The organism is Acetobacterium sp. MES1 (assembly GCF_002237635.1).
Taxonomy (GTDB): Bacteria; Bacillota; Clostridia; order Eubacteriales; family Eubacteriaceae; genus Acetobacterium; species Acetobacterium wieringae.
Genome location: NZ_MJUY01000012.1, coordinates 1 through 57,671, shown reverse-complemented (window position 1 = coordinate 57,671; position 57,671 = coordinate 1). Strand labels below are relative to the sequence as shown.

The following is a 57,671-nucleotide window of genomic DNA, read 5'->3' as shown; positions in this document are numbered from 1 at the left end:
CTCGATGACCTCCAGCCGGGCTACGCCTACAGTACCATGGACCGCAGTATCTTCATGAATCCCAACATTGTCAATGCCCGGGTCATTGTACCGCAGATGGCTTATGAGGAAATTTCCAGATCGACCCGGGTGGACTTTGTTTTTTACATAAATAACTATGAAGAAATCTCAGAGTCGGCCCCCGCCATCGAACTGTTTAATGATTTGGATCAGGCCTACGCTGTCTTTTCTGAGGGCAAGCGGATGGCCAAGGGTACCACCGGCGAGGTGGGGATTACGACGACCTACTTTGCCAATCCTTTTGGGGCGGTGCAGTTAAAAGACGAGCATGAAAAAATTGCCAAGAAAACATTTAGAAAAATGCAGGAAACGGGGGTGCAAATCGGGATGATCCGGACCCAGTTGGGCATTCCTGGCTATGAACAGAATGGTCCTTTCCAGGCTGCTCAGGCATTGATTCAGTTTATTGATAAAATAAATAAATCAGAATAATTTAGATGTTTCATTTCGGCAAAATCTGGTATATAATTAGAGTAAGTTTATAATCATTATAAGGGAGGAAAAAATGGGTAAATTACAAGGAACACAGACGTTAGTTAATTTAATGACATCTTTTGCAGGTGAATCTCAGGCAAGAATGCGTTATACGTATTTTGCATCCATCGCCAAAAAAGAAGGTTATGTTCAGATCAGTGAGATCTTCACAGAAACAGCCAACAATGAAAAGGAACATGGTGAGTTGTTCTACAAACACATTGCGGCCAATGAATACACATTGGGCAATGCAGTTGAAATTCCGGTGAGTGCTACTTTTCCGGTAGCTCTGGGGGATACCAAAAACAATTTATTGCATGCAGCTTCCGGTGAAAATGAAGAATGGAATGAACTTTATCCGAAATTTGCGGAAATCGCCAAACAGGAAGGCTTTGACGAAATAGCCGAAACTTGGCTCCAGGTTTGTGTCGCTGAAAAGGCCCATGAAACCCGTTATTTGAAACTGGCGGCGAACATTGAGTTAGGCCGTACTTTCAAACGGTTCAGTGATGTCAAATGGAAATGCGGCAACTGTGGTTATATTTATGAAGGTGCTGAAGCACCTGATGAATGTCCAGCCTGCAAACATGCCCAGGCCTATTTTGAATTGTTTGTCGAAACCTATTAAAAATATAAGTGTAAAAGTAAAAAGAAACGGGGTTTAATCCGTTTCTTTTTGCTTTCTATTAAGAGAGCTTTCGTTATTTTTCAAATGGGAAGTGGTATTGTTCAAGTCCCAATTCGGCTTTAATATCGAGAATGTCTTTAATCAGAGCTTCATTTACCGGGGTACCTTTGTCTTTGCGATCGAGCCAGGCTTCATACTCCTTTTCACCGGCGGTATAAATCCGTTCCTGACCGGGCATTTTTTCTGAGGCCCGCAGGTCTCTTAAAATGTCGCCGGTGATTTTTTTGAAGGATTCCGGTTCGGTAAAGTTCTCGATGTTAATAGCAATAAAGAAATGGCCCAGATGATAGGGTTGCGCCTTACCGTTGGCGTCGAAGCCGAGCAAGCCTTTTAAGAAGGAGCCACTTTGCAGAGCTGCCGAAAGGATTTCCACGAAGGTGGCATAACCATAACCCTTATAGCCACCGGTGTCTTCACCGATGCCGCCCAGCGGCGTCAGGGCAGCCTCACCTTTGACTAAATCAATCAGGATCTGTTTGGTATCGGTGCGGCTTCGCCCCTGACGGTCAATAACCCAGCCATCGGGGAGATCCTTGTTTTCGCGGTCATAAACTTCAATTTTACCTCGTTGGGAAACTGAGGTGGCGCAGTCCAGCACAAAAGGGAAGGGCTCATCACTGGGAACCCCGACGGTGATCGGGTTGGTGCCCAACATGTTTTCGACCCCAAAGGTCGGTGCAATCGATGGGCGGGCATTGGTGCCGGTCATCCCGATCATATTGTTTTCGATGGCCATCAGTGGGTAATAACCGGCAAAACCATAATGGGTGGAATTCCGGACCACAGTCATTCCCATGCCATAGACCTTGGCTTTATCAATCGCCATCTGCATGGCTTTTTTGGCAATCACATGGCCCATGCCATCGTGACCGTCAATGACCGCAGTGGTAAAGGTGTCTTTGACGACTTCAAATTCGGTCACCGGATTCTGGATGCCCTGTTTGATCCGGTCGTAGTAGATCGGTTTTAAACGGCCGATGCCGTGGGAATCAATCCCCCGTTTATCGGAAGTGATCAGGATGTCGGCACAGATCTTGGCGTCTTCTTCGGGCACACCGATCCCTTTTAAGGCGTCGGTCATGAATGCTTCCAGAATGTCAAAGGGGATGCGGTAGGTGGTTTCGTCTTTCATTAATAATTCTCCTTGTCTAATTCGCTATATATTTATTGGGTGATAACAATTTTGTCAACGTAAGATGAGGTGGCAGCGTGAAGCGCCCCGACGTAATCGCAGCGCAGGCTGATGATGTCGCCGACCTGATAGGTGTTTTTGGCATCGCTGACGTCAATCACCAGATGATCGGAACTGGAACCTTCGATGGTCAGTCCCGGCAAAAGGGGAAAGATATGGTCGGTATCGGTGTCCTGGCGACCCAGACCGCAGATGGCTCGACGACGGATTCCTTTATCCTCAAAGGTGGGGATTTCGCCGAAGGCATTGCGCCCGATTTCACCAACGGGATAGGTGGGTTTATCCTGCAACTCAAGGATCTCAACATCCAGAATAAAGGCATCCTGATGGAGATAATCATAGCAGTGATAATAGGCCGACTCCCGTCCAAACAGGATCACATCGCCCAGTCGCAGGTTGTTGATTTCCCCAGGAAGCGTTTCATTGTCGACCAGATAATAGGCGCTGGAATTCCCACCGGAAACAATCTCGCAGGGAAGCTGATAATTTTCTTCAATCCGGGCTTTAACCTTAAAAAAAGCCCCAAAGGTTTGGGGAGTGGGGATGGTGGCACCAACGCAGGTGGCATTGGTGGCAATACCACGGAGTTTGATATTTTTCATAGCAGCAATTTCTTTAATATCCTGATCCAGTTTCGCAAAAGCGGCTGCGATCAAGGCTTCAATTTCTGGTTTAGCGGGATTTCCGTCACCAATAAATAGACCTTCACGCAGATCCCCCAGGTCAAGCATGTAGAGGATGCCATGGATTTTGCCCTGAGCCTGGGCTGCCTGATTTAACAGCCGGATGGTTGTTATTTCGCTGTTTAAAGATAGTGTCGCATAGGCAACGGCATGATTAACCTCACTGGGCATCGGCACCCGGATCAGCCATTTTTCACAGGGTAATGGGGCCAAATTTTTAAGGTTTTTTATCCGGGAATCACCGATTGTGGTGGCGCCTCCATCCAGAAAAGCCTGGGCAATTTCCAGGTTGCCGCCGGTACATTTAGTGACAGCAGTGACAGCGACCCCTAATTTATTGGTGCGCTGGATAATGGCTTGCGTATTTTCAACTATTTTTTGCTTATTGATTTTAAGTAAGGGATACATAAATGCTCCTTTGCAGTTTTCTGGAGTTTAGTATATCATAAGCGAAAAAAAAGCACAAATGATTGACAGCTGTTCCGCCCTTATTTATAATGAGGGTTGAAGATCATTAGGAGACCGGAAAAAGTTCGTCCCTTTTCGGGGGAGCGGATTTTTTTTTCGCAGCGGCAGATAAAATAAAGGATTTTTTATCTTTTAAAGATGTTTAATAGGCTATTGAACAGGTCGTCAAAAATAATAAAAGCAAAAGCTTACTGTTGTTCTGATTTAAGCAGGGAGATACAGGCAGGCGAGTAAATGGAGGAAATATGTCAACATACGAGCATAAAAGAATAGAAGAGCGCTGGCAGAAGCATTGGGAAGAAAATGAAACCTTCCGGATGGAAGAAAACTCAGATAAGGAAAAGTTTTACGGACTGGTTGAATTTCCCTATCCCTCTGGCGTCGGGCTTCACGTCGGTCACGTACGTGCCTACACATCGCTGGAAGTGATTGCCCGAAAACGTCGGATGGAAGGCTTTAACGTCCTCTTTCCGATTGGCTGGGATGCCTTTGGCTTACCGACTGAAAACTATGCCATTCAAACCGGCCGTCATCCCCGGGAAGTGACTGATGAGAATATTGCAGTCTTTACCAATCAGTTAAAACGGATTGGCTATGCCTTTGACTGGGATAAAGAAATTGATACCACTGATCCCAGCTATTATAAATGGACGCAATGGATTTTTTTACAATTGTTTAAACATGGCCTGGCTTTTCGGGATCGAACCTATGTCAATTTCTGCAATGGTTGCAAGGTGGTACTGGCCAATGAAGATTTCCGTGACGGTAAATGCGATCGCTGTGGCAGTGAAGTGGTGCAATTGGAGAAAGACGTCTGGTTTTTAAAAATCAGAAACTATGCCGAAGAATTGCTAAAAGGTTTGGATGACGTCGATTATCTGCCACGGATTCGCCTCGAACAGGAAAATTGGATTGGTAAATCGGTGGGTGCTGAAGTTGACTTTACCATCGCCGGTTATGACAAAGCACTGCGGGTCTTTACCACCCGGCCAGACACCCTGTTTGGTGCCACCTTTATGGTTATTGCGCCCGAACATCCACTGATTAACGAGCTGTCCGAAGCGATTACCAATATGGATGAGCTGGTTGATTATCAGGAACAGGCTAAACGCAAAACTGAATTTGAACGGGTGCAGTTGGCCAAGGATAAAACTGGGGTGCGGATCCTGGGCATCCAGGCGATCAATCCGGTGACAAATACTGAGATCCCGATTTTTATTGCCGACTATGTCATGATGGGCTACGGTACCGGTGCGATCATGGCTGTGCCTGGCCATGATACAAGAGACTGGGATTTTGCCAGAAAATTTAAGCTGCCAATTATTGAAGTTATCAAAGGTGGCGATGTTACCGAAGCGGCATATACCAATACCGATTCGGGCGAAATGGTTAACTCCGGCTTTTTAAACGGCTTGGAAGTCAAAGAGGCGATCCAGAAAACCATCGACTTCCTGGAAAAGGAAAAATTGGGTAAACGCACCATCAATTATAAAATGAAGGACTGGGCTTTTAACCGACAACGTTATTGGGGTGAACCGATACCGATTGTCCACTGTCCCAAATGCGGAATGGTACCGGTGCCTGAAGATCAGCTGCCGTTGGAATTGCCGATGGTGGAAAGTTATACCCCCACTGATACCGGTAAGTCGCCACTGGCCAATATCCCCGAATGGTATCAAACCACTTGTCCCGAGTGTGGTGGCCCGGCCGAACGGGAAACCGATACCATGCCCCAGTGGGCCGGTTCCAGTTGGTATTTCCTGCGTTATTTTGATAACAAGAACGATGAAGCCTTTGCCTCCCCGGAAAAACTGAAATACTGGATGCCGGTGGACTGGTATAACGGCGGGATGGAACACGTTACCAGACATTTGCTTTACTCACGCTTCTGGCATCAGTTTTTGTTTGACATTGGCTGTGTACCGGTGCGGGAGCCCTATACCAAACGAACCGCTCAAGGGTTGATTCTTGGCAACGATGGTGAAAAAATGTCCAAATCCAAGGGCAACGTGGTCAACCCCAATGTTATCATTGAGGAGTTTGGGGCCGATACCCTGAGAACCTACATTATGTTTATCGGGGATTATGAAAAAGCGGCGCCCTGGTCCGATAATGGTGCAAAAGGCTGTCGCCGCTTTCTTGATCGGGTCTGGAAACTTCAGGAGATTGTGACTGATGAAGCGGGCTATGGTCAGGTGTTGGAAACAGCCATTCATAAAACCATTAAAAAAGTCAGCGATGATTATGAAGAAATGAAATACAATACCGCGATTGCGGCGTTGATGACCCTGCTTAATGAATTCAACCGGGAAGGTTCAATTACCCGCGACGCCTTTAAGACTTTTCTGCAATTGCTCTATCCGGTCGCGCCCCATATCACTTCGGAAATCTGGCAGATTATGGACTTCGGTGGAACTCTTGATGATGCCGTCTGGCCGCAATATGATGAAGCTAAAACGGTCGATGATGTCATTGAAATGGCAGTTCAGATCAATGGCAAGGTGCGGGGAACGATTACCATTCCAGTGGCTGCCGATAAAGACGAAGCCAAAGCGATTGCTCTGGCTCAGGAAAATATCCAGGCGTATACCCAGGGGAAAACGGTTGTCAAAGAGATTTACGTACCCGGAAAAATTTTCAACATCGTGGTAAAATAGCAACGATGAAAGTGATTCATCTCTATACCGATGGGGGTTGCCGGGGTAATGGCAAGGAAGGTGAGAATCTGGGCGCCATTGGCGGGGTGCTGATTTATCCCGAAAAGAATGTGACCAAAGAGTATAAGCGGGCCTATGAAAACACCACCAACAATCAGATGGAGTTGTTGGCGGTGATTGAAGGCCTGAAACTATTAAAGGAGTCCTGTGAGGTGCATATTTACAGCGATTCAGCCTATGTTGTCAATGCCTATCTGCAGAACTGGATTGGCAGCTGGAAGGCTAAGAACTGGACCCGGGGTAAAGCCGGGGCGTTAAAAAACCGGGAAATCTGGATCGAACTGGATCAGTTGGTCAACCGCCACAAGGTCATTTTTCACAAAGTTAAAGGCCATGCTGACAATCCCTACAACAACCGGGCTGATTTGCTGGTAAATCAGGCCATGGATGAGTACCGACTGACGGAATAATGCTAATAATTTAGTTAAAAATAAAGGACTTAAACCAAATCTGGCTTAAGTCCTTTTATTTATGTGATTTTAAGCGTTTATTAAAAAGCCATGAGCAGGCCTTTATCGTTGGAATAGTAGGTGGTTAAGCCGTGCATCGGAAAGATGTAAATTTCTTTGAGATCAAAGCGTTTTTCCAGCAGATCCTTGAGAATTTCAGCCTGACTGAGATTATTGCAATGGGTAATGACCACCGGAAACTGGGGTTGGGTCTTGATTTTTTCTTCAACCATGCTGGCAAGACTGGACAGGGCTTTTTTGATGCCCCGGGCCTTAGTGACCAGCTGAATTTCGCCTTTATCATCAGATCTGAAAATGGGCATGATTGAGAGTGCTGAAGCGACTGCGCCAGCCACTCGATTCATCCGGCCGCTCTTAACCAGATTAGAAAGATCCTGGAGTAAAAACCGTAGATTCAGAGTCTCCAGATAAAGGGATAATTTTTCACTGATGGTGTCAAAATCCATATCGCCGGTTTTGATCAGATCCCGGAGTTTCATCACCATTAAAATCATCACCGGGGAGGTGGCGTGGGTATCGAAGAGGCTGATTTTTAGGGAATCATCTTCTTCAAGAACCATATTTTTAGCAACCCGGGCACTGTTGTAGGTGCCGCTTAATCCAGAAGTCATGGTAATCACATAACTTTCCTTATTTTTTCGCAGTTCTGCCGCAAAATCCTCGGGGGAGGGGCATGACGAGGAGGTCGCTGTTTTTTCAGCTTTCATTGCGGCAATCAGTTCTTTGGGATTGAGGGTTTCATCATCGATAAATTCGTGATTGCCAACGATTATTTTTAAAGGAACCAGCGAAAAATCAATCCCGTCCTTTTCCAGAAAATCTTTAGGTAAATCACATGAGCTATCACTGATTATTCGTGGTTTCACATTTAATTCCTCTTTTCAATCATTTATCTTTAGAGATTTATCTTTACGATGCTGATCAGCAGAGCAGCTAAAGTTCACATTCACCTGTCAGTAAACAAGCCAATGGTAAACGAATATGCTTAAAAAGAGCTTTCGTTAGTTTAAATGGATTCTGTCAGATATGGAACGCCATCTGCTAGTGTTAACTGAGTTAGAACGTCCTGGGTGATCAGGTTGGCTGCATGACCATAATAAATTTTGCTCAGACTGTTTTTTATTGAAAAACGTTTAATTTCGTTTTCCTTGAGTGCATCAATGGCAAGGATCAGTTCATTAAAATTATTGGCAACAACTGCGGCCCCCTGTCGTTTAAACCAACAGGCATTTTCGCCTTCCTGACCAGGGGTGGGATTATAAAGAATAACCGGAATTTTTTTGGCTACCACCTCACTCAGGGTGATGCCGCCAGGTTTGGTGACCATCAGATCACCAACAGTATAAAATTCATGGATATCCGGAACAAAACCGAAGATTCGGGTATTTTGCAGGTTTTCCATTTCAAGTTCCCGTTGGAGATGTTGATTTTTGCCGCAGATGACAATGGTCTGGAGATTATTCATCCGATCAGTCCGTTGACAAATTTCCTTGATGTTTTTCAGTACCCCATAGGTTCCAGCAAAAATGATCAGGATTTTTTTATGGGGATCGAGATTATATTTTTTTAGAATGGCCTGACGGTTTTCCCTGGCATAGAAAGCGTCCCGGATGGGAATCCCGGTTTTTAAGATTCTTTCCCGAGGAATGCTCTCGCCGATCAGCGTCTCTTCAACGTTTTCGCAGGCGACATAATAACGATCGGTTTCCTGATGAATCCAGGGTTTAGGAATACAAAAATCAGTGACAACGGTAAAAAGCTTGATATGGGGGTAATTATCTTTTTTTAGAATGGCTGAGATGGTATAGCCATAAGTATTGATAATACAGTCCGGTTTAAATGCGTCAACCATTTTTAATAAGGCTTTGCTGGTAAAATTCCAGAGGTTGTACATCAGTTTATTATGGGCATATTCTTCGACATCGTAATAAACCCGTTCGTAAAAGCTGCTACCAATCGAATAGGAAAGCAGATAGGATTTTTCAATCATCCGGTTGAGCGTGGGATTGGTTTTATCGAACAGATCCTCCACCGAGACAAGATGACCCCGGGCTTCAAAGCTTTCTTTAAGGGTTTGGGCTACCATTTTATGGCCCGACCCGTGGGAGCAGGTTAAGATTAATATTCGTTTAGGTTCTAACATGGTAATCCGTCCTTTCATGAGATTTTTGGCGAAAACCTCCAAATAACGTATACCATTAGTTTAGTCAGAAAGGATTAGATTTCCATTAGAAAACTAGTCATCGACCTCGATCCCTAAAATGCAGATATCATCGGATGGAGGCTGACCCTGTTTGAATTCGGCACAGGCATCAATGATGTGGCTGCCCAGGAGGTTGATCGGCAGATCTGGGTTCTGTTTGATAACTGAGATGATCCGGTCCATCGAGAACTCTTCACGCTGGGGATTTTTGGCATCGACGAGACCGTCGGTAAAGAGCAGCAGTTTATCGTTTCGGGAAAAATTGATGCGCATATCAAAATAGTGCATGGTTTTCATAAATTGCTGCAATCCCAGCATCGGCAGGTTGGGTTTAAGCAGCTCGATCTTGTGATTGGCTTTTAAAAGCACTGCATCGGGGTGTCCAGCGTTGGCAAAATATAAAACATCTTCACTGGGATCCAAGACCAGAGCGATGGCGGTAAAGAAGGTGTTGTCCATTTGCTGGCTGATATCGGACTCAATCTGCTTTAACACCAGGCTGGGAGACTGGTTGATGTGACTGTCTTTCATGGTATAGGAATAGCTCAGTTTGATCATGCTGGTAATCATTGCCGCATCGATACCGTGACCGGTGGCATCAGCGATTAAAAGACTGATCTTGCCATTATCCATAAAATGAAAATCATAGAAATCCCCGCCGACTTTGCGAAAGGGTTTTAAATAACTGTAAAAATGATAGTGATTGGATACAAAAGAGCCAGGGGACGGAATAATCTTCTTTTGTAGGTTTTGCGCAAATTGTAATTGCTTATCAAAAAGTGACACAAGCGATTCATAGTGATCTGAGGTATTCAAACGGTGACCTCCGTAAGGTTCAATTTTTTTTTATTATAGCATATTATTTTGAAATGTTATGCTGATTTCTTTAAAAATGATTGAAATTATTGATACTTACCCTTATAATGAAGTTATCAATATGAAATGAGGTGTCTAAAATGATTGAATTTGTATACGGTTCAAAAGGAAGCGGCAAAACAAAAAAAATGATTGACATGGCAAACACTGCGCTGGAGACCTGCGAAGGGGATATCATTTTTCTTAATGACAGAGACAAATATCGAGTAAAAGTAGATACTAAAATCAGATTCACAAACCTGGAGGAGTTTGGCATCGTTGGAACAGATCAGCTTTTTGGCTTCATTAGCGGGGTTATTGCAGAGAATTATGATGTGAAAATTGTTTTTATTGATAATACCTTACGGCTGATTAATTATCAGTCATCAGAGGACATTTGTAAAATCGTCCAAAAAATTCAACAGCTTACAGAAAAACATGATATAAAATTCGTTCTCAGCTTAAGCTGTGAAAAAGAAGAATTGCCAGAATGTGTCACTAAATTAATATAAACATTTCAGACGAACCTGATTAGCAATAAAACGGTTCGTCTGTTTAATCTTATTGAGGAAATAAATAAAACCCATGACAGACTATCGATATAACATCTATTCGATTTGGCTCAAAGAACGCTATGGCGAAAAAGTATATAAGATTCCAATCAATATCCCGGTGACCTGCCCCAACCGCGACGGTACCCGGGGGAGCGGTGGCTGTGTCTATTGCGGTGCCAAGGGTGGAGGCAACGAAACCTTGTCGGATCAGTTGTCCGTCAGCGAACAGCTGGAAAAAAATATTGCCTATATTGGCAAACGCTATCACGCAAAAAAGTTTATAGCCTATTTTCAGAGCTTTTCAAACACCTATTGTGAATTTTCAGACTTTAAGAAATGGATTCTGGCAGCGCTTCGCCCGGATGTAGTGGAGATTTCGGTTTCAACCCGGCCGGATTGTATCACCGACGAGCAGCTTTATTTTCTGGAAACAGTTAAAGCCGAACAGGGCGTTGAGGTAACAATTGAGTTGGGATTGCAGAGCGCTAACGAAGAAACCCTGAAAATCATTAAGCGGGGGCATACCCTGGCTGACTACGAACAGGCCATCGATCGGATTAAAGCAGCCGGTCTGTTAACCTGCACCCATATGATTCTGGATTTACCCTGGGATAGCGAAGCTGATGTGATCAGCGGTGCGAAGCTTTTATCCCGCAAAAAAACTGATTTTGTTAAGTGTCATAGTTTATACATCGAAAAAGACACGCTATTGGAACAGTGGTATCAAGACAGAAAGCTGACACTTCTCCCGAAGGATGACTATATCACCCGGGGAATTTTATTTTTGGAGTATCTTGACCCCAAAATTGTGGTACAGCGGCTAATTGGCCGGGTGCCCAAAGAGGACTCTGTTATTACCAACTGGAATACCAGCTGGTGGAAAATTAAAGATGAGCTTGACGCTCGCATGGAGCAGGAAAATAATTACCAGGGACGAAAATTCTCTGGGAAAAATAAAAAGAGGTAAAGTCCTTGGGAACAAAATATTGGCAAGAATTTCTCATCCCTTATCATCAGGCAGTGGATGAGATCGTATTAAAATTCACAAGTTTAAAAGAGCAGTATGAGAAAATTGGTGAATACTCCCCGATTGAATCGGTTTATGGCCGGGTTAAGAGCGTGGCCAGTATTCTGGAAAAAATTAATAAGTATGGCGTTGATATTGAAGCCCTGGAGGAAACCATTCAGGACATTGCCGGTATTCGTATTATGTGCCAGTTTGAAGAAGACATTTACGAGGTCGTTGAGTTGATTCGCAAACGGACAAACTGCGATATGGATGTTGTCAAGGTTAAGGATTATCTGAACGAAGCCAAGCCAAGCGGCTATAAAAGCTATCATCTGATTATCCGTTACCCGGTTTTTTGTGTGTCCGGTAAGCAGTCCATCCTCGTGGAAATTCAGATTCGTACCCTGGCCATGAACTTCTGGTCGATCATCGAGCATTCCTTAAACTATAAATATAAAGAAAACATCCCGGAAGCCATTAAAATGCGGCTAATCAATGCGGCCAATGCCGTCAACGAAGTGGATCGGGAAATGTCATCGATCCGTGAGGAGATCCAAAGTGCCCAGCGGCTGTTTGGTATTAAATCCAGTCTGGTTACCAGCATACTCGATAATATTGGCCATTTATACAAACTCAATCATGGTGATAAGGCCTCCCACTACGAAAAAATATTTGATGACCTGTTTGCTCAGGAGGACATTATCCAGTTGATCTTACTGCGAAAAGAACTGGAGTCGGAAGTCAATAAGATTGAGGCAGAGGTTTAAGAATCAAAAAACATGCTTGTTAAAAAAGAACAGTATGTTATAATAACACATTGTAAAACATATATAAACGAGGAGGTTGTCGATGTCTGGACATTCAAAATGGTCGACTATTAAACACAAAAAAGGAAAAGCAGACGCGAAACGCGGTCAAATCTTTACCAAGTTAGCAAAATATATTGCGGTGGCATCCCGGGAGGGTGGCAGCGATCCGGATATGAATGCAAAATTAAAAGAAGCCATCGCCAAAGCGAAGGCTGCCAATATGCCCAATGACAACATTGACCGGGCGATCAAAAAAGGTGCCGGTGAATTGCAGGGTAGTGTCTATGAAGAAATTACCTATGAAGGTTACGGACCGGGTGGCGTTGCGGTGATTGTTGAGACCCTAACGGACAACAAAAACCGGACTGCTGGCGATGTTCGTCATGCCTTTGATAAAAATGGCGGAAATCTCGGTACCAGTGGTTGTGTGGGTTTTCTGTTTACTAAAAAAGGCCAGATCATGATCGAAAAAGCTGATGGTCTGGATGAAGAGGCACTGATGATGCTGGCTCTTGATGCCGGTGCCGAAGATATTGAAACTGCTGAAGAAGGTTATGAAATCAGCACCGAGCCGGTGGATTTTGGCCAGGTTTGTGATGCCCTGAAACAGGAAGGCTACGAATTGGCTTCGGCTGAAATTGCCATGATCCCATCCACCGAAGTCGAACTGACCGATGCCACTGAAATTAAAAAAATGTTAAAAATGATCGATATGTTTGATGATAATGAAGATGTTCAGGCAGTTTGGCATAACTGGACAGGTGAGGAAGATGAATAAAAATACCCCGTTCAAACGATTTAAAGATGTTTTTCTTTATATCGTGATGACCATATTTTTGATTTTTTTGACTTCATCCTTTGTGATTGAGGACGTCTATTCGGCTGCGGATCAGTTGACCATGACCGAAAAGGGGATTTCTGATGTTTATTCCATTGCCGTGGGGATGGAACCCGAAATGCTGACCATCAATAATGGTGAAGCGGAGAGCGAAGATAAGACAACAGAAATTAAAACCGACGATGGTACTACCATCGTTATAACCGAATACACGTTGGGTGATAAAAATGAAGAGATTCTTGAATATCAACAGATCTTATATTCACTGGGTTTTCTGATCAGTCAACCCTCCAGTGAGCTGACAGAAGAGGTGCAGACGGCGATTAAAACCTATCAGGCGATGAAGGGTCTGGAGCAAACCGGGAAGCTGGATCGCTCCACCATTATCTCTTTGGTTGCCGAAGACGTTAAATTTGAAAAAGGCGACAGCGGAAAAGTGCTGCAAACCTATCAGCAGATTTTAGTGGCCCAGAAATATCTGGCCGCCGAGTCGGCCACGGGAACCTTTGATGACGCCACTGAGACGGCGGTGAAGGCTTTCCAAAAAGCCAATGGGCTCACCGAAACCGGAAAAATTGATGCTAAAACCATCAAAGCACTGGATGCATTAAGATAAAATTAAATAGGATTATCATAAAGCCGTCAGAATTGGCGGCTTTATTCGTTTGATGGTTTACAAAAACCGTCTATTTGATATAATGACAATACACATAGGATTATTTTTCATGGATGGGAAAAGAGGAAAGAAATGAAAGTTGTCACACCAAAAGAAATGGCGGTTATGGATCGCCATGCCGTAGCTGCCGGGACACCCAGCATTGAATTGATGGAACGGGCGGGGCATGCTTGCGCCGAAGTTATCAAGGTAGATCTTGATGAAAAGGCTCAGATTATCATTTTGTGCGGACCAGGCAACAACGGTGGTGATGGACTGGTCATCGGCCGGTCATTGATTGAGGATGGTTTTACCGTCCATTTATTCTTGACTGCAGATCGGGAAAAATTGTCGGAAGACAGTCAGATCAGTCTTAAGCGGCTGGAAGATAAAAATATTCCCATCCGCACCCTGCAGGATGACGCTGATTTGGAAGATCTGAGTCTGATTATGAAACGGGCTACCCATGTGGTTGATGCCATCTTTGGTACTGGCCTGGTGGATAAAGAAATTCCGGCCAGTTACAATCGCATCTTTGATCTGGTTAATGATTTTGATCGGGAGAAAATTGCCATTGATATTCCGTCTGGCCTCAGGGGCGATATTGGTTTGACCATTGGAAATGGGATTTTTGCCGATAAGACCATTGTGATCCAGAATTATAAAACCGGTTGTCTGTTAAATGATGGACCTGATTATACGGGTGATACCATTCTGATTGATATCGGGATTGATGAAAACAGCATTCCCAATGAAAAATACTATACTCAGGAAAGTGATCTTAAATTTCCGCAGAAACGAAAAAAGAATACCCATAAATACGATTACGGCTCAGTGGTTGTGATTGCCGGTTCCAAGGGGATGAGCGGGGCTGGAATCCTCTCAATCGAAGGGGCCCTGAAAAGCGGTGGCGGTCTGGTGACTTGCTATGTGCCCCAGGATATTTATATTCCGGTGGTGGCCCGGGCCCCGGCTGAAGCTTTGATTAAGACCTATGACTGTAATATTACCTCGGACGACATCAAGCATGACCGCAAAAAGGTAATTTTAATTGGACCGGGGATTGGCCGGGCCAAGAATTATAGCTTTATTCTGGAGCATTTACTGGAAGGCAGTCTGCCGGTGGTGATTGATGCCGATGGGATTCATCATCTGGCCGTGGTGGTGGATTCTTTAAAAGAATCAAAAACTCCGGTGGTTATTACCCCTCATTTTGCTGAGTTTTCCAAGCTTATTGACGTGCCTCGGGAAGACATCTTAAAAGATCCTATTGGGTACGGTCAGAAATTTGCGATGGAATATCAGGTCGTGGTGGTATTAAAAGGATATCGGACGATGATCTTTGGAACCAATGGCGAAATCTGGTTTAATTCCACAGGAAATCCGGGAATGGCCACGGGTGGCAGTGGCGATGTTCTGGCCGGGATGATTGCCGGAATTGCCGGACAAAACGTCAATCTTTTTGAAGCTGCCCGGGCTGGCGTTTTTTATCACGGCAAGGCTGGGGACTATTATGCCGAGCATTTTGGCCAGAGTACCCTAACCGCACATAGCATTATTGAATCCTTAAAATATGTTTTAAAGTAAGTTGTTCAAAATCCCGGAATTACCGGGATTTTTTCTCTTTGTTTGGTGATTTGAAGATTTTGGGTTATAATAATCAGATGAAGTTAATGGCTAAATTTACCAGTTTTTTAAAAACGTGGCCAGGAATTTAGTGGTATCGGATAATTACATTTGGGATAACAGGAGTAAATTATCTGGGAAGGAATAGCGTTGTGACGAATATATTAGTAAGAAAGCTGATCAAAAATTATGAGAATACCGGAAATTCCCGGGTGCGGGAAAACTACGGAAAATTGGCCAGTATCATGGGGATTGCTTCAAATCTGTTGCTATTTTTCATTAAAATAACTATCGGACTGGTTTTTAACAGCATTTCGATCACCGCCGATGCGGTCAACAATCTGTCCGACTCCGGCTCATCACTGGTGACCCTGCTGGGTTTTAAACTGTCCGGCAAACCGGCCGATGCCGACCATCCCTTTGGTCATCAGCGGATGGAATATATTTCCGGATTGGTGGTTTCCTTTATTATTCTTTTTTTAGGGTTACAGCTGATTGAGAGTTCGTTTGATAAAATTCTCCATCCGGAATTGCCCCAGTTTAGCATGATTACGGTGGTGGTTTTGATCATTGCGATTTTGATTAAGCTGTGGCAATGCCTGTTTTATCGAAAAATCGGGAAAACCATCAACTCGCTGACGCTGATGGCGACTGCCATTGACAGCCGCAACGATATTCTGGCAACCTCGGCCGTATTGGTGGCAACCATCATTACCTATTTGACCGGCTTTGACCTCGATGGTTATATGGGGGTGGTGGTGGCCATTTTCATTATCATCAGTGGCATCAATCTGGTTCGTGAAACCATCAGCCCGCTTCTGGGCACAGCGCCGTCGAATGAACTGGTCGATCAGATTTATGAAAAAATCCGTAGTTACGAACACATCATTGGTCTTCATGATCTGATGATTCATAGCTATGGGGAAACCCAAACCTATGCCTCAGTTCACTGTGAGGTACCGGCGGAACTCGACTGCTTGATCAGCCACAGTGTCATCGATCAGATTGAACGGGATTTTCTTAAAGATCTGAACATTCATCTGATTATTCATCTTGATCCGGTTATAACTAACGATGAAAAAACGACGGCGCTGAAAGAACAGGTGGAACAGACCATTGCCGGACTTTCACCCGAGATTCACATCCACGATTTTCGAGTGGTGTGGGGGTATAACCATTCCAACCTGATTTTTGATGTGGTGGTTCCCTACGATGCACCGTGGAGTGATGAGGAGCTGAGCATGATGATTGCCAATGAAATATACAAAATAAACCCGACCTATCACGCCGTGATTACGGTTGATTATAATCACTATGTCCCCAATCAGGACGAGTTTTGTGTTTAAATCGGTAGCCGGGCAAGCAAGTCCCGATTAATTTATTCAGATAGGTAATTGAGAAATAAAAAGCACTGAACAATGGTTGCTTTGGGTGCAGTTTCCACAAACAATTTTGTAACGTGTAGGCGAACAGTTCAGAGAACTGTCCGCCGTACAGTGTAAAAATTGTTTCGTGCGAAACTGGGCGCAAAGCTCACGGCAGTTTCGCAATTGCCTAATTTATTCAGATCTTAGGAGAAACAAAATAGCATGAGCAAGAAAAAACCTGCACAACGAATCTTAAACAATGCGTCCCGCAGTTTTCGTATTTTTACCTTCGGATGTCAGATGAATGAAAATGACTCCGAAAAAATTTCGGGAATGTTAAAAGCCCTGGGCTACGTCGAAGAAATGGATGTCAACAAGGCCGGTCTGGTCATTCTTAACACCTGCTCGGTTCGGGAAAACGCCGACGAGCGGGTCTTTGGCAATATTGGCGCCTATAAGACGGTTAAGAAAAATAATCCTGATTTAATTCTGGCGGTCTGCGGCTGCATGATGCAGCAGCCCGAAATCGTCAATCAGATTGTCACCAAATATCCCCAGGTTGATCTGGTTTTTGGGACCCATAATTTTCATCAGTTGCCGCAGATGCTTAACAACTACATGGTCAATGGCAAGCGGCTGGTGGAGGTCTGGGAAGATTCCGATACGATCATTGAAGATCTGCCGGTGGACCGCAAATATCCCTTTAAGGGCTTTGTGACCATTATGAATGGCTGCAACAATTTCTGCACCTACTGCATTGTGCCCTATACCCGGGGCCGGGAAGTCAGCCGCCAGCCGGAGCGTATTTTTTCCGAGGTCGCCGCCTTGGTGGCCGATGGTTGTGTGGAGGTGACACTGCTGGGCCAAAACGTCAATTCTTACGGCAATGATCTGGGGGACGAGGTAAATTTTGCCAATTTATTGCGACAGCTTAATACCATTGAAAAACTCAAACGGATCCGGTTTATGACCTCCCACCCAAAAGATCTCACCGATGCGGTGATTGATGCCATCGCCGAGTGTGACAAGGTTTGTAATTATATCCATCTGCCGATCCAATCCGGCAGCAGCCGGGTCTTAAAAGCGATGAACCGCAAATATACCCAGGATGATATTCTCAATCGGGTTGACACGATCCGCAAAAAAATTCCCGGGGTGGCCATCACCACCGATCTGATTGTCGGCTTTCCTGGGGAAACGGAAGAAGATTTTTTAGAGACCCTCAAAGTGATTGAGTTGTGTCACTTTGACTCAGCCTTTACCTTTTTATATTCGATCCGCACTGGCACTCCGGCAGCAACCATGGCCGATCAGATTCCCGACTCGGTTAAGCATGAACGGATCAACCGCTGCCTGGAAGTGCTCCATCGGATCAGCCACGACATCAATCAGACTTATCAAAATCAGGTGGTGGAAGTGCTGGTGGAAGAAACCAGCCGCAACAACCCCGAACGGCTGACTGGCCGGACCCGAACCGGGAAGGTGGTCAATTTTCCCGGTGAACCCGGCGATATTGGCAAACAGCTGATGGTTAAGATTACCCAGGCCAAAACCTTTAGTCTGGATGGTGAAAAAATTCCACAGGAGGACACCGATGGCGCAGCTCACTCCAATGATGACCCAATACCTGCAAATTCATGAGGAGGTACCGGATGCCCTGCTTTTCTTTCGGCTTGGTGACTTCTATGAGATGTTTTTCGATGATGCCCTGACTGCTTCCCGGGAGCTGGAAATTGCCCTGACTGGCCGGGATTGCGGGCTGGAAGAACGGGCGCCGATGTGTGGGGTGCCCCATCATGCGGCCCAGAACTATATTACCCGGCTGGTCGAAAAAGGTTATAAGGTAGCCATCTGCGAACAGGTTGAAGACCCCAAAGAAGCCAAGGGGATTGTCCGTCGGGAAATTATTCGGGTGATTTCGCCGGGTACCATCTCTGAAGGAAAATTGCTGGAATCCAAGAAAAACAATTATCTGATGGCCCTGTTTCTGGAAAACAATAGCCTCGGGATAGCCAGTCTGGATGTTTCAACCGGGGATTTTTACGTCACCCAGATCGAAGCCAGAAGTCGCGATCAGTGGCTGTCCCAGCTGTCCGATGAAATCGGGCGGTTATTACCGGCTGAGGTGATTCTTAATGGGGCACTGTTTAAAGACGGTCAGGCATTGACCCTGATCGAAAACCGTTTTGGAATACTGGCCAGTCTTTATCCGGAAAAATACTTCTCGGTCAAAAACGGCAGCCAGCGGATTACTGAACAGTTTCAGGTTTTTGCTCTGGGGGCGCTTGATCTGGAGCGCCGGGATCATGCCATTGCTGCCGCCGGGGCACTGCTACTTTATCTCGATGAAACTCAGAAACGGGCCCTGACCCATATTAAAACGATCCGCTATTATAACAGTAGGGACTATATGGTGCTGGATTTGTCGACCCGGCGCAATCTGGAGCTGACCCAGACCCTTAGAACCTTGGAAAAAAAAGGCAGTCTGCTTGGGGTTCTGGATAAGACTGTTACCGCCATGGGCGGACGCACCCTGCGCCGCTGGGTCGAGGCGCCGCTTTTAAATCGTGATGCGATTCTTAAGCGTCAGGGTGGGGTGGCAGCTTTTTTTAATCATGCCGCCGATCTACCATCGTTTAAAACGATTATGACTAGGGTTTATGATCTGGAACGGCTCTGTGGCAAGCTGGCTTTTGGCACCGTCAATCCCCGGGATCTGCTGGCCCTCAAACAATCACTGGGGGCGCTGCCATTAATCCGGGATTTTGTGGTGCAGCTGGACGCAGAACCACTTACTGCACTGTTTGATCCGGATGAGCTGCTTACTGATATATGGGAACAAATTGAGCAGGCGATCGATGATCAGGCCCCACTGGTTCTAAAAGACGGACACGTGATTAAAACCGGCTTCCATCCAGAAATCGATGCGTTTCGGGAAGCTGCTGAGAAGGGTCAGGACTGGATTTGCGATCTGGAATGCCAGGAGCGGGAGCGCACCGGGATAAAAAATCTGAAGGTGAAATATAATCGGGTCTTTGGCTATTTTATTGAGGTGACCAAAAGCAATTTTGACCAGGTACCGGAGGACTATATTCGTAAACAGACCTTGGCCAATGCCGAGCGCTATTTTACGCCGGAGCTAAAAGAAATGGAAAGTCGGATTCTCGGAGCCCAGGAAGGGTTGCTCCGCTGCGAAACCCAGGTGTTTCAGGAAATCCGTGATGGTCTGCTCAAAGAAATCCCCCGGATTCAGCAAAAAGCCCGGGAAGTGGCGGAACTCGATGCCATCTATGCGTTGGCGGCAGTGGCGCTTCAAAACCGTTTTGTCTGTCCGGAGATTCGGGAAGACAGTACGATACTGATCAAAAACGGTCGCCATCCGGTGGTGGAGGATATGATTGGAACCAACCATTTTATTGGTAACGATTGTCTACTCAATCAGGATGATCAGCGGATGCTGATTATTACCGGACCAAATATGGCCGGGAAATCGACCTTTATCCGCCAGGTGGCGATTATTACCCTGATGGCTCAGATTGGTTCCTTTGTTCCTGCCGATGCGGCCAGCATCGGCGTCGTCGACCGGATTTTTACCCGGGTCGGAGCCAGTGACGATCTGGCCAGTGGTCAGAGTACTTTTATGGTGGAAATGACCGAGGTGGCCAATATCTTAAAAAATGCCAGCGCCCGCAGTCTGGTAATCCTTGATGAAATCGGTCGGGGCACCTCTACTTTTGACGGCATCAGCATTGCCTGGGCGGTGGTGGAATATCTCCACAATCCGGACAGCATCGGGGCCAAAACCTTGTTTGCCACCCATTATCATGAACTGACTGAGCTGGAAACCTTAAAACCGGGGATTAAGAATTTTTCTATCCGGCTTAAGGATACCCCCGATGGAGTGATCTTTTTAAGAAAAATCATTCCCGGTCCAGCTGATCAGAGTTATGGCATTGAAGTCGCCAAGCTGGCCGGTTTTCCGGCCGGAGTCACCCGGCGGGCTCAGGAAATTCTTGGCCATCTGGAATCGGGCGAAGATACCTACCGCCAGGAGCTGCTGGTGGCCGAACCGACGGTTCTATACGGTGACAGCGGCAACCAGTTGAATTTCTTTGATGTTGCTCAGACGATGACCGATGCCGAAGCAGAAGCACTCGAAACCATTCGGGAAATGCAAATTGAAAAAATGAGCCCCCTGGAAGTCATGATTGTGATCGACCAATTACGAAAAAAACTATAGTGATCGGAGTAAAGATGAAAACCAAAGAATTAAAACGCATTGTCAAGCGTTTGATGAATGATAAAAAATATCGAAATATGACGTTCGATCAATTATCGGATTTTATCGGTTTGTCTAAAAAGAAGGATCGCCAGATGCTGTCCCATGTGTTAAAAGAACTGGAAGTCAAATGTAAGGTCGAGAAAGACGGCAACGGCACTTACAAAAAGGGCAATGGTGCTCCTAAAATCGTTGGGGTGCTGCGGGGCAACCAGCGGGGCTTTGGTTTTGTTATTCCGGATTACTCGATTTTCTCGGAAGATGTTTTTATTCCCGAGAAGGCCCTCCATGGCGCTCTGGACATGGATACTGTCTGGGTGCGCCTAACGTCTAAACCGGGAGATAAACGACCAGAAGGAGAAGTGGTCGAAATCATTGCCCGAGGACATCAGAAAATTATTGGCCGTTATCAAAAAGGCAAGGGCTTTGGTTTTGTGGTACCGGATAATGATCGCCTTTGTAAGGATATTTTTATTCCCGAACGGCGGGGTCGAAAAGCTGTAACCGGCGATAAGGTGGTCACCCAGATCGTCTCCTGGTCGGAGACTGGTAAAAATCCCGAAGGCGAGATCCTGGAAATTCTTGGTAATGAAAGCGAACCGGGGATTGATATCCTCTCAGTCATTAAAGAATATGACATCCCGATGGATTTCTCCAATGACGTGGAGCGGGAAACCAATCAGTTAAGCGACCGGATATCGGAGAGTGAACTGGAAAAACGGCGGGATCTGCGGGACCAGCAGATTTTTACCATCGATGGAGATGATGCCAAGGACTTTGATGATGCCGTTTCGCTAACCCAAACAAAAGATGGTAATTTTTTGCTGGGGGTGCACATTGCTGATGTCAGCCACTATGTCCGGCCGGGCAGTGCCATTGATGAGTCCGCCCTGGAACGGGGCACCAGCGTCTATGTGGTCGATCGGGTAGTGCCGATGTTGCCGTTTAAGCTTTCCAATGATGTCTGCAGTCTGGTGCCCAACAAGGACCGACTGACTTTCAGTTGTGAAATGGAAATCAATAAAGATGGCCAGGTAGTGCGCTATGATATTTTTAAATCGGTGATCTGTTCCAAGGCACGGATGACCTATAAAAAGGTTAATGCGCTGCTGGCCGACCGGATCGATGAAGCCGCTGAGCTAAAACCCTTTCGCAGTGAACTGGTGTTAATGGAGGAGCTGCATGAAATTCTGCGGGTCAAGCGCCGCTTAAACCGGGGGGCAATTAATTTTGATTTCCCTGAAGCCAAGATATTACTGGATAATCATGGGTTTCCTGAAGAAGTGATCATTGATGAGCGGTTGATTTCTCACCGCATCATTGAAGAGTTTATGCTGGTCTGCAATGAAACCATCGCCGAGCACGTCTCCAAACTGGATGCACCGTTTATTTTTAGGAACCATCCCGAACCTCACCCTGAAAAGCTGGTCGCCTTTCGCACCTTTATCAATCGCTACGGCTTTAAGCTGGGGAAAAACGACGATCAGGTACCTTCCGGTCACGACTTTCAGCAGTTGGTAGTAGATATTGAAGGTAAAAATGAAGAACGGGTGATTACCCTGCTGATGCTAAGGACCATGCAACAGGCCGTTTATGAAGGCCGTAATCTGGGTCACTATGCCCTCGGGGCAAGCTTTTACACCCACTTTACTTCACCGATCCGTCGCTACCCGGATCTTTTTGTCCACCGCTATCTGGCCAAGGCGATGACTGGAAAAATCAATAAAAAATCATTGGATTATCTGGAGAAAAATATTGATGCGGTGGCCAGCCACGCATCTGAAACAGAGCGCCGGGCGGAGAACATCGAACGGGAAATCACCAAGCTCAAGATGACCGAGTACATGACCCGCCATCTTGGTGATGAATTTACCGGGCGGATTAGTGGGGTTACCTCCTTTGGCTTTTTTGTTGAACTGGAAAATACCATCGAAGGTCTGGTGCGGCTGGCAGATTTAAAGGATGATTATTATAACTATGACCCGGATCTGCATCAGCATATTGGGGAACATCGGGGAAAGATATTTAGATTGGGCCAGGAAATCAAAATAAAAGTGGCAAAAGCTGACGTGAGTTCCAAACAAATTGATTTTGTACCTATGGATTAATTAAGGAATCCGTGTTATAATGTGATGCTAGAGAAGAAACAGAGGAGTTGCGTATGGGTGAGACTATTAAAATTGTGGCCAAAAATAGAAAAGCACGTCATGATTTTACCATCGAAGATACCTATGAGGTGGGCCTGGTTTTATCAGGGACGGAAGTGAAATCGATCCGGGCCGGAAAAGTCAGCCTGAAGGAAAGTTTTGCCGATATCCACAACGGCGAGGTTTTCGTTTATCAGATGCATATCGATCCCTATGAGCAGGGGAATATTTACAATAAAGACCCGCTGCGCATCCGAAAGCTCTTGCTTCACAAACAGCAGATCCGAAAACTGATCGGGCTGAAGCAACGGGAAGGCTATACTCTGGTACCACTGAGTCTGTACTTTAAGGATGGCCGGGTTAAAATGGAACTGGCCCTGGCTAAAGGTAAGAAGCTTTATGACAAGCGACATGCCATTGCCGAGCGGGATTCCGACCGGCGGATTCAAAAAAGTATGCGGCATAATGGCTAGTTATTATTTGGGGGTGTACTGGTTTCGACGGGGGTTTTGAAGCTTGAGTAGCGAGTCGATGTTGCCAATCATCGTTAAAAATGGCGCATAAATATAAACGCAAAAACAGAAAAAAGTTACGGGTTAGCTTTAGCAGCGTAATTCGCTCTAAAGTTTAATACTAAGACTTCGCAGCATAATTAATGCTGCACGCCTCCCAACTCAACCTGTGGTTTTGGGTTTCGGCGTTCATTGAAGCAGGGAACCGTTTTTGGTAGTGTCTCGCACCATTAACGATCAAGAGGCTGGTTCCACTTTTTCTATGTCATTGGAGAAAGAGGGGAATAAGAAAATAAACAATGACTGCACTCGGAGAAGCTCCTGTGAATGGACTTTCGGACAGGGGTTCGACTCCCCTCACCTCCACCAAATAAGAATATAGATTTTGATACAATAAAGGCCGCCTTGTGATGAGGCGGCTTTTTTCTTTTTTGGTAGAAATGGCTTAGTGATGGGGTTTGAGAGCTAATGCGAATTTGATGAAAATGAAACGGTTGGTAGTCGGAATTTGAAGTGATCGGCCAAATGTTGAAAAGTTTCGAACTAGAGCAGGGGTGTGCAAAAGGGTGCATTTTCTAAAAGGGGTGTGCATTTGAAATTAAATAATTGATATATTTTCGAGTACGTACCAGGCAGTTTGAAATAATATAAATTCTCTATAATCTCTGAATGGACTTGAAAATATTCCTCCAAAGGAATATACTTTAAGGGTAGATGTTATGGTTAAACAGGAGGATAATTATGGAACTTTTAACTACGACAGAAATGGCTGAAAAATGGAATATATCTCGGCGACGTGTTACGACTCTATGTAGGGAAGGACGCATACAAGGCGCTATTTTAAGAGGGAATACTTGGTTAATCCCAGATGATGTAAAAAAACCGGAAGATCCTAGGCGTGTCCGGAAAATGGGACAGATGGAAGAATAAAATAAAGACAAGAATAGAAAAATGGGGGGTTTCTCAATGGCAACAGGCACGACTAATGTGGGTTTTGAGGAGCAGTTATGGCAGGCTGCTGATAAGTTACGTTCAAATATGGATGCTGCCGAATATAAGCATGTAGTTTTAGGTTTGATTTTCCTAAAGTATGTGTCGGATTCTTTTAAAGAAAAATTCGATCAGCTAAAAGACGAAGGTTATGGTGATGAAGAAGATCGAGATGAATACATCGCTGATAATATTTTCTGGGTTCCAAAGGATGCGCGATGGGAAAACATAAAAGCGCATGCTACAAGTACAGATATCGGTGAAATAATCGACAAAGCTATGGAAGAAATCGAAAAAGAGAATGGTTCTTTAAAAGGCGTTCTAACAAAGAATTACTCCCGTCGAGAATTGGATAAGACTCGACTTGGTGAATTAGTGACTTTATTTACAAATATTGACGTTGGAACAACCGCAGCGCAAGAAAGAGACGTACTGGGTAGAGTATATGAATATTTTTTAGGTAAGTTTGCATCAGCAGAGGGCAAGTTGGGTGGAGAATTCTACACACCATCATGTATTGTGCGCACTCTGGTAGAAATGATTGAGCCTTTTGAAGGGCAGATTTTTGACCCGGCTTGTGGATCAGGTGGTATGTTTTGTCAATCAGCTCGTTTTGTAAAAGAGCACCGAGGAAATATTAGAGATATCTCAATATTTGGACAAGAGAGCAATCCTACTACATGGAAGCTCGCAAAAATGAATCTAGCGCTTAGAGGACTTGAAGCAAACCTTGGAAAGCATAATGCAGACTCATTTCATGATGATCAACATAAAACTTTAAAAGCGAATTATATATTAGCAAATCCACCATTCAATATTTCAGATTGGGGCGGTGAGCGTTTAAAGGATGATATCAGATGGAAGTATGGCGTTCCACCTACTAATAACGCGAATTACGCCTGGTTACAGCATATGCTTCATCATTTAAATCCTGTTGGAGGTGTCGCCGCTACTGTATTGGCTAATGGTTCATTAAGTTCCAATACATCAAATGAAGGTGAAATTAGAAAAAATATGATCAATGGCGATATTGTAGAATGTATTGTTTCTATGCCTGGACAGCTTTTTTATTCCACAGGTATTCCGGTTTCTCTTTGGCTTATGAGAAAGGGAAAAACAGATGAAGCAAAAGGAAAAATACTTTTTATAGATGCACGTAATCTTGGATTTATGGTTGATCGTAAGGTTAGAGAACTGTCTGAAGATGATATTCAAAAGATTGCTTCGACATATCAGAATTGGAGGCATGGAAATGATTATGAAGATATCCGGGGATTCTGTAAGTCTGCAACTTTAGACGAAGTGGCAGAACAGGATTATATTCTTACTCCTGGCAGATATGTTGGTATAGCAGAGTTGGAAGATGATGGCGAGCCATTTGATGAAAAAATGACAAGACTTACTACAGAGCTATATGATTTGTTTGAAGAATCACATGAACTGGAAAATGAAATTTGTAAAAAGCTTGCCGCTATTGGCTTTGGTAAATAAGATAAATTATGATTTATCGGACCTATGGAAAGGTGTGTGTTAAAAATATGAAATTAAGGGAATTGGTAAATCGGAAGATTGGATATGGTATAGTCCAACCTGGGTCTAGTTGTGATGGAGGCATTCCAGTAATAAAAGCAGGGAATATTATTGCGGGTCTTAATGACGTATCGCAGTTAAACACTACGGATCCTGAAATTGATGCTAAATATAAAAGAACAAAATTGCAAGGCGGAGAATTGGTAGTGACAATTGTGGGTTCGGTAGGAAAAACTGCAATTATTCCTCTGGATTTTGCTGGATGCAACCTGGTGCGCGCAACGGCTTTAATTGATATTGTGGATAAAAACGATGCGCTATGGATCAAGTATTTCATTGATTCACCTGCAGGGCAAAATTATATTGATCAGAATTTAAATACTACAGTTCAACCTACATTGAATATAAAATCTTTGGAAGAGATGGATATTCCAATGCCTGATAAAGATACGCGGGATAAGGTTGTTCAGCTGTTAGGGGGAATTGATTTAAAAATAAGAGTAAATGAAAAGATAAATAGGAATTTGATGGACCAAGCTGTTGCTATTTTTGGTGAGATGATATGGTCACAAGAAAAGAATGGTACAATTGGCGATTACTGCACTGTGAAGTCTGGTTTTGCATTTAAAAGCTCATGGTGGACTGATAAAGGAGTTAAAGTAATCAAGATTGGAGATATAAATCAAGATAATTTGAATCTAAATGCTTGTTCTTGCGTTGATGATGACAAGGTTGAGAAGGCTTCAGGTTTTATTGTAAAAGCTGGAGATTTAGTAATTGCAATGACTGGTGCAACAATAGGAAAATTTGCAATGATTCCTGAAAGAAAAGAAACAATTCTTGTAAATCAACGTGTTGGTAAGTTCTTTTTAGGAGAGGAACCATTAAAGAAAGTTCCATTTATTTATTGCACATTAAAACAGGATGAGGTATATAGCGAGGTTATCGGAAGGGGCCAAGGCAGTGCTCAACCAAACATTAGTGCAAGTGATGTTATGACTATTCCTTGTGTAATTCCAGTGCAGGATGAAATCAATAAATTCAATGAAATTACTGAGCCGATATTTACAAGCATTTTAAAAAATCAAAATGAAAATAAACAGTTGGCTAACTTAAGAGATAGCTTACTTCCAAAACTAATGTCTGGAGAACTAGACGTTTCTAATTTAGATATCTAGAACGATAAATTTTAATTTATGGAGGAACTGATAGTGGAAAAAAATATAAGTGACTACTTGTTTAACGCAGGTAACTTTGTGATCAGCACAGCGAGAGAAGTTGTACAAAAACATGAAGATGAAGTTGTTAATGAAGAACGAAATACTGGAGCGGGGATTCTTACTGAAGCATTGCTCGAAGCAAAGGTTATGGAAGATGAGATTATTCGATTGATTCAGAAGTATTATGGTTTGAGTGAAATAGACGCCGAGGAACTTATGATTTCGGAAAGAACCATAAATATACCATGTCAGGGATTAGAGACATATCTCGTACGTTCAGAAGGATATACAAGAGATGAAGCTGTGGATTTCATTTTCAAAGAGAATATTCCAAATATCTTAAGAGAAAACAAAGAATTTTGGAAACTATCACCTGAAAAATTATTATTAAAGGTAAAAAAGACACGATAGAATGATTGTAAAATAACTCGAAAAACTTCAATATTGAAAGGGTGGGAAAGTTATGTCGATTAATGAGGATACATTAGAACAAGCTATAATTTCCGAGCTTCAGGAAAAAGGCTATGAATATTTATATGGTCCAGACATCGACCGAGATTATCATGAGGTAATTTTGGAAGATTGCTTTCGAGCTTCAATGCTAAATATAAATCCTGGTATAACCCAAGAGATTATTTCTGAAACCTATAAGGAAATTAAAAACTTAGGCCTTTTGAGATTGGAGGACCTGAATGCATCCTTCCATAAGTATATCGTGGAAGGAGTGTCAGTACCATACCAGAAGGATAAGGAAAACCGCACATTCACTGTAAAACTAATAGATTTTGACAATCCATCTTCAAATGATTTTAAAGTCATAAATCAATACACAATCATTGAATATAAGAATAAACGTCCGGACATTTTAATATTCATCAATGGAATTCCTATGATTCTTTTCGAATTAAAAAATATGGGCAATGATAATACCACTGTAGAACAAGCATACATGCAAGTTAAGAATTATCAGCTGGATATTCCTACCTTGTTCAATTACAATGCTTTCAATGTTATTAGTGATGGGATTGATACTAGGATTGGTACTATTACCTCTGACTATACTCGTTATATGGCATGGAAGTCAGAAGACGGTGAAAAACCCGCTGAGAATATGACGGATTTTTTTACAGTAGCGCTTAACGGGATGTTTTCTAAAGAACGTTTGTTGGATATTATCCGTAACTTTATTGTGTTCCAGGATATTCAAGGAAAGACTGTAAAAATATTGGCTGGTTACCATCAGTACTTTGCTGTGCGTAAAGCGGTGGAAAGTACTAGAAAAGCATTAAAAGAAAAAAGTCGCAAAGTCGGAGTTATCTGGCATACCCAAGGCAGTGGTAAAAGTCTTTCTATGGTATTTTATTCCGGCATTGTTGTAAGTGATCCAGAATTTAGGAATCCGACAATCGTTGTACTTACTGACCGTAACGATTTGGATAATCAGCTCTTCGGAACTTTTAGTGCCAGCTCAAAACTGCTCCTGCGTCAGACACCAAGACAAGCAGAAAGTAGAGATAACCTGAAGGAACTTCTAAAAGTTAAAGCTGGAGGAATAGTGTTTACAACAATCCAGAAGTTTGAAGAAAGTGATGACATTATCAACGATCGTAGTAATATCATCTTCATGGCGGATGAAGCGCATCGTTCTCAGTATGGCATGGAAGCTAAACTTGATAGAGAAACTGGTGAATGGAAATATGGGATGGCAAAACATATGCGCGATGCGCTTCCTAATGCTACTTTCATTGGTTTCACTGGAACGCCTATCGACATGAAGGATAAATCCACGATAGAGGTCTTTGGTAAATACATAGACATCTACGATATGACACAGGCGGTGGATGATGGTGCAACCGTACCGATTTATTATGAAAATAGAACACCAAAGCTTAAACTTAATGAAGATATACTGAAAAAAATAGATCGAGAGTACGCAGTTTTAGCTGGAGAGTCTACGGAAATTGAAATTGAAAAATCAAAAACGGATCTTTCAAGCATCGAAGCAATTGTAGGATCTAAGGATCGTTTGAATATGTTAGCTGATGATATCATTGCTCATTATGAGGACCGTCAATATGTTTTGACGGGTAAGGCTATGATTGTTTGTATGACTCGACGTATAGCAATCAATTTGTACAAGACACTATTAGCGAAACGTCCTGAATGGGATAAAAAAGTTAAGGTTGTTCTTACGTCGAGCAATCAAGACCCAGAAGATTGGCATGACATAATAGGAAACAAAGCATATCGAGATGGCTTAATGATTGAATTCAAAGATAACAACAGCGAGTTCAAGATTGCTATAGTTGTAGATATGTGGCTAACAGGATTTGATGTTCCATCCATGGCAACCATGTATATTGATAAACCAATGAAGGGCCATACATTAATGCAGGCAATAGCTCGCGTAAATAGAGTATATAAAGATAAAGAAGGTGGGCTAATTGTAGATTACATTGGCATGGTGGCAGAGCTAAAGGCTGCTTTGAAACAATACACCAGGCGTGATCAGGATAAGGTGCCGGATCTTGGAATTGCATATTCAATTGCGATGGCAAAACTGGAAGTTATGCGTGATATGTTCTATGGCTTTGATTACATCGCTTTTTTTGGAGAATCCGATGTAAAGAGGTTGAAAATAATCGCTGATGGGGTAGAATTTGCTCTTGGATTTGAAGAAGATGAATCGAAGGAGTATATTAAAGAAGCGACAGCACTCAGTCAAGCAGAAACACTTTGCCGTAGTCTTATGGATGAACACGATAAAAAAGAAATTGAATTTTTTAAATGTGTAAAGGCTGGACTTTGTAAAGTTGGTGGCAAAGGTAAAATTACATCCAACGAGATTAATGCTCGCATTATGAAAATGGTTGAACAAGCTATTGAACAGGATGGTGTGGTTAATATCTTTGAACAATCTGGGCAGAAAAATCCTGAGATCTCCTTATTGTCAGATGAATATATGGCTCAAGTGCGCAAAATGAAGCATAAAAATATAGCTGCTGAAATGTTGCGAAGCCTGTTAGAAGATAACATTCGAGTGTTCGCAAGAACAGGTGTTGTAAAGGCACAGCTTTTTTCAGAAAAAATGCAAGACGTACTAAAAAGATACAATAATAGAATGATAACAAGTGCAGAGGTCATTGAGGAGCTTCTAAATCTTTCTAAGGAAATGACAGAAGCCTATGCTGCAGGTGATGAGAAAGGCTTGTCACCGGAGGAGTTAGCATTTTATGATGCACTTGTTGCTGATCCAGAAGTATTAAAAAATATGGAAGATTCCAAACTTGTTGAGATGGCCCACGAATTGACGACACTTATTCAAAAAAGTAGGACTGTCGATTGGGATAAAAAACAATCAGCGCGAGCTTATATGCGCACTCAGATTAAGCATCTGTTACGCAAATATAAGTATCCGCCTGACCAAGCAAAAAATGCAATTGATACAGTTATTAAACAGGCAGAACTCATGAGTGTAAATATGGTGGTATAAGTGGCATCAACAGTACTGAAGTTGTTAATTTGAGCTGTTATGATGATTTGTTTTCAAAAAATGATTCTGTTAAAAACGATATATATATATATTGGTGGTGTAAGAAGAATTGATTATTCCCGACAGACTGAAGATGTTTGTCGGGTTTTTTATTTTATCCGACTATGCAGATTACAACTCCTAATGGAAGAAAGTGACTGTTGCTAGAAATTAGATATTTCAAAAAAAAGAAATTATATTTCAAATAAATGAAATAACGTATTGACACAAAGAAAAATATAAATTATAATTAATCCATAATTATGAAATATTATTTCTTCAATATGAAATGGAGGGTGAAGAATGTTAGAATATGTACATTATACTGTTCCAAATTCCGAAGAACTTAGAGAGCAGATAAACAAAGTTAAAGGTGATCGTTCGATGGCCACCTTTGCCGATGACATAAAAAGAAGTTCACCAAGTGTAAAAGTTAGCGCTCCTACACTATCAAGAGCTTGTAACTGGACCGGAGGGAACCCAGTGAGTATTGAGCTACTAGAAGCAATAGCTAAAATTGCAGATAAAGATTCTGGGGTTACATTCGAGACTCTAGTAGCTGCTAATGGAATGAGATCAAAGAATGAAGATAGTCAATTATCCAAAAGAGACTTAGCGTTTAGAAGACGTGAGTTCACATTGGAATATGAGAGAAACGCTGGAATGATCATTCAAAGTGAAATTACTAGTAGGGGATATATACTCAGAACCCTTAGTAGAATCTATAGTGGATATTCTCTTCATGGATATAAGAATCAGCAGGATCGAGTATTTCCAAGAAATTATAGTTTTGGATTTTCTGTAAGCGGAATGTCTCCTTATAGCATATGGAAGTTTGGACTTTGTTCTTCAAGATTAAACGACGAAGCGAATGAAAGCGTTATCGAAGCTCATGTTGGCAATTACATCAATAAAATTGCATCAGTGTTTGCGAGCGACAGCTTTGAAAGTGATTTATATGAAAGTGAAAAGTATTCTTTTGTTTTTGTTGATGAGAAAGTATATGAGACTTTCTTAAATCGTATTAATGCTCATGGCTTATTGGTCAATGGTCTTATTACTGCAGTATTGGTAGATTTAGATGAATTTTGTGTTATGGAAGAAACGCAGCTTAAAAGGTATGACGGTGCTGAAGCGAGTTCTTTTTTTAAGGTTACGATTCAACAGGATAGAGATGATATGGAACTGTTCGAACCAATAGATTTTGATGATGAGGAGGATCTATAGATGGGTGGAGAAAATCAATGTGAAAATGCACGTGTGATTACAACGCATGGGAAAAGGAAGAATCAAGGAAAACTTGCGATTGTTAATGATCAGTTGGCACTATGCTATACAGAAGGTCAGGATGAGCAGGTGGTGGCATATACACCATTAAGTGAAATAATAAAGATATCATGTAGGGTGCTACCAAGATATCAGTTAGATTTTTAATATAACGCGTTATCGTCGAAGGCGTACGATACAGTAATAAAATAGAATTTTATACCTGCTCGTGCAGTTCGAATGCGTAACCGGCCGGGGTAGATAATAGGAATACCATTATGTGGTATTATGCTGTTGATCTATCCTGGCCTTTTTATCGTTTTATGAGAAAAACTGAGGAGGATAGTAATTTTATTTTACGATGCTGTTCTTTTTTTTGATTAGAATACGACTTTTGTGAGCAAATGAACGTATATATTATGTAAAGAGTTTTTTTAGAAAAGGTAGTATCTATGTCAAAATCGATGTGATTTTGTCAATATCGTTTTGAAACTTCCCAAAATAAACGGTAAAAATTACCCATTAGCATCGTTCGATTCGTTTTCATATAGGCTGACATCATAGAAGCCAGCCTTTTTCTTTTCCCTGATCCGATAGCTGTCGCCTTTGATATTGATCGTTGTGGAATGATGCAGCAGCCGATCCAGGATCGCCGTTGCAACGACGTTATTCCCAAACACATCACCCCAACTACCGTAGGACTTGTTGGAAGTCAGAATGATTGAGCCTTTTTCATAGCGATTGGAAACAATCTGAAAAAAGTAATGAGCCACTTCATCATCCATGGCCGCATAGCCAACTTCATCAATAATCAGGATATTGGGTTTATTCAGTGTTTTAAGTTTGCGATGAATGCGCCCGGAAACAATATTTTCCTGAATCATTGAAATCAGTTCATGTGCACTGAGAAAATAAGCGGTATAGCCACTTTTGATCGCACAAACCGCCAAACCTACGGCCAGATGAGTTTTGCCAACGCCGGGCGGGCCCAAAAATACGACATTTTCGGAACGTTCCACAAAGGCGAGTGTTTTCAGTTCATTTATCTTACGCTGATTGGCACTGGGCTGGAAATCAAAGTCAAATGAATCGATGGCCTTGATATAGGGAAATTTTGCAAGTTTCAAGTTCGTCGTAGTTGTCCGTTCTCTTTTTGCATCAATTTCTGCCCAAAGCAGCTTGTCCAGGAACTCCAAATAGGATATACTATCCTTGGAAGCTTCTTCAGCATGGTGGTCATAAACAGCGGCCATATGCGTGAGATTCAGACGATCAAAAGCTTCCTTCAGGTGATGGGTTACCATGTGGACACCTCACTGACTAAAGAATCATAGACTGCGAGCGGTCTTTGATGCACTTTGGGCGATTGTTCTGGAATCATAAGCGGTGCTTTGCGGGCTTTGGCTTTATGATTTTGACTGTTCAATCCTTCAAAGTGCTTTTTCATTTTTTGGACCTGATGTTTTTGAGCCGGTTTCCGGTAACATTCAATTAAGGTACCGGTTTCATCATAGATTTCAATCGTTCCATTGCTCAGATCCCGCACACCGACACGGTGACCAACAAAGCGGAAGGGAACGGAATAATAATTGGACTGATAACTGATCATGCAATCGTTCATGACTTTCCGGCTGACCAGATCCACAGCAAGAAACGGTTCGGTGTTCATCGGCTTCAGCTGTTCTTCCTGCAGGATTTCACGGGGTATTTTGTGAATCGTCTGATGTAGCCGGGTGTTGCATTTCGTATCAAGCCAGAGCCGGGCCTGATCATTGAGTTCGGCCAGATCTGAAAAGCTTTTGATTCTTGGCCAGAAATTGCCGCGTACATATTGGACCCCGCGTTCCACCTTGCCCTTGGAACGGGGCAGATAAGGCCGATGCCGAACCGGAATAAAATGGTGATGCTCGGCAAATCGCAAAAATCGCTGATTCCATTTATCGTTGCCGGTTTTGTGACTGTGGGCAACAACAGTTTTCATATTGTCATACAGAATGCTCTCTGTTACACCACCAAAATAGGCAAATGCCCGTTCATGGCAACCGATTAATGTGTCAAATTTCGAATTCTCCGTGAACTCAAGATAATAATTTCTGGAATGCCCTAAAACCATGATGAATGCATACAATTTCTTGAGCTTTCCATCGGGCATCGTGACAACGAATTCTCCCCAGTCAACCTGGGCCTGTTTGCCAGGGGGCGTTTCATAGCGGATTGATGCTTTGGCTAACGCTTTTTCACGATATGGTTTCATAAATTCCCGAAGAATCGTCATTTTTCCCTGGTACCCGTCGGCTGCAATTTCATCAAAAATCACAGCGGCATTGACACAGCCTTCATTCATTCGTTCCAGAATATAATCTTTAAACGGATCAAGCTTTCCTTGCCGAAACTGACGTTTCCGATATGCTGGCGGTTCGTTACGCTTAAGCCAATTGCTGACCGTTTTTCGATCAACACCCATTTCTTTGGAAATCTGCATGATTGACATTCCCTTGTTTTTTAAACCTTTGATCATGTAATATTCCTCCATTGTTATCATTCGGTTGTCCTCCTTATATTTAGAAGAAACATACCGTGTTTTTGGGGAATTTTCAACCGTTTATTATGGGTATTTTAACACCGATTTTGACAATTTCAAAAAATATTTCAAAAATGTGGAGGTTATTAATGGAAAGAATACATGATTGCAAAGGTCGTATGGCCTGTATGGGAAACGTAAAAACAGGTCTCTTGGAAGTGCTTCATAAAAAACATAGAACTAGTGCGACAATTCCTAATGGTGGAATTTTTAAAATTGAGCGAGAAGATGTAATAACGATAGTTACACGGATGAATGATAAATTTGAAATTCAAAGCTATGAAAAGATCGTATAAACAACAGAAATTTTTTTAAACAAAGAGCTGCTAGACGGCCAGGATGAATGCCCATTTTATGGGTGTTTCCTGGCCGTTTTTATTTTTAAAATTTATTTCTAAATAGGCAAAGAACCTGCCTATTTAACTTTTATACTTTAAACATAGAGCAAAGGAAGGGGGTGAGATAGCGATGGGGCCAAATGAACGACGCATAGAGATCATAGAAACCTTATGCCATAGAAGGCATGAAACGATGAACAACTTGGCGTTTGAGTTTGGCGTCAGCATCAGGACCATTCGAAATGATGTTGACAGTCTATCGCTCTCTTATCCTCTGGAAACAATCCGTGGTCGTTATGGCGGAGGTGTGAAAGTGGCTGATGGTTTTTACATAAACCGGAAGTACCTGAAACCTGGACAACAGGAATTGCTGGAACGGTTAAGCCCGCAACTGTCCAGTGATGACCTCGCTGTCATGAATAGTATTTTAAAGGATTTTGCTCTAAAAAATACGGAATAACCCCAATAAAGAAAGGATTACTAACGATGAAGAAGATATTTATTTGCGCCACTTGTTATCAGACATAAGTAAAAATCTGGCCGGAATTAGTTAATAAAAAATATCGAATGCCTGATTTGCAATAATGGCAAAGGATACATATTGTTTCGCATCTATCTGAAGGATAGTTGTGGAGAAATATAAGTACCTTTTCTTTATTGCGCTTTTTTTTCGGGATAAGGGTCTGTGTACTTAGGTCACAGACCTATTTTTGTATCCTTTGCCGCCTGTTTAATCTGGCGGAAAGGAAACAAAAATGAATAACACAGTCAACCAAGAAACAAAGCAGTATTACCTTACCTTCGAAGGTCAAGAGGTAGCGGTAACAGAAGAGGTCTACAGAGCCTACAAAAGACCGATCTGGGCGGAGCACAAACGTAATGACCGGCAAAAACTCTGCCGGGTAAGTGACGGCAAGGGAGGCCTTAAAAGATGCACCGAAGATTGTTCTAAATGCAGTCATAAAAAGGAAGGTGGCATACTATCACTAGAAGGCCTTGAAGAAGATGGATTCAGCGTAAACGACCACGCACAGGACGTTGCAGAGATTGTTGCAGAAAAGATGCTTCTTGAAGAGCTTTTTAAGACTCTCGAAAAGCTAGATCCCAGCAGTCAACGTATCTGCAAACTAATTATGGAGGGCCGTTCTAAGCGAGAAATTGCTCGAATCATGTCAATTGCGCAGTCGAGTTTTGAATATCAGTTTAAGAAGTTGATGGCATTTTTAAGAGAATGTCTGAAAAACTATATCTAAAGTGTTAAGAATAGACGGTGCTGATGTTGAAATCAGTACCGCCTTTTTTTAGTCTTTCTTATAAAACGCTGTTTCGAAGCCATCGGCCCTAAGAGCCAAACCTTTTATCCAGGGTGGTGTTTTTCCCATTTGATCGCAAATGACTTCGAGAGAAACATCCTTGCTACATTCAAAAATTATTTCATCGTGCACGTGGCCGCAAATAAAACAGTGGCGGAGTGTTTTCATAGCGTAGGCCAGGATGTCCCGACTGATTGCTTGGATGATATTTTCAGTAAACTTTGGGCCGTAGCTTTCAATACGTTCCCACTTCTTATTGACGCCGGTTCCTTCGTAGGTTACCGACTCACCACCAAAATGGTTTGGTTCGATTTTGGGCTTTACATAGGATAGCTTCCTGCCGGAAGGAAGCTCAATAAAAAGCATCCCTTTATGGTAGTAGAAACTAATGCCATGGGTTTTGGTATGGGTTCGTAAGCGAACGGCCTCTTTAACAGCTCGATCGATATCCCACCATAGCTTTGTAATATTAGGGTTTGACGATCGCCAAGAATCAACCAACGGCTTCAGCTCTTCTTCAGAAAGGCCCATTTCTAAACCGCCAAGAGCCTTAAGAGCTCCAACACTCCCGCCATAGCCTAGAGCTAATTCTGCAATTTTACCTTTTTGTCGAAGATGGCTATTCACGCCATGTTTTTCAACTGGCACATGGAACATCGCAGAAGCAGAAGCGCAGTAGATATCACCATCGTTCTCAAAGACATCTAGTCGCCATTGTTCCCCAGCTATAAAGGACAGTACTCTAGCCTCGATGGCGCTGAAATCACTGACGATAAATTTGTACCCTGGTCTCGGAATAAAAGCAGTTCGGATCAGCTGAGAGAGGGTATCGGGCACATCCTCATATAGAAGTTTCACGGCTTCGTAATCTCCAAGCTTAACAAGGGAACGAGCATCGGCCAAATCAGGGATATGGTGTTGCGGAAGGTTTTGTAATTGTATATGCCTGCCTGCCCAGCGTCCAGAGCGTGAAGCACCATAGAATAAAAACATGCCTCGAGCTCTACCATCTAAACAAACTGTGTTGTGCATGGCCTGATATTTTTTCACGCTGCTTTTAGCAAGCTGTTGGCGCAGTAGCAGTACGTCACGTTGATCCTCCGGAACGGTCTTTAGAAGGGCTTCGACATTCTTTTTTCCAAGCGATTCAGTCTCCACACCATGATCGGAAAGCCACTTTTTTACCTGCTGGACGCTGTTTGGATTATCAAGTTTAGTAAGTTCCTTCATTGTAGTAGTGAGTTCTTCTCTGGACTTCTCATCGAAGATGATGGCATTTTTAACAACCACCATATCAATCAGAATACCTCTATCGTTGATCTCCTGATCTAAATGGTATTCATCCCAAATAAACTCGGGTACAGGATAGCTTTCTAAGCGCTTCTTAAGAGCCAGTTCTACCTCAACATCTCGGATATTGTATTTTTCAAGAAGATGCCATTTAGATAAATTATGCGCAGGTAAATTGCGGGTTCGACCACCATTGACGTTGGTAGGCTTACACGGGATGCAGAAGTAGCGAATGAGGTCTTTGCCTTCTTTTAGCTTTTGCACGTCGAGTTTTAGAATGGTACCAACGCCTTCAAGTGAAAGCGGTAAGCCCATATAGGCTGACCATACCATGCTGCAACGCCACGAAGAGGGATCAAGATAAGCTCCAACCGTGTCCTCCGGGATGCTGTAGCTACGAAATTTATATGGGTAGTGCTTTTTAAGCCAATAGGATAAACAGACACGTTCGAAGGAAGCGTTAAAGGCCCACTTAATGATGTTATTGTCGGTTAAGGCATTTAATATATCATCCGGGATTTTTTCACCCAAAGCCAGGTCAATCACATACACCTCACCGCCATTAATGGCATACCCAAACAGAAGAATTTCAAAGTTAGGAGATTCTGCATAGCGATAGACGCCGCATTTACCAAGATCCACATCTGAGTAGGTTTCCAGGTCAAGAGAAAGTGTTTTTATATCTTCCATATCATCGTCCTTTCAAAAGAATAAGGACGGCAACAGGGTTGCCACCGCCCAAATAATTAAAACTTATCCAGTGAATCAAAGTTTTTCTTTGCCTTTATTTGCTTTTTTAATGGCATCATTAATATCCTTAATGACCCAGAGTAGAGCTCCGACGATAAATATCCCGTATAAAGCAATCAGTTCAATAACAAGAATAGTTTTCATTTAATTTCCTCATTTCTTTGATTGTCTTAGGCGGCAGGAAAGCCTGCCACCCGGATTGTCTTGTTACCAATTAGGAAAGGAAGTCGTCATCTGCATCAGTAGCGAAGTCGTCCTCAGCGTTAGACTTGCCGCCAAGATGGTCGCCATCGCGGAGCTTCTGCAGGTTATTGAGTGAACACGCAATCCCTTTATTCCCGTTGGTATTAAAGGCAAAGAAGTTAACGCTAGCGCGACCATAAACACCGGAATAAATTTCTGAACGATCGATGATAGGTTGACGGTCGGCATCAACAATACCAGGAGCCGAGTTGTTGTTAGCATTCATAAAATAGGCATTTGCATAGACCGGATCGTCAGGTCGTTCTACATCGCCATCGCGAAGCGGGATCTTAAGGCTTGAAAGAGGTGGTACCGTTCGACCACTGCCTTTGAGTTTTCCTTCACCCTCTCGATAAGCTGCATTTATTGCAACATTTATTTTTTCGATAGTTTTCGTGTCTGTTTTAGGAATGATAAGCGATACGCTGTACTTAGGCGTGCCCCCATTAATGGACTTGGGCTCCCAGGCATTCACATAGCTAAAGCGGGTATTAGGGCCAGTAACTACTTTTAACGGATTAACTGTTTTTGTCATGATTTATTTCCTCCAAATTTTCATTAAAATCTTGATATGCTGAGTTGTGTTCAGGTCTCTTGTCATCAGAGGTTACAAGGACCGGCTTTCCAGGCGGTTTAACTATTAACCCACCAAGGATTTCTTCAAATGTCTTCTTACCGAGAAGTGCTGTCATAGCGGTGATGCCGAGCAGCTTTTTCTCATAGGGATCTTTACCAGCAGAAATCACGATATCTGCGGCTGCAGCTTCGTCAGCGAACTTCCTGTTGGACCGACCGGCAACTAATTTGAAACCTTCAAACTTGGTACCCTGCAGCGCTTCCTTTAGAGCATATTCCTTGACATCATTAGCCCAGGAAACCAGCATGTCTATCTTTGTCAGGGTAGCTGCGATCTCCTGTTTATCGAGCGTGGCGGGTTCATCGAAGTCATATTTTGCGAGCTCTAAATTGTATTGTGCACGTTTTCTGCAGGTTGCTTTGGCTTTGCAGAACCGGCAATGTTTGCCAGCCTTAAACTCACCCTCGCCTTTGATAGCTAACTGTGCAGTCGGGGCCAAGACTTCCTCAGCCCACTTGATGAGTTCATTCTTAGAGATGTTGTACTCGCTAATATTTTCTTTGCGTGGCTGATAAATGATCAGCCGGATATTATTAGTTTCGTAAATCCCATCAAAAAGAGCCAAGCCTCCAAGCGCATAACAGAACATTTGGGGGTTGCTTTCTGCTGAAATTTTAAGACCAATTCCGTATTTAAAGTCAATCACGGTAAGCGTGCCGTCTGCGACAATCAAACAGTCAACATACCCGTACCCTTCTGGGACGTAGCTTGAGAAACTGAGTTTCTGTTCAATAAGGATCTGTGGATCGGAGCAGGTTTCTTTTGCTTTTTCAACCTGTTCAAGTACAAAGGCTGAATAATCATCCGCATGGTCGGCCATTTCTTCATTGTAAAATTTTAGTGATTCAGTTGGGTCTTTTGTGTTAATCCCCAACAGTCGCTCAAGTTTGAACTGCGCCAGGGCGTGGGCATCGGTACCTTCTTGCGCAAAATGGCTGGGCACATCTTCAAATTGTTTACTAAGTAGGGCGGATGGCGGGCAAGAAAGCCACCGGTGTGCAGATGAGGCAGAAAGCAGTGCGTGTTTTACACTCATTGGATTGTCTCCGCATCCGCGAGTAATGCGGCATATTGTGATGACTCTATGCCGGAGAGCTTATCTGAACCATATTTTTTTAGTAGTTCCTTCAAGGCTTCGGTATGTCCAGCTCTGGACATATCTGCAAACTTCTTACGAACATCCAAGAACGAAATCTCAGGTTCTGGATCTTCTATTGGTGCTGCCGGGGCTTCCATAACATCGTCGGACTCAACGTCTGTACTTGAGAAAATTTCCGTAAGCGAGTCAGCAACGTTAATAAGAGTTTGGCCGCAGTCCTTCAGTTCAGTAAGAATTTGACTAAGTTCATTCATTTTGCTCATTTGAAACTCTTCCTTCCTTCTTTTCTTGTTCCATTGCAGACAAGGCCTTGATTTTCTTGGCCAGTCTCTTGGATACAACGCTAATGGCTGTGAGGGTGTCAGCTAGCTCTTCATCAAGCTGCTGGTCTTTTGAAGCCGTCGGTGTTTGCATGATGTTACCTCCATTTCCGAGTGGATTTACTACCTCTCTAATAGTCCTAGGACAGTTTTGAGTGGTTTGAACGAAAAATGTTTGTTTTTTTTCAAACCCCATATTTTTTTGTCCTTCAATAGTCCTAGGACACTTAGAACGGAAATGAACGAAAAAAAGACAGCAGATTGTTCATGTCTGCTGTCGCTCTCATAAGGAAGAAAAATAAATAATTAATTAGTTCGTAGTTTCTACAAAGATTCGTTTAGCTTGAAATTCCCGTTCGTGGTCCAAATTACTTATGCTTGAAATAGTCAGTGTATGTAAAAAAAGGAATCCAAAGAATATGGATTCCCTCATGATAATTATGGGTTAGTACAAATACGAGTTTGGCTTGCAGCGCATGATATTAAGTTGATTTGATCTTACAATCCAGGATATATTCCCAGAAACAACTTGTTTAGGAACATTATATCTTTGGGCTAGCAGTTGTATTGCTTCACGCGTAGGAAAGGTAGAGTATCTAATCACGTAACGAATGATTGAATCTCTTATGAGAATATTTATTTGAGCTCGATTCATTGCGCACCTCCTGACTATAGAATTTCATAAATTGCATGTTTTTTGCTGTTGTAATTGCCAGTAAAACGAATTTTGGTGCTGTACTCAGATTCAACAAGAGCGTAGAACTTCTTCCCAAATTGACCAGCTACACCGTTAGGAAGGTCCCAAGCTTCTCCGAAGATTTCGGGAACTGTGAAAGTATCGCCTTTGGAATAATTTGACATGGCCTTATTAACAGCTTCCATTGGAGTAATGGTGTTGTATTCTTCAAATAATTCTCTGCGGATGTAATCTTGAATTGAAAGTTTTAGTGCAGCTGCGCGTTTGCAAAGGTCACCGTAGTTTTCATCGGAAATAGTAAATTTGACTGTAGTAGACATAATTTGTTCCTCCTATAGAATAAAATGATAAGGACATGCGAAATGCGTGTCCCTAAGCTTGAGTCAATTATAAGGCTGGGACATACCTTTTGTCAAGATAAAAATTGTAATATTTTAATCTGATAAAACCGGATGCTTAAATAAGAACAATTATTTAAAAAGTTCGTTCAAAGTAGCGGTTTCTGTCCTAGGACTAGTAGAGGGGTATTAATGCCGCTCAAATCTTTTTAAGGAGGTTCGCTTATGAACGAGAAGAAGCGATGTAAATATGGTACCGGTGGAGTGGATAAGAAAAACAGTGAAGGCTATCCCGATCCAACCGCTTATGAAGCGTTATCGAACATAAAAAAAGCAGAAAAGGTTTTTAAACCGATTGTGTATATCTGCTCACCTTATGCCGGTGATGTAGAAAGCAACACAGAAAAAGCAAAGCTGTATAGTCAATTCGCTGTTTTTGAGAGAAATGCCATTGCCTTTGCGCCACACCTACTGCTGCCTTTATATCTTTCAGATGATGATCCGGAAGAACGGGAGCTTGGGCTGTTTATGGCTTTGGTCTTTTTAGGGAAGTGTAATGAGTTATGGGTGTTTGGCGAAATCATCACGAATGGGATGCAGCGGGAGATTAATAAAGCGAAAAGACGCCACATGAGCATTCGCTATTTTACCGAGGACATGGAGGATATTGAATGATGCAACTAACGATTTTTACTGCAGACTGTACCGGTAATCAGAAGAACTGCATCTACCCCAATAAAAAAGTTGTAACCTCGGCGGATGAGCTTAAGGAAACAGTGAAGCTCGATCACGCTTGTGCTGAGTATAAGAACAACTACCGAAGCGCAGATAACTTCATTAAATCTGGTGTTATCGTCATGGATTGCGATAATGACCAAACAGAAAATCCAGAGGAGTGGATCACACCAGAAGTTTTGGAAGAGCTTATGCCGGACGTTTCTTATGCGATTGCCCCCAGTCGCCATAACATGGTGTCGAAGGACGGTAAAGCAGCCAGACCTAAGTTTCATGTCTACTTCTCAATCGATGTCGTAACGGGTGCGGATATGTATGCCAATTTAAAGAAGGCAATCTATGCGCAGTATCCGTTCTTCGATGATAATGCACTCGATGCGGCACGGTTTATCTATGGTGCTGATGCCGAAGAAGTGATCTGGCATGAAGGTTGGCTCTCTGTCCTTGATGTACTTGAGGATGTCGACGAGGATTTTGACGAAGCTATAACAAACACCTCCTTGATTCCAGCAGGCAGACGTAACAAAACCCTGTCGCATTACGCAGGCAGAGTTTTGAAACGTTATGGTATTGGAGATACAGCACACGAACTTTTTTTAAAGGAAGCAGAAAAATGTGAGACCTCCATCGAGGAGGGTGAACTGAATACCATTTGGAATAGCGCAGTGAAGTTTGCTAAAAAGGTTCAGGAGCAGGAAGGGTATGTGGCACCGGATGATTTTAACAAAGATTTAAGTGCTGTTTCGTTAAAACCTGCAGACTACTCCGATATTGGGCAGGCCAAAGTGCTGGCTCGTGAATATGATGCAAAGCTTTGCTTCACCGAGGCTACTGATTATTTAAGATATGACGGTGAAAAATGGGTGGAGTCAAAGCAGAAGGCAGTCGGTGCTATGGAGGAGTTTCTTGATGAGCAGCTTGCTGACGCTGAAGTACAAGTAGCATCAACACTTGAATCATGTATTAAAGCTGGTCTAGAAAAAGCAGCTATCATTACCGGTAAGGGCCTAGGAGATATGAACGAAGAACAGCAAACAGCTTATGGTATGTATACCGCTGCGACTATTTATAAGAAGTTTGTGCTGAAGCGTCGTGATATGAAATATGTTACTGCGGCGCTTCAGGCGGCAAAACCGATGTTGCAACACAGTGCATCAGATTTAGATAAGGATGAGTTCTTACTTAATACGCCCGGGGCAACGATTGATCTAAAAACGGGTGAAAGTAGGATTCCAGAAGCCGCTGACTTTATTACGAAGCAGACCAATAGTAAGCCCGGCGAAGAGGGCAAAGATATCTGGCAACAAGCCCTTCGTACCTTTTTTTGTAATAAAGCAGAGCTTATTGAATATGTCCAGCAGATTGTAGGCCTTGCTGCAATCGGTAAGGTTTACATGGAGGCCATCATCATTGCTTATGGGGAAGGCCGTAATGGAAAATCGACCTTCTGGAATGCTATATCCAGAGTGCTTGGTACGTATTCCGGTTCCTTGTCTGCAGACACTTTGACGGTTGGCTGTCGTAGAAATGTGAAGCCTGAAATGGCAGAGCTAAAAGGCAAGCGGCTCATCATCGCTGCAGAGCTTGAGGAGGGCATGCGTCTTAATACTTCCATTATTAAACAGCTTTGTTCTACAGACGAGATTATGGCTGAAAAAAAGTATAAAGACCCATTCAAGTTCACTCCTTCGCATACGATGGTGCTTTATACGAACCATCTGCCTCGTGTAGGTGCCAATGATGCAGGGACGTGGCGTCGTCTGATTGTCATTCCTTTCGATGCTAAGATTGAAGGTTCTAGTGATACGAAGAATTATGCCGACTACCTCTTCAATGAGGCTGGTCCATATATCCTAAGCTGGATTGTTGAAGGAGCTGTGAAGGTAATACGTAAGAACTTTCATTTGTCGCCGCCTGAGTGTGTTCGTAAGGCAATTGATACCTATAGAGAGAACAATGACTGGATGGCAAACTTCCTGGATGATTGCTGCGAAATCGGTCCGGACTATTCTCAGAAGTCCGGAGCCTTTTATCAAGAATATCGTGATTACTGTGCACGTAATGGTGAGTATACGAGAAGCACGACCGATTTTTATGCAGCAGTTGAACTCGCAGGATTTACGCGCAAAAAGACAAATAAAGGCTCTTTCATCTATGGAGTGCGTGTAAAAGATGAAGATTTTTTGAATCAACCATAACTGATTGTCACAGGTGAACCTCATTATCCTCATATACATAACTTCGCCTTAGCAAGTTTTTTAATCAAAAATCTTCTATAGGGGGTTTTATGTATTGAGGGTAATGACTGACACCTAAATTTTGATGAGGTACGAGAATGAGAGAAAAAGAGATTGAAAAGAAGTTAGCTTTGGAAGTAAAAAAGCAAGGCGGTATCTGCCCGAAGTTTGTCTCTCCGGGTTTAGATGGAATGCCAGACCGATTAGTACTTCTACCTGGTGGGAGACTGGCATTTATCGAAGTGAAGGCTCCCGGTAAAAAACCACGGCCATTGCAAATGGTAAGGCATGAGATGTTAAAGCTTCTGGGCTTTGCAGTTTATGTTCTAGACGATGCAGGAAAAATTGGAACGATCCTTGATGGCATATGAAAACAGAACTAAAAAAATTGGAGGTGATGCCACATGAAGTTCATACCACATGACTATCAAAAATATGCGATTGAGTATGTTGAAAACCATGAAATTACAGCCCTGCTGTTGGATATGGGCTTGGGTTGACAAAACTGTTATTACGCTGACAGCCGTTAATAATCTTTTGTTTGACAGATTTGATGTTCATAAAGTTCTGGTAATTGCCCCGCTGCGAGTGGCAAGAAATACATGGTCATCAGAAATCGAAAAATGGGAGCATCTCAACGGACTGATTGTATCGGTTGCTGTGGGAACAGCGCCTGAGCGTAAAACAGCATTATCCAAACAAGCTGATATTTATATTATCAACCGAGAAAATGTGCAGTGGCTAATGGATCAAAGCGGTGTTCCCTTTGATTTTGATATGGTGGTCATCGATGAATTGTCGTCGTTTAAGAATCACCAGTCAAAGCGTTTTCGATCCTTAATGAAAGCTAGACCGAAAGTTAAACGTGTGGTTGGTCTAACCGGAACGCCAAGTTCTAACGGCCTGATGGATTTATGGGCAGAGTTTAGACTGCTTGATCTGGGAGAACGTCTCGGAAGGTTCATTGGCCAGTATCGCACCAGCTATTTTAAACCAGACAAACGTAATGGCCAGGTCATTTTTTCATATAAACCACTACCCGGTGCCGAAGAAGCGATCTATTCCAGCATTTCAGATATTACAATCTCCATGAAATCGACGGATCATCTAAAGATGCCAGAGCTTCTGATCAATCAGCAGGAGGTGCTGCTGTCGGATTCTGAAAAAGAACGCTATGAGGAATTAAAGCGTGATCTGGTTCTTCAAACAACAGATGGTGATATTACTGCTGCCAACGCCGCCACCCTTACTGGCAAGCTCTGCCAGTTGGCCAACGGAGCCACTTATTCTGATAATGGCGATACCATTGAATTCCATGACAAGAAGCTGGACGCTTTGGAGGATTTATTTGAAGCTGCCAATGAAAAGACGGTTCTCGTCGCCTATTGGTTCAGGCATGACCTGCAGCGCATAAAAAAACGTTTTAATGTCAGGGATATCAAATCCAGTCAGGACATTTCTGATTGGAACGCCGGGAAAATTCCGGTAGCCGTGATTCATCCGGCTTCAGCTGGGCACGGACTAAACCTGCAATCTGGTGGATCAACCTTGATATGGTTTGGCTTATGCTGGTCGCTTGAGCTGTATCAGCAGACCAACGCCCGCCTATGGCGTCAGGGACAAAACAGCAAAACCGTGGTTATCATGCACCTTATCACAAAAGGTACAATTGACGAGCAGATCTTAAAGTCCTTGTCTGAAAAGAACCTTACACAGCAATCACTGATTGATGCGGTGAAAGCTGATTTGAAAATCTGAGACAATCAATGACAATCTGAGGAACTATTTTTCGGAGGTACGATTATGGAACCCTATGAAAGTTTAGTCAATGCGATTATTATACAGGCAGTTAAAGACTACCGAAAAGCAATTCGTTTCTTGAAGCATCATCCCCACACACCAGACCTTGATAATGATCCTCAAAAAATAGCGCTGCGAGATAAAGTCATTAAAAATGAGAATGAACGAGGTGCTGTTGAGCGCTTCTTCCGATCTGGATGGTTTGAAATGCTCTCCTCACTGGATGGCGAAGTCCTGCTAAAAAAAGTTTGCGAAATGGAGGTGGGATGAAATGACTGCTTTGGATTTTTTAAGCCAAGCTTACCGGTTGGATCTTCGAATTGACAGTAAACTGGAACAGATTAATTCTTTAAATGAACTGGCTACAAAATGCACTGCTACCATCAGTGATATGCCTCGCAAACCCAATCAGAACAATTCTTCGATGGCGGATACCGTTGCAAAGATTGTTGACCTTCAAATTGAAATTGACCGTGACATTCATCAGTTGATCGACATTAAGCGGCGGATTGTTGCCAGCATTAAAGCTGTCGACAATAAGGAATTCCAGACTTTGCTTGAACTTCGGTTCCTTTGCGGTTGTACCTGGGAGGAAATTGCCATCAAGATGGGCTTTAGTATCCAGCACACCTATCGGATGCGTGATCGAGCTTTGAAGAAAATCGTGGTCAACGCAAGTGGAGAGTAAATGAGAGTTGATGTTAGTGCCCAATGTGGTATAATGGTATTGTGAAAAAAGTAGGCGCAGGCCACCACGGGAGAAATCTCATGGTGGCTTTTCTTATGCCCAAAACGAGGTGAATATCTTGCTCGTAAAATAAAATACTATCTTTGTAACCACAGAAAAAATATCAAACCTGATTTAATTAGTTGATCCCTGCAATCCAGATCTATGGTATAGTAGCTCTATGAAAAAGCTAAACTATTGGATTGTTCTAATTCTTCTTGTTGCCATCGATCTTGGGAGTAAGTTTGTCATTGAAAGCACCCGGATCAAGTTTGAAATAATTAAAAATGTTTTATCAATTGGTTTCGTTGAGAACGTTGATACCTGTTTAAAACTTCTGGATGGTGACTACTCCGTTCTTTTAATCTACGCAGGCAAGATGATTTTTTGCTGACTTTTATTTTTCTTGTGAGCAGAGCAAAGGGGTACGATTTAGTCAAATTGGGACTGACCCTGATGTTGGTGGGAAACCTTGGCAATCTTATCAATACTCTAACTTATTATGGAAAAGCCATTGATTGGATTGTGTTAAGGAATTTCGTTGCAATTAATCTGGCTGACGTTTATCTGTTGGTTGGAATTAGCATGATTGCTTATCAGTTAATAACCTGGTTGTTTACAGGTTGTTTGACAAAGAAGCTTTTAGAGATTATAAGAATATGATTAAGTATTCAAATTAATAAAACCAATTGAGCCTTTACAGGAAATCCTGTGAGGGCTTTTCTTATGCCCTGAAAGAGGTGAACACCATGCCTAGAAAACCCAAGCGCCCCTGCAGCTATCCCAGTTGTAAAGAATTAACCGATGGCCGGTTCTGCGAGGAACACCAAAAACTATCGGAGCAGCATTACAATAAGTATCAGCGTGACCCTGAGACCCGGAAACGTTACGGCTGGGCATGGAAACGCATCCGTGACCGTTACATCAAAGCCCACCCGCTTTGTGAGATGTGTTTGAAGAACGGAATGCTAACGCCAGCCCAGGAAGTTCACCACATCAAACCTTTAGCTAAAGGTGGTAATCATGATGAAGATAACCTGATGGCTTTGTGCAGCAGCTGTCATTCTACCATCACGGCTCGAGAAGGTGGCCGGTGGGGATAGTCAAATCGCTAAAACGTGTTGCAAATGCAACGGGTAGGGGGCCACGCGCGAAAAGTCGCGATTTCAAGAGGTCGTATAGGAAAAAACATGAAAGGACGGTGTGTTTAGATGGCCAACGGACACGGTGGTTCCAGAGTTGGAGCCGGAAAAAAGAAAAAAGCATTAGTGGACAAGCTGATGGATGGTAACCCCGGCAAACGAAAGTTGACGGTATTGGAATTTTCAGATACCGCCAAGCTGGAAGGCCAGGATATGCCGCCACCCAAAGATTATCTTAGTGCCACCCAGAAAAATGGCAAACCGCTGATGGCAGCTGAAGTCTATGAAATTACTTGGCAGTGGTTAGCTGAACGGGGTTGCGCCCAGCATGTCTCTGCCCAATTAATCGAGCAGTACGCCATGGCGGTTTCTCGTTGGATCCAGTGTGAAGAATCGATTACCGAGTTTGGCTTTCTGGCTAAGCACCCGACCACTGGCAATGCCATCCCGTCACCTTTCGTTGCCATGTCGCAGAGTTTTATGAAGCTGTCTAACAACCTCTGGTATCAAATCTATCAAGTGGTTAAAGAAAACTGTTCTCAGGAATTTAAAGGCAGCAATCCCCACGACGATGTGATGGAACGGCTACTGACTGCCCGACGGGGTGAATAATCTCGTGATAATGGTTTCTAAATCATTTTCGTTCATCTGGCAACCGATGGTTAAAAACGAAAAAGATGAAATTACGAAAGGAAAAACATAAATGGAAATTCAAAAAATACCTATTAAGAAAATTAAACACGCCAAATACAATCCCCGGAAAAATCTCAAACCCGGCGATGCCGAGTATGAAAAGCTCAAGCGCTCCATTACAGAGTTCGGCTATGTGGAACCGGTCATTTGGAACCAGCGCACCGGCAACATTGTTGGCGGTCACCAACGTTTTAAGGTGTTAACCCAGCTGGGTGAAAAAGAAGTGGATTGTGTGGTTGTCGATATGGACGATGAAAAAGAAAAGGCTTTAAACGTTGCCCTGAATAAGGTCTCCGGAGATTGGGATATGCCGCTGTTAACAGATCTGCTAAAGGATCTTGATGATAGCGGCTTTGATCTTTCCTTGACTGGTTTTGACATGGCCGAAATCAATGAACTCTTTGGTGAACCGGATGCCCTGGAGGATGACTTTGATCCCGATCAGGCTTTGGGTGAGATCACCACCCCGATGACCCAAGCCGGTGATGTCTGGCTGCTGGGAAAACACCGACTCATCTGTGGGGACTCCACCATCAAAGACGATATGGATATCCTGATGGATGGTCAGCTGGCGGACCTCGTTCTGACCGATCCCCCCTATAACGTCGACTACCAGGGCGGCACTAAGGAAAAACTGAAGATTCAAAATGACAAACTTGGGGATGCAGCCTTCTTGGAGTTTTTAACCGCAGCCTTTACCCGGATGTTTGAACAATCGAAAAAAGGTGCTCCCATCTATGTTTTCCACGCCGACAGCGAAGGTTACAATTTTAGAACAGCCTTTAAAGAAGCTGGCTATGTCCTGCGGCAATGCCTTGTCTGGGTCAAGAATTCCTTGGTCATGGGGCGACAGGATTACCAGTGGCAGCATGAACCGGTCCTTTACGGCTGGAAAGACGGCGCTGGCCATGCCTGGTATGGCGATCGGAAGCAGACTACTCTAATCCGGTTTGACAAACCGCTCAGGAACGGTGAACACCCTACCATGAAGCCAGTGGGGCTCTGCGGTTACTTTATCGGTAACTCCAGCAAAGAAGGCGACATCGTGTTGGATTCCTTTGGTGGCAGCGGCAGCACCCTGATTGCCTGTGAACAGATGGGACGTGTCTGTTACACCTCAGAATTGGATCCCAAATACTGCGATGTGATTGTCAAACGCTATGCCGAAACCACTGGTACCGAAGATGGGATTTCTGTTGTTCGAAATGGTGCTACGATTCCTTATTCCGACCTTTTAAAAGACGAATAAACAAACTAGTTATGTCAAATACTACTTGCTAATAACTACCTTTTGAGTGATATATAGACACAACAAAACTACATTTAAAGGAGATAAGATCATGAACAAAGGTACATTATTTACAACCGGAAACAAAAAGAAAGTCTACCAGGTAGTCGGTCGCTATGGTAAAGACATTGTCCTTGCGGACACCAGCGAAAATGGCGACGAAGTGCTCATCTACGGTCCCACAGAACTACAAGGACTGATTGATGAAAAGCGCTTTGAGCTGGTTCTCGACGGTAAAAAGAAAAGAGGTGGCAAAAAATGAAACCTCAAAACTTAACAAATGTTGAAAAAGGCGACCGGGTTCAGCTGATTTACATGTATGATCCTTACTCGACGCTTCCTAAAGGGGCCACCGGTACGGTGGACTGTATTGACGCCATCGGCACCATTCACGTTCGCTGGGACTGTGGAAGCCGCTTAGGGTTAATCGCTGGGGTTGATTCCTGGCTGGTGATTGATAGAAACGGTGAAGCCGAAAGGGAAAATGGTGAGCGGCCATGACAATGAAATACCAGTTTACAGACTGTGATCGAAAGACGCTGGTGGCAGCTATTGGCGAAATCCTTCGCATTCAGCCCGTCTACCAAGGGGTACCATCCTTTGCCTACACCATTGGCGGCTTTGAGGTGGATAAGCAAGGAACCCTGATTGTTTCCGAAGCGACTGCCGAAACGGTAGTCGCTACCTTACTGGAAGACCTGCTGCTCAAAGGATTCACTTTTGAAAAAGCAGAAATTCAAACTGAAATTCAAACCGAAGTCGAAACCCAAACTGATATTTTAGACGATGACATCCTTACTATTGAAATACCCAAAGATGGCTTCACCGATAAATCCATGACAAACCTTGAAAATCTAATTACAGGAAAAGGTGAGCTGATTAAAAAAGCCCTTGGTATTGAAGCCCTACCGATTGAGCAGTCCGAGGAAACCATTTCCTTCCCTTGGTTTAAAGCCGATTCGGAGCCTGAAGCCATCCTAGCCTACACCCAGTTTATTGCAGCCATCTGTGAGATGGCCAAAACCCAAAAGCGCATCTCATCTACAGCCAAGGTCGTCGAGAATGAAAAGTACGCCTTCCGCTGCTTTCTGCTACGGCTGGGGTTTATTGGAGAAGACTACAAAACCACCCGCAAGATTCTGCTGTCGAAGCTGTCAGGCAGTGCCGCTTTTAAAAGCGGGCATCAGCCAGAGACAAAATAATTCTTTTGCTTTCTTACAAATTGACTTGCTATTAATGTCGTTTAGAGTGATATATGTACACACAAAAGGAACAAATACACTTTAAAGGAGTACGAAACGATGTTAACAGCAAAATTTGGAATCGAGATTGAGTTTACTGGGATTACCAGAGAAAAGGCTGCTGAGGTTGCCGCCAGCTTCCTAAACGGTACCTACGAAGAAGGAGGGTCCTACTATGACACCAAAAAGGTCACCGCCCCGGATGGTCGAGTGTGGAAGTTTATGAGCGACGGCAGCATCAACTGCCAGAAAAAATCGCAGGGACGAAAGGTAGCAGCTACCAGAGACTACAGCGTCGAGCTGGTCAGCCCGATCCTTTCCTACCGGGAAGACATTAAGACTCTGCAGGAGTTGGTGCGGCTGCTCAGACGCGCAGGAGCTTTTACCAACAGCTCCTGCGGCATCCACATCCATCTGAATGGGCAAGACCACTCACCCCGCAGCATTAAAAACTTCATTAACATCATTGCCAGTAAGAACGACCTTTTCTACAAAGCCCTGGAGATTGCGCCTCAGCGCATGGTCTACTGCAAAAAGATGGATGGCATCTTGATTGAAAAGCTGAAAAATAAGAAGCCAACCACCATGGCAGAACTTGAAGATATCTGGTACGACGGCTACAACGACAGCCGCCGAACCCACTACCACAACAGCCGCTACCATTTTCTGAACCTGCACAGCTTTTTTACCGGCCACCACACGGTCGAGCTGCGGGGGTTCAACAGTACCCTCCACGCCGGAAAAATTAGAAGCTACATTGTTTTGGCTCTGGCCATCAACAACCAGGCCTTAACCCAAAAGTGTGCTTCTGCCAAAAAGCCTCAAGTTGAAAATGAAAAGTTTGCCATGCGAACCTACTTAAACCGCATCGGCTTTATCGGGAGCGAGTTTGCCAACTGCCGCGAGCACTTAACCGCGGCCCTCACCGGCTCGGCAGCCTGGCGGCACGGGGTGGCATGAGCTGCCCCTGGTTCAAAAGGAAAGAAGGAGAATACTCATGAAGACTAAACTGTATCTGGCCTATGGCTCAAACTTAAATCTGGCCCAAATGGCCAAACGCTGCCCCACCGCCCGGGTTGTCGAAACACTTGCCCTTGAAGGCTACCAACTGCTGTTTAAAGGGCCTCACGATGGCGCTGTGGCCACAATAAAACCCCAACAAAGCAGCCGGGTGCCGGTGCTGGTGTGGGAAATCACCCCCGAAGATGAAGCAGCCCTGGACCACTACGAAGGCTGGCCGATTCTTTATCGAAAAGAAACCATCACCGTCGCTATCGGTAAACGCCTTACCAAAGCCATGGTTTACCTCATGAACGAGAACCGGCCCTTGGGGCTGCCAAGCTGTTACTACTACAGCGTTATTCTGGAAGGCTACAAGACCGCAGGGTTTGATATTGATATCCTGCGACGGGCGGTTAGTGATTCAACCGAAGCTATAATGAAATAGTGTCTTTTGAATAATATAAAGTGTTTTTTATAGCGATTTAGCTTGCTATAAGTGTCACTTAGAGCTAATATGTACACAACAAAAGCAAAGGAGGCAAACGCCATGAAAAAACAAAAAATTAACCCAAAAGATTACGAGAAACTTTTGAAAATTGCCAAGGAAGCATTCTACAGCATCGAACAAAGAGGGGACCTTGAAACAAGGCACAACGACCACGAAGATTTCCTGGACATTTCGGTTTGGGGCCTTAAAGAAGCATTGATTCAGGCCTTCGAATACGGAAAGAAACAAGCTTAAAACTTTTGAAAGGGCTGAAAACCAGCCTTTTTCTCGTAGTGATATTGTCCTTTAAATAGAATATAAACTTTTAGGCAGCTCTGCAAAGGGGTGTTTTTTTGTTGTCTTTTTTTACTGGCAACGAGGAAAGGAAAAAACATGAATCTTGAAATAGGAACCATGGGTACCGCTGTGGCTCAATTACAAAATGATTTAAATTTCTGCGCTTACGACGCCGGAACGGTGGATGGCGACTTTGGTAGCCAAACTCAGGGAGCCGTACTGGCCTTGCAAGCCTATCATGGTTTAGAGCCGGATGGCATCTATGGGGATCTTTCCGATGCTGCCTTAATGGGAGAAATCAGATTGATTCAGGAAGCGCTGACAAAGAAGGGCTACCACCTCGCAATCGATGGGGCTGTCGGCTCAGAAACCCTGGCAGCCATCACAGATTTTCAAAAAAGAAATGGTTTAGCTGTTGATGGGATTGTTGGGAATGAAACGTTAAAAGCTCTGGGCATCGAAATACCAATGGCGGCAAACCAGACCGAAACGACCACACCCATATCTAAACCAACATCGACCACTCCCCCTAATGGCACGGGCAATGGCCAGTTGGTGTGCATCAACCCCGGTCACGGTGGATCCGATCCCGGGGCCAGCGGCAACCTGCAGGAAAAGGATATGAACCTGGTGGTGAGCCTGAGACTGGGGCAATTGCTTAAGGAACGAGGTTTCAGCGTTGTGTATACCCGAACCGATGACCGCTGGATGCCTTTAAGTGACCGTCCGGCCATTGCCAATGAGAACAATGCTGATATTTTTGTCAGCATCCATCACAATGGATCAGCCAGTCCGGAATCCAGTGGTACCTTGGTCATTTGTTATCCCGGGAGTACCAACGGCTTAAGACTGGCCCGGCTGGTGCTTAATGGGCTGTGTAATCGCATGGGATTAAGCAACCGGGGGATTATTCAGCGGGATGATTCCGATGTCACTTATTCCAATATGCCAGCGATTATTACCGAAGGTCTGTTTGCCACCTCCCCGAGCGACTGCCATTTCTTTAGTAATGGAGGTGCTGAGTTGGAAGCACAAGGAATTCTGGAAGGGATTCTAGCCTATTTTAATGTTTAAAACAACTACTAATTTTCAAAAAGGAGCTGGCTATCATGCGCCATTTAGACATTTATCAGCAAACCCCGTTCATACAGAAAACTTCCTTCTACGATCAGAATCGCGCTGATTTAGCGGTTTCATTTATCAATTGCCTTAAGCATACCAAAGGCCAATGGCATGGCCAGCCCTTTGAACTGATTGATTGGCAGGAGCAGATCATCCGGGATGTCTTTGGGATTCTAAAACCCAACCAGGCCCGGCAATTCAACACCGCCTACATTGAGATAGCCAAAAAACAAGGGAAGAGTGAGCTGGCTGCCGCAGTGGCACTGCTCTTAACCTGTGGCGATTATGAGCACGGCGGTGAGATTTACGGCTGTGCCTCGGATCGACAGCAAGCCTCGATCGTTTTTGATGTGGCGGTGGACATGGTCGATCAGTGTCCAGCTTTAAAATCCCGGATCAAACCGATCTTATCCCAAAAGCGACTGGTCTATAAACCGTTGGGTAGCTTCTATCAGGTATTGTCCGCCGAAGCTTACACGAAACACGGACTTAATGTTCATGGCGTGGTCTTTGACGAATTACATGCCCAACCTAATCGAAATCTCTATGACGTCATGCTCCATGGATCCGGTGATGCTAGAAAGCAACCCCTCTACTTTTTAATCACCACCGCTGGAACGGATCGACATTCCATTTGCTGGGAAGTCCATCAGAAAGCCGAGGATATCTTGGCTGGACGGAAGATTGATCCCACCTTTTATCCGGTTATCTATGGTGCCGGAGAAAACGAGGACTGGACCGACCCGAAGGTCTGGCAAAAGGCCAATCCTTCCATGGGCATCACCGTTGACATTGAAAAAATCCAGGTAGCCTGTGAAAATGCTAAGGAAAACCCGGCAGAAGAGAACCTTTTCCGGCAGCTGCGACTGAATCAATGGGTCAAACAATCCGTCCGGTGGATGCCGATGGAGAAGTGGGATCAGTGTAGTGAGACGATCGATCCTCATGATCTACTTGGTCGAGAATGCTATGGTGGCCTCGATCTTTCCAGTTCGATTGACATTACCGCCTTTGTGCTGGTCTTTCCCCCAAAGTTCGATGATGAAAAGTATGTCATTATGCCTTTTTTCTGGATTCCAGAGGAAAACATCGAACAACGAGTCAGGCGGGATCATGTACCTTATGACGTTTGGGAAAAGCAAAACCACATGCAGACCACCGAAGGAAATGTGGTCCATTACGGCTTTATTGAGAGCTTCATTGATGAACTGGGTACCAAATATAATATCCGAGAAATCGCCTTTGACCGCTGGGGAGCAGTTCAGATGGTACAAAACCTCGAAGGTTTAGGATTTACCGTGGTTCCCTTCGGACAGGGGTTTAAGGATATGTCGCCCCCAACCAAAGAGCTGATGAAGCTGACCCTGGAAGAGAAAATCGCCCATGGCGGGCATCCGGTGCTCAGGTGGATGATGGACAACATTTTTGTCCGGACTGACCCGGCTGGAAATATCAAACCGGATAAGGAGAAATCCACCGAGCGGATTGATGGGGCTGTGGCTACCATTATGGCACTGGACCGGGCGATTCGTTGTGGTGGGAATATCGGTGGAAGTGTCTATGATGAAAGAGGGATATTAATATTGTGACTTGTTATAACATTAGAATGTTAAAGATTATTCTAAATACCTGGATGTCAAGAGTTGCTTATAACGCAATATTTACATTTACAGCTACCCCTGCTTATGATAGAATGAAAAACAGAAAAATCTTTATTCCAAACTGAAGGTGTATTTATGAAAGATAATGAGTTTGCAAATTGGTTGATGGATGTAGATGGCAGAGATAAACGACAAACCAGTGATAATGTTTCAAGGGCAAGACGTGTGGAGGAAGCCTTCACAGAATATTTAGGAACAGATTTAAATTTGGATACAGAGTACCGAAAAGATAGATGCACTTCTGTTCTTGATATGCTTTCTTTTGAATATGCTAGCGAAATTCCCGGTACAGTTAATCTGCCAAAAGACAAAAACGGATTATCTAGTTTAAGGACTGCAATTAACAAATATATTAAATTCAGTAGCAATGCCAAATAACAGGGTGATAAAAATTCGACTTGGTTTTTAAGGGGAAGCGATGAAAGATAAACTAGTAGCAGCAGTAATCAATAACAAGAACCAGATCCCATATATTAATCTGACAGAAGATAATAAATATAGAGGTTGGACATCTGATTTTAGAATTTCAGTGAACGACGGAGAAAATATGTTTCTAGATTTGTTAAAGGAAAACGATCTCTTTCTGTTATTCATTCTTGCATCATTTTGGTCAAGACCAACCTATTGGGAGAATGCTGCTTTTTTTACAACTTATCTAAAAGCAAACAAACTAGATAATCCAGATTTATGGAGAGATAAAGAATTTATTTTGTATGAAACGGCTCATTGCAAAGAAAATGCTAAAAAAACGCTGCAATCTTGCACTGGAATTGTTCCAAGAAAAAAGGTATCTTTTAGATCAGATATTTTTTCAAGCATAGAAGTATTAGTAGAACACTGGGATGAAATAATATCAAGTTTAGAACATGCGAATCAAAAAAATGATTATTTACCTTTTATTCACTATATCAGTGAAATAAAGGGGTTGGGGTATGGTGAAAAAAGAATGAGAATAAAAGTCCCGCTGATATTGCGAGAGTTAAGATGCCAGAAAATATTTTCAAATATACCTGGTGAATTTTGCTGTGTCCCAGATAAAAGAGTAGTGGTTACTGCAAAGGAAATCGGTTTTTATCTACCAACGATTAATTCTTCAATGAAAAACATTCTTAAAGCATCACAAATTATATATCAAAATTTTGGAGAATTATATGATATACCATTATTTGCGTATGAGGACGTTAAAGATCAGTTAAACTAATTTTTTTATTTACTTCAATCAAGGCATCTCACTCGAGGCAATGTCATTAAGTTAAGCGAATTTCAAAAGACAAGAAGAAGTTTATCGAATATAAGTCGTAAACTTCTTTATTTTGTGTGTCCTTATTGAATTTTGAGCATGGCAAAAAGACAGAATCCCATCTGCCTAATTGATTTATTGAGCTATTTAAGCTACTCTATATAAGAAGCCTCGACATTGCTTTGCTTTGACGTCCCTAAAGAAGTTACGACCTTCTCTGACCGGGTAAATGTATTTGCAAATGAGTGC

The 57,671-nt window shown here is 43.3% G+C and carries 58 protein-coding genes, 1 other RNA gene and 1 pseudogene (1 of these 60 running past the window's edge); 46 read left to right on the top strand and 14 right to left on the bottom strand.

What is annotated here, in order from left to right; all coding sequences use genetic code 11:
• A protein-coding gene (locus tag BI182_RS03925; RefSeq protein ID WP_286805680.1) for a phosphoenolpyruvate carboxykinase (ATP) crosses the window boundary here: on the top strand, window positions 1–492 show its end. The gene continues 1,290 nt to the left of window position 1, outside the view; 492 of the gene's 1,782 nt are visible here — the last part of the coding sequence; the start codon falls outside the window, past its left edge; it ends in the stop codon at window positions 490–492.
• A 73-nt stretch (window positions 493–565) separates the two neighbouring features.
• Window positions 566–1,162: a rubrerythrin gene (gene rbr / locus BI182_RS03920; RefSeq protein WP_070372044.1), complete on the top strand. Its 597-nt coding sequence runs from the start codon at window positions 566–568 to the stop codon at window positions 1,160–1,162.
• A 73-nt stretch (window positions 1,163–1,235) separates the two neighbouring features.
• Here rbr and BI182_RS03915 read toward each other — a convergent pair whose 3' ends face one another.
• Both BI182_RS03915 and BI182_RS03910 read right to left on the bottom strand, forming a co-directional pair.
• Window positions 1,236–2,354 carry an Ldh family oxidoreductase gene (locus BI182_RS03915; protein ID WP_250935710.1) on the bottom strand — a complete coding sequence of 373 codons (1,119 nt, stop codon included), beginning with the start codon at window positions 2,352–2,354 and terminating at the stop codon, window positions 1,236–1,238.
• A 32-nt stretch (window positions 2,355–2,386) separates the two neighbouring features.
• Window positions 2,387–3,505, bottom strand: coding sequence for an alanine/ornithine racemase family PLP-dependent enzyme (locus BI182_RS03910; RefSeq protein ID WP_250935712.1), 1,119 nt, complete (start codon window positions 3,503–3,505; stop codon window positions 2,387–2,389).
• 305 nt (window positions 3,506–3,810) lie between these two features.
• Between BI182_RS03910 and leuS the strand changes: the two genes are divergently transcribed.
• Both leuS and BI182_RS03900 read left to right on the top strand, forming a co-directional pair.
• Window positions 3,811–6,222: a leucine--tRNA ligase gene (gene leuS / locus BI182_RS03905; protein ID WP_070372041.1), complete on the top strand. Its 2,412-nt coding sequence runs from the start codon at window positions 3,811–3,813 to the stop codon at window positions 6,220–6,222.
• A gap of 5 nt (window positions 6,223–6,227) precedes the next feature.
• Entirely contained in the window at window positions 6,228–6,692 is a 465-nt protein-coding gene (locus BI182_RS03900) for a ribonuclease H family protein (protein ID WP_286805677.1), read from the top strand.
• 80 nt (window positions 6,693–6,772) lie between these two features.
• Here the strand turns inward: BI182_RS03900 and BI182_RS03895 are convergent, their stop codons facing one another.
• The 3 genes from BI182_RS03895 to BI182_RS03885 form a co-directional block, all read right to left on the bottom strand.
• A complete protein-coding gene (locus tag BI182_RS03895; protein ID WP_070372039.1) occupies window positions 6,773–7,618 on the bottom strand; it encodes a DegV family protein in 846 nt (281 codons plus the stop codon).
• Window positions 7,619–7,758: 140 nt separating this feature from the next.
• Window positions 7,759–8,895 (bottom strand): MGDG synthase family glycosyltransferase, encoded by a 1,137-nt coding sequence (locus tag BI182_RS03890; RefSeq protein WP_148638294.1) that lies wholly within the window; start codon window positions 8,893–8,895, stop codon window positions 7,759–7,761.
• Window positions 8,896–8,988: 93 nt separating this feature from the next.
• Window positions 8,989–9,771 (bottom strand): PP2C family protein-serine/threonine phosphatase, encoded by a 783-nt coding sequence (locus BI182_RS03885; RefSeq protein ID WP_148638292.1) that lies wholly within the window; start codon window positions 9,769–9,771, stop codon window positions 8,989–8,991.
• Between the two features lie 140 nt (window positions 9,772–9,911).
• Here BI182_RS03885 and BI182_RS03880 point away from each other — a divergent pair, with 140 nt between their 5' ends.
• From BI182_RS03880 to BI182_RS03790, 19 genes are all read left to right on the top strand, one after another.
• Entirely contained in the window at window positions 9,912–10,322 is a 411-nt protein-coding gene (locus BI182_RS03880; protein WP_148638290.1) for a hypothetical protein, read from the top strand.
• A gap of 73 nt (window positions 10,323–10,395) precedes the next feature.
• Window positions 10,396–11,331, top strand: coding sequence for a tRNA modification radical SAM protein MnmL/YtqA (mnmL, locus tag BI182_RS03875; RefSeq protein WP_070372036.1), 936 nt, complete (start codon window positions 10,396–10,398; stop codon window positions 11,329–11,331).
• Between the two features lie 5 nt (window positions 11,332–11,336).
• The gene (locus tag BI182_RS03870; RefSeq protein WP_070372035.1) at window positions 11,337–12,140 is read left to right on the top strand and encodes a GTP pyrophosphokinase; all 804 of its coding nucleotides are present in this window, start codon (window positions 11,337–11,339) and stop codon (window positions 12,138–12,140) included.
• An 82-nt stretch (window positions 12,141–12,222) separates the two neighbouring features.
• Window positions 12,223–12,960, top strand: coding sequence for a YebC/PmpR family DNA-binding transcriptional regulator (locus tag BI182_RS03865; protein WP_148638288.1), 738 nt, complete (start codon window positions 12,223–12,225; stop codon window positions 12,958–12,960).
• On the top strand, window positions 12,953–13,636 hold the full coding sequence (locus BI182_RS03860; protein WP_070372033.1) for a peptidoglycan-binding domain-containing protein: 684 nt from the start codon (window positions 12,953–12,955) through the stop codon (window positions 13,634–13,636). The genes BI182_RS03865 and BI182_RS03860 overlap by 8 nt, the downstream gene beginning before the upstream one ends.
• A 132-nt stretch (window positions 13,637–13,768) precedes the next feature.
• The gene (locus tag BI182_RS03855) at window positions 13,769–15,262 is read left to right on the top strand and encodes an NAD(P)H-hydrate dehydratase (RefSeq protein ID WP_286805672.1); all 1,494 of its coding nucleotides are present in this window, start codon (window positions 13,769–13,771) and stop codon (window positions 15,260–15,262) included.
• A gap of 191 nt (window positions 15,263–15,453) precedes the next feature.
• Window positions 15,454–16,647, top strand: a complete 1,194-nt coding sequence (locus BI182_RS03850; protein WP_070372031.1) for a cation diffusion facilitator family transporter — start codon at window positions 15,454–15,456, stop codon at window positions 16,645–16,647.
• 243 nt (window positions 16,648–16,890) lie between these two features.
• On the top strand, window positions 16,891–18,309 hold the full coding sequence (gene miaB, locus BI182_RS03845) for a tRNA (N6-isopentenyl adenosine(37)-C2)-methylthiotransferase MiaB (RefSeq protein ID WP_148638284.1): 1,419 nt from the start codon (window positions 16,891–16,893) through the stop codon (window positions 18,307–18,309).
• A complete protein-coding gene (mutS, locus tag BI182_RS03840; RefSeq protein ID WP_250935900.1) occupies window positions 18,263–20,908 on the top strand; it encodes a DNA mismatch repair protein MutS in 2,646 nt (881 codons plus the stop codon). Before miaB ends, mutS begins: the two co-directional genes overlap by 47 nt.
• 14 nt (window positions 20,909–20,922) lie before the next feature.
• Window positions 20,923–23,055: a ribonuclease R gene (gene rnr, locus BI182_RS03835; RefSeq protein WP_070372028.1), complete on the top strand. Its 2,133-nt coding sequence runs from the start codon at window positions 20,923–20,925 to the stop codon at window positions 23,053–23,055.
• Between the two features lie 53 nt (window positions 23,056–23,108).
• Window positions 23,109–23,567, top strand: a complete 459-nt coding sequence (gene smpB / locus BI182_RS03830; RefSeq protein WP_148638283.1) for an SsrA-binding protein SmpB — start codon at window positions 23,109–23,111, stop codon at window positions 23,565–23,567.
• A gap of 9 nt (window positions 23,568–23,576) precedes the next feature.
• Window positions 23,577–23,975, top strand: a transfer-messenger RNA (tmRNA) gene (ssrA, locus tag BI182_RS03825).
• Window positions 23,976–24,347: 372 nt separating this feature from the next.
• A complete protein-coding gene (locus BI182_RS03820) occupies window positions 24,348–24,536 on the top strand; it encodes a helix-turn-helix domain-containing protein (RefSeq protein WP_286805669.1) in 189 nt (62 codons plus the stop codon).
• A 36-nt stretch (window positions 24,537–24,572) separates the two neighbouring features.
• Window positions 24,573–26,087, top strand: coding sequence for a class I SAM-dependent DNA methyltransferase (locus tag BI182_RS03815; protein ID WP_286805668.1), 1,515 nt, complete (start codon window positions 24,573–24,575; stop codon window positions 26,085–26,087).
• Between the two features lie 47 nt (window positions 26,088–26,134).
• Window positions 26,135–27,304, top strand: a complete 1,170-nt coding sequence (locus BI182_RS03810) for a restriction endonuclease subunit S (RefSeq protein WP_286805666.1) — start codon at window positions 26,135–26,137, stop codon at window positions 27,302–27,304.
• A 33-nt stretch (window positions 27,305–27,337) separates the two neighbouring features.
• Entirely contained in the window at window positions 27,338–27,757 is a 420-nt protein-coding gene (locus BI182_RS03805) for a hypothetical protein (protein WP_286805664.1), read from the top strand.
• 52 nt (window positions 27,758–27,809) lie between these two features.
• Window positions 27,810–30,839 (top strand): type I restriction endonuclease subunit R, encoded by a 3,030-nt coding sequence (locus BI182_RS03800; protein WP_286805662.1) that lies wholly within the window; start codon window positions 27,810–27,812, stop codon window positions 30,837–30,839.
• Between the two features lie 342 nt (window positions 30,840–31,181).
• On the top strand, window positions 31,182–32,105 hold the full coding sequence (locus BI182_RS03795; protein ID WP_286805661.1) for a hypothetical protein: 924 nt from the start codon (window positions 31,182–31,184) through the stop codon (window positions 32,103–32,105).
• Complete coding sequence (locus BI182_RS03790) at window positions 32,106–32,312, top strand: hypothetical protein (protein ID WP_286805659.1); 207 nt, start codon at window positions 32,106–32,108, stop codon at window positions 32,310–32,312.
• 347 nt (window positions 32,313–32,659) lie between these two features.
• Here BI182_RS03790 and istB read toward each other — a convergent pair whose 3' ends face one another.
• Window positions 32,660–33,448, bottom strand: coding sequence for an IS21-like element helper ATPase IstB (istB, locus tag BI182_RS03785; RefSeq protein WP_228881953.1), 789 nt, complete (start codon window positions 33,446–33,448; stop codon window positions 32,660–32,662).
• Window positions 33,442–34,686, bottom strand: coding sequence for an IS21 family transposase (gene istA / locus BI182_RS03780; protein ID WP_286805657.1), 1,245 nt, complete (start codon window positions 34,684–34,686; stop codon window positions 33,442–33,444). The genes istB and istA overlap by 7 nt, the downstream gene beginning before the upstream one ends.
• A 128-nt stretch (window positions 34,687–34,814) precedes the next feature.
• On the opposite strand from istA, the gene BI182_RS03775 reads away from it, so the two are divergent.
• From BI182_RS03775 to BI182_RS03765, 3 genes are all read left to right on the top strand, one after another.
• A complete protein-coding gene (locus BI182_RS03775; RefSeq protein WP_286805656.1) occupies window positions 34,815–35,021 on the top strand; it encodes a hypothetical protein in 207 nt (68 codons plus the stop codon).
• 172 nt (window positions 35,022–35,193) lie between these two features.
• Complete coding sequence (locus tag BI182_RS03770; protein WP_286805654.1) at window positions 35,194–35,523, top strand: HTH domain-containing protein; 330 nt, start codon at window positions 35,194–35,196, stop codon at window positions 35,521–35,523.
• 295 nt (window positions 35,524–35,818) lie between these two features.
• Entirely contained in the window at window positions 35,819–36,316 is a 498-nt protein-coding gene (locus BI182_RS03765) for an RNA polymerase sigma factor (RefSeq protein WP_286805652.1), read from the top strand.
• 48 nt (window positions 36,317–36,364) lie between these two features.
• Here the strand turns inward: BI182_RS03765 and BI182_RS03760 are convergent, their stop codons facing one another.
• From BI182_RS03760 to BI182_RS03730, 7 genes are all read right to left on the bottom strand, one after another.
• Complete coding sequence (locus BI182_RS03760; protein WP_353744741.1) at window positions 36,365–38,347, bottom strand: DNA polymerase; 1,983 nt, start codon at window positions 38,345–38,347, stop codon at window positions 36,365–36,367.
• A gap of 84 nt (window positions 38,348–38,431) precedes the next feature.
• Window positions 38,432–38,560: a hypothetical protein gene (locus tag BI182_RS03755; protein ID WP_286805648.1), complete on the bottom strand. Its 129-nt coding sequence runs from the start codon at window positions 38,558–38,560 to the stop codon at window positions 38,432–38,434.
• A 70-nt stretch (window positions 38,561–38,630) separates the two neighbouring features.
• Window positions 38,631–39,194, bottom strand: a complete 564-nt coding sequence (locus tag BI182_RS03750) for a DUF2815 family protein (RefSeq protein ID WP_286805646.1) — start codon at window positions 39,192–39,194, stop codon at window positions 38,631–38,633.
• The gene (locus BI182_RS03745; RefSeq protein ID WP_286805644.1) at window positions 39,178–40,332 is read right to left on the bottom strand and encodes a DUF2800 domain-containing protein; all 1,155 of its coding nucleotides are present in this window, start codon (window positions 40,330–40,332) and stop codon (window positions 39,178–39,180) included. Before BI182_RS03745 ends, BI182_RS03750 begins: the two co-directional genes overlap by 17 nt.
• Window positions 40,329–40,658, bottom strand: coding sequence for a DNA ligase (locus BI182_RS03740; RefSeq protein WP_286805642.1), 330 nt, complete (start codon window positions 40,656–40,658; stop codon window positions 40,329–40,331). Before BI182_RS03740 ends, BI182_RS03745 begins: the two co-directional genes overlap by 4 nt.
• Entirely contained in the window at window positions 40,642–40,911 is a 270-nt protein-coding gene (locus BI182_RS03735; protein WP_286805640.1) for a hypothetical protein, read from the bottom strand. The genes BI182_RS03740 and BI182_RS03735 overlap by 17 nt, the downstream gene beginning before the upstream one ends.
• A gap of 473 nt (window positions 40,912–41,384) precedes the next feature.
• On the bottom strand, window positions 41,385–41,732 hold the full coding sequence (locus tag BI182_RS03730; RefSeq protein WP_286805638.1) for a DUF1413 domain-containing protein: 348 nt from the start codon (window positions 41,730–41,732) through the stop codon (window positions 41,385–41,387).
• 243 nt (window positions 41,733–41,975) lie between these two features.
• On the opposite strand from BI182_RS03730, the gene BI182_RS03725 reads away from it, so the two are divergent.
• The 20 genes and pseudogenes from BI182_RS03725 (at window position 41,976) to BI182_RS03635 (ending at window position 57,383) form a co-directional block, all read left to right on the top strand.
• Entirely contained in the window at window positions 41,976–42,425 is a 450-nt protein-coding gene (locus BI182_RS03725; RefSeq protein ID WP_286805636.1) for a DUF7768 domain-containing protein, read from the top strand.
• Window positions 42,422–44,683 (top strand): phage/plasmid primase, P4 family, encoded by a 2,262-nt coding sequence (locus tag BI182_RS03720; RefSeq protein ID WP_353744740.1) that lies wholly within the window; start codon window positions 42,422–42,424, stop codon window positions 44,681–44,683. The genes BI182_RS03725 and BI182_RS03720 overlap by 4 nt, the downstream gene beginning before the upstream one ends.
• 137 nt (window positions 44,684–44,820) lie before the next feature.
• Window positions 44,821–45,093 carry a VRR-NUC domain-containing protein gene (locus BI182_RS03715; protein ID WP_286805634.1) on the top strand — a complete coding sequence of 91 codons (273 nt, stop codon included), beginning with the start codon at window positions 44,821–44,823 and terminating at the stop codon, window positions 45,091–45,093.
• A 33-nt stretch (window positions 45,094–45,126) separates the two neighbouring features.
• Window positions 45,127–46,480, top strand: a pseudogene (locus BI182_RS03710) (SNF2-related protein).
• A 45-nt stretch (window positions 46,481–46,525) separates the two neighbouring features.
• The gene (locus tag BI182_RS03705; protein WP_353744739.1) at window positions 46,526–46,792 is read left to right on the top strand and encodes a hypothetical protein; all 267 of its coding nucleotides are present in this window, start codon (window positions 46,526–46,528) and stop codon (window positions 46,790–46,792) included.
• A gap of 1 nt (window position 46,793) precedes the next feature.
• Entirely contained in the window at window positions 46,794–47,210 is a 417-nt protein-coding gene (locus BI182_RS03700) for a sigma-70 RNA polymerase sigma factor region 4 domain-containing protein (RefSeq protein WP_286805630.1), read from the top strand.
• A gap of 426 nt (window positions 47,211–47,636) precedes the next feature.
• Window positions 47,637–47,912, top strand: a complete 276-nt coding sequence (locus tag BI182_RS17230) for a signal peptidase II (RefSeq protein WP_353744738.1) — start codon at window positions 47,637–47,639, stop codon at window positions 47,910–47,912.
• Window positions 47,913–47,998: 86 nt separating this feature from the next.
• A complete protein-coding gene (locus tag BI182_RS03695; protein ID WP_286805629.1) occupies window positions 47,999–48,352 on the top strand; it encodes an HNH endonuclease in 354 nt (117 codons plus the stop codon).
• 108 nt (window positions 48,353–48,460) lie between these two features.
• The gene (locus BI182_RS03690; RefSeq protein WP_070372631.1) at window positions 48,461–49,003 is read left to right on the top strand and encodes a P27 family phage terminase small subunit; all 543 of its coding nucleotides are present in this window, start codon (window positions 48,461–48,463) and stop codon (window positions 49,001–49,003) included.
• Window positions 49,004–49,094: 91 nt separating this feature from the next.
• Entirely contained in the window at window positions 49,095–50,333 is a 1,239-nt protein-coding gene (locus BI182_RS03685; RefSeq protein ID WP_286805626.1) for a site-specific DNA-methyltransferase, read from the top strand.
• A 91-nt stretch (window positions 50,334–50,424) separates the two neighbouring features.
• Entirely contained in the window at window positions 50,425–50,634 is a 210-nt protein-coding gene (locus BI182_RS03680; protein WP_070372629.1) for a hypothetical protein, read from the top strand.
• Entirely contained in the window at window positions 50,631–50,873 is a 243-nt protein-coding gene (locus BI182_RS03675; protein ID WP_286805624.1) for a DUF4314 domain-containing protein, read from the top strand. Before BI182_RS03680 ends, BI182_RS03675 begins: the two co-directional genes overlap by 4 nt.
• Window positions 50,870–51,574 (top strand): virulence protein, encoded by a 705-nt coding sequence (locus BI182_RS03670; protein ID WP_286805622.1) that lies wholly within the window; start codon window positions 50,870–50,872, stop codon window positions 51,572–51,574. The genes BI182_RS03675 and BI182_RS03670 overlap by 4 nt, the downstream gene beginning before the upstream one ends.
• 99 nt (window positions 51,575–51,673) lie before the next feature.
• On the top strand, window positions 51,674–52,573 hold the full coding sequence (locus BI182_RS03665; protein WP_286805620.1) for an amidoligase family protein: 900 nt from the start codon (window positions 51,674–51,676) through the stop codon (window positions 52,571–52,573).
• A gap of 37 nt (window positions 52,574–52,610) precedes the next feature.
• On the top strand, window positions 52,611–53,060 hold the full coding sequence (locus BI182_RS03660; RefSeq protein WP_286805617.1) for a gamma-glutamylcyclotransferase family protein: 450 nt from the start codon (window positions 52,611–52,613) through the stop codon (window positions 53,058–53,060).
• Window positions 53,061–53,162: 102 nt separating this feature from the next.
• The gene (locus BI182_RS03655) at window positions 53,163–53,357 is read left to right on the top strand and encodes a DUF6900 domain-containing protein (RefSeq protein ID WP_286805615.1); all 195 of its coding nucleotides are present in this window, start codon (window positions 53,163–53,165) and stop codon (window positions 53,355–53,357) included.
• Window positions 53,358–53,495: 138 nt separating this feature from the next.
• Window positions 53,496–54,473: an N-acetylmuramoyl-L-alanine amidase gene (locus tag BI182_RS03650; RefSeq protein ID WP_286805613.1), complete on the top strand. Its 978-nt coding sequence runs from the start codon at window positions 53,496–53,498 to the stop codon at window positions 54,471–54,473.
• Window positions 54,474–54,508: 35 nt separating this feature from the next.
• Complete coding sequence (locus BI182_RS03645; RefSeq protein WP_286805611.1) at window positions 54,509–56,110, top strand: terminase large subunit; 1,602 nt, start codon at window positions 54,509–54,511, stop codon at window positions 56,108–56,110.
• 147 nt (window positions 56,111–56,257) lie between these two features.
• On the top strand, window positions 56,258–56,560 hold the full coding sequence (locus BI182_RS03640) for a hypothetical protein (protein ID WP_286805609.1): 303 nt from the start codon (window positions 56,258–56,260) through the stop codon (window positions 56,558–56,560).
• Between the two features lie 40 nt (window positions 56,561–56,600).
• Entirely contained in the window at window positions 56,601–57,383 is a 783-nt protein-coding gene (locus BI182_RS03635; RefSeq protein WP_286805607.1) for a hypothetical protein, read from the top strand.
• The last annotated feature ends 288 nt before the right edge of the window (window positions 57,384–57,671 follow it).

Bases quoted from the DNA above. Each gene is read 5' to 3' on its own strand.
- BI182_RS03770 (WP_286805654.1), top strand. From the start codon at position 35,194: ATGGGGCCAAATGAACGACGCATAGAGATCATAGAAACCTTATGCCAT.
- BI182_RS03675 (WP_286805624.1), top strand. From the start codon at position 50,631: ATGAAACCTCAAAACTTAACAAATGTTGAAAAAGGCGACCGGGTTCAG.
- rbr (WP_070372044.1), top strand. From the start codon at position 566: ATGGGTAAATTACAAGGAACACAGACGTTAGTTAATTTAATGACATCT.
- BI182_RS03705 (WP_353744739.1), top strand. From the start codon at position 46,526: ATGGAACCCTATGAAAGTTTAGTCAATGCGATTATTATACAGGCAGTT.
- BI182_RS03730 (WP_286805638.1), bottom strand. From the start codon at position 41,732: ATGTCTACTACAGTCAAATTTACTATTTCCGATGAAAACTACGGTGAC.
- BI182_RS03890 (WP_148638294.1), bottom strand. From the start codon at position 8,895: ATGTTAGAACCTAAACGAATATTAATCTTAACCTGCTCCCACGGGTCG.
- rnr (WP_070372028.1), top strand. From the start codon at position 20,923: ATGAAAACCAAAGAATTAAAACGCATTGTCAAGCGTTTGATGAATGAT.
- leuS (WP_070372041.1), top strand. From the start codon at position 3,811: ATGTCAACATACGAGCATAAAAGAATAGAAGAGCGCTGGCAGAAGCAT.
- BI182_RS03665 (WP_286805620.1), top strand. From the start codon at position 51,674: ATGTTAACAGCAAAATTTGGAATCGAGATTGAGTTTACTGGGATTACC.
- mnmL (WP_070372036.1), top strand. From the start codon at position 10,396: ATGACAGACTATCGATATAACATCTATTCGATTTGGCTCAAAGAACGC.
- BI182_RS03755 (WP_286805648.1), bottom strand. From the start codon at position 38,560: ATGAAAACTATTCTTGTTATTGAACTGATTGCTTTATACGGGATATTT.
- BI182_RS03855 (WP_286805672.1), top strand. From the start codon at position 13,769: ATGAAAGTTGTCACACCAAAAGAAATGGCGGTTATGGATCGCCATGCC.
- BI182_RS03900 (WP_286805677.1), top strand. From the start codon at position 6,228: ATGAAAGTGATTCATCTCTATACCGATGGGGGTTGCCGGGGTAATGGC.
- mutS (WP_250935900.1), top strand. From the start codon at position 18,263: ATGGCGCAGCTCACTCCAATGATGACCCAATACCTGCAAATTCATGAG.
- BI182_RS03635 (WP_286805607.1), top strand. From the start codon at position 56,601: ATGAAAGATAAACTAGTAGCAGCAGTAATCAATAACAAGAACCAGATC.
- BI182_RS03820 (WP_286805669.1), top strand. From the start codon at position 24,348: ATGGAACTTTTAACTACGACAGAAATGGCTGAAAAATGGAATATATCT.
- BI182_RS03735 (WP_286805640.1), bottom strand. From the start codon at position 40,911: ATGGGGTTTGAAAAAAAACAAACATTTTTCGTTCAAACCACTCAAAAC.
- BI182_RS03740 (WP_286805642.1), bottom strand. From the start codon at position 40,658: ATGAGCAAAATGAATGAACTTAGTCAAATTCTTACTGAACTGAAGGAC.
- BI182_RS03765 (WP_286805652.1), top strand. From the start codon at position 35,819: ATGAATAACACAGTCAACCAAGAAACAAAGCAGTATTACCTTACCTTC.
- BI182_RS03910 (WP_250935712.1), bottom strand. From the start codon at position 3,505: ATGTATCCCTTACTTAAAATCAATAAGCAAAAAATAGTTGAAAATACG.
- BI182_RS03640 (WP_286805609.1), top strand. From the start codon at position 56,258: ATGAAAGATAATGAGTTTGCAAATTGGTTGATGGATGTAGATGGCAGA.
- istA (WP_286805657.1), bottom strand. From the start codon at position 34,686: ATGATAACAATGGAGGAATATTACATGATCAAAGGTTTAAAAAACAAG.
- BI182_RS03790 (WP_286805659.1), top strand. From the start codon at position 32,106: ATGGGTGGAGAAAATCAATGTGAAAATGCACGTGTGATTACAACGCAT.
- BI182_RS03880 (WP_148638290.1), top strand. From the start codon at position 9,912: ATGATTGAATTTGTATACGGTTCAAAAGGAAGCGGCAAAACAAAAAAA.
- istB (WP_228881953.1), bottom strand. From the start codon at position 33,448: ATGGTAACCCATCACCTGAAGGAAGCTTTTGATCGTCTGAATCTCACG.
- miaB (WP_148638284.1), top strand. From the start codon at position 16,891: ATGAGCAAGAAAAAACCTGCACAACGAATCTTAAACAATGCGTCCCGC.
- BI182_RS03720 (WP_353744740.1), top strand. From the start codon at position 42,422: ATGATGCAACTAACGATTTTTACTGCAGACTGTACCGGTAATCAGAAG.
- BI182_RS03655 (WP_286805615.1), top strand. From the start codon at position 53,163: ATGAAAAAACAAAAAATTAACCCAAAAGATTACGAGAAACTTTTGAAA.
- BI182_RS03725 (WP_286805636.1), top strand. From the start codon at position 41,976: ATGAACGAGAAGAAGCGATGTAAATATGGTACCGGTGGAGTGGATAAG.
- BI182_RS03690 (WP_070372631.1), top strand. From the start codon at position 48,461: ATGGCCAACGGACACGGTGGTTCCAGAGTTGGAGCCGGAAAAAAGAAA.
- BI182_RS03695 (WP_286805629.1), top strand. From the start codon at position 47,999: ATGCCTAGAAAACCCAAGCGCCCCTGCAGCTATCCCAGTTGTAAAGAA.
- BI182_RS03800 (WP_286805662.1), top strand. From the start codon at position 27,810: ATGTCGATTAATGAGGATACATTAGAACAAGCTATAATTTCCGAGCTT.
- BI182_RS03915 (WP_250935710.1), bottom strand. From the start codon at position 2,354: ATGAAAGACGAAACCACCTACCGCATCCCCTTTGACATTCTGGAAGCA.
- BI182_RS03815 (WP_286805668.1), top strand. From the start codon at position 24,573: ATGGCAACAGGCACGACTAATGTGGGTTTTGAGGAGCAGTTATGGCAG.
- BI182_RS03700 (WP_286805630.1), top strand. From the start codon at position 46,794: ATGACTGCTTTGGATTTTTTAAGCCAAGCTTACCGGTTGGATCTTCGA.
- smpB (WP_148638283.1), top strand. From the start codon at position 23,109: ATGGGTGAGACTATTAAAATTGTGGCCAAAAATAGAAAAGCACGTCAT.
- BI182_RS03865 (WP_148638288.1), top strand. From the start codon at position 12,223: ATGTCTGGACATTCAAAATGGTCGACTATTAAACACAAAAAAGGAAAA.
- BI182_RS03670 (WP_286805622.1), top strand. From the start codon at position 50,870: ATGACAATGAAATACCAGTTTACAGACTGTGATCGAAAGACGCTGGTG.
- BI182_RS03810 (WP_286805666.1), top strand. From the start codon at position 26,135: ATGAAATTAAGGGAATTGGTAAATCGGAAGATTGGATATGGTATAGTC.
- BI182_RS03745 (WP_286805644.1), bottom strand. From the start codon at position 40,332: ATGAGTGTAAAACACGCACTGCTTTCTGCCTCATCTGCACACCGGTGG.
- BI182_RS03685 (WP_286805626.1), top strand. From the start codon at position 49,095: ATGGAAATTCAAAAAATACCTATTAAGAAAATTAAACACGCCAAATAC.
- BI182_RS03750 (WP_286805646.1), bottom strand. From the start codon at position 39,194: ATGACAAAAACAGTTAATCCGTTAAAAGTAGTTACTGGCCCTAATACC.
- BI182_RS03795 (WP_286805661.1), top strand. From the start codon at position 31,182: ATGTTAGAATATGTACATTATACTGTTCCAAATTCCGAAGAACTTAGA.
- BI182_RS03775 (WP_286805656.1), top strand. From the start codon at position 34,815: ATGGAAAGAATACATGATTGCAAAGGTCGTATGGCCTGTATGGGAAAC.
- BI182_RS03715 (WP_286805634.1), top strand. From the start codon at position 44,821: ATGAGAGAAAAAGAGATTGAAAAGAAGTTAGCTTTGGAAGTAAAAAAG.
- BI182_RS03660 (WP_286805617.1), top strand. From the start codon at position 52,611: ATGAAGACTAAACTGTATCTGGCCTATGGCTCAAACTTAAATCTGGCC.
- BI182_RS03680 (WP_070372629.1), top strand. From the start codon at position 50,425: ATGAACAAAGGTACATTATTTACAACCGGAAACAAAAAGAAAGTCTAC.
- BI182_RS03650 (WP_286805613.1), top strand. From the start codon at position 53,496: ATGAATCTTGAAATAGGAACCATGGGTACCGCTGTGGCTCAATTACAA.
- BI182_RS03860 (WP_070372033.1), top strand. From the start codon at position 12,953: ATGAATAAAAATACCCCGTTCAAACGATTTAAAGATGTTTTTCTTTAT.
- BI182_RS03645 (WP_286805611.1), top strand. From the start codon at position 54,509: ATGCGCCATTTAGACATTTATCAGCAAACCCCGTTCATACAGAAAACT.